The sequence below is a fragment of the Vibrio sp. 10N.222.49.C9 genome, assembly GCF_041474985.1.
Taxonomy (GTDB): Bacteria; Pseudomonadota; Gammaproteobacteria; order Enterobacterales; family Vibrionaceae; genus Vibrio; species Vibrio crassostreae_C.
In genome coordinates this window covers 1-41,088 of sequence record NZ_JBFRVD010000058.1, presented here as the reverse complement: position 1 = coordinate 41,088, position 41,088 = coordinate 1, and the positions used below count along the sequence as shown (strand labels likewise).

The 41,088-nt window shown below is 44.3% G+C and carries 40 protein-coding genes; 25 read left to right on the top strand and 15 right to left on the bottom strand.

Features of this window, described 5'->3' with window-relative positions; translation table 11 throughout:
• The first annotated feature begins 329 nt into the window (after positions 1 to 329).
• From AB4585_RS20360 to AB4585_RS20330, 7 genes are all read left to right on the top strand, one after another.
• The gene (locus AB4585_RS20360; RefSeq protein ID WP_017066680.1) at positions 330 to 2,075 is read left to right on the top strand and encodes an EAL domain-containing protein; all 1,746 of its coding nucleotides are present in this window, start codon (positions 330 to 332) and stop codon (positions 2,073 to 2,075) included.
• A gap of 223 nt (positions 2,076 to 2,298) precedes the next feature.
• On the top strand, positions 2,299 to 2,670 hold the full coding sequence (locus AB4585_RS20355; RefSeq protein ID WP_017060587.1) for a GntR family transcriptional regulator: 372 nt from the start codon (positions 2,299 to 2,301) through the stop codon (positions 2,668 to 2,670).
• On the top strand, positions 2,667 to 3,521 hold the full coding sequence (locus tag AB4585_RS20350; protein ID WP_017060586.1) for an ABC transporter ATP-binding protein: 855 nt from the start codon (positions 2,667 to 2,669) through the stop codon (positions 3,519 to 3,521). Before AB4585_RS20355 ends, AB4585_RS20350 begins: the two co-directional genes overlap by 4 nt.
• Positions 3,521 to 4,378, top strand: a complete 858-nt coding sequence (locus AB4585_RS20345; protein WP_372170746.1) for a hypothetical protein — start codon at positions 3,521 to 3,523, stop codon at positions 4,376 to 4,378. The genes AB4585_RS20350 and AB4585_RS20345 overlap by 1 nt, the downstream gene beginning before the upstream one ends.
• A gap of 963 nt (positions 4,379 to 5,341) precedes the next feature.
• Positions 5,342 to 5,629 carry a putative quinol monooxygenase gene (locus AB4585_RS20340; protein ID WP_017060584.1) on the top strand — a complete coding sequence of 96 codons (288 nt, stop codon included), beginning with the start codon at positions 5,342 to 5,344 and terminating at the stop codon, positions 5,627 to 5,629.
• Complete coding sequence (locus AB4585_RS20335) at positions 5,629 to 6,183, top strand: nucleotidyltransferase family protein (protein WP_108207690.1); 555 nt, start codon at positions 5,629 to 5,631, stop codon at positions 6,181 to 6,183. The genes AB4585_RS20340 and AB4585_RS20335 overlap by 1 nt, the downstream gene beginning before the upstream one ends.
• Before the next feature lie 155 nt (positions 6,184 to 6,338).
• The gene (locus AB4585_RS20330; protein WP_372170743.1) at positions 6,339 to 6,776 is read left to right on the top strand and encodes a bifunctional diaminohydroxyphosphoribosylaminopyrimidine deaminase/5-amino-6-(5-phosphoribosylamino)uracil reductase RibD; all 438 of its coding nucleotides are present in this window, start codon (positions 6,339 to 6,341) and stop codon (positions 6,774 to 6,776) included.
• 17 nt (positions 6,777 to 6,793) lie between these two features.
• Here the strand turns inward: AB4585_RS20330 and AB4585_RS20325 are convergent, their stop codons facing one another.
• Positions 6,794 to 7,246 (bottom strand): NUDIX pyrophosphatase, encoded by a 453-nt coding sequence (locus AB4585_RS20325; RefSeq protein ID WP_372170742.1) that lies wholly within the window; start codon positions 7,244 to 7,246, stop codon positions 6,794 to 6,796.
• A 279-nt stretch (positions 7,247 to 7,525) separates the two neighbouring features.
• Between AB4585_RS20325 and AB4585_RS20320 the strand changes: the two genes are divergently transcribed.
• From AB4585_RS20320 to AB4585_RS20300, 5 genes are all read left to right on the top strand, one after another.
• Positions 7,526 to 9,238, top strand: a complete 1,713-nt coding sequence (locus AB4585_RS20320) for a pseudouridine synthase (RefSeq protein WP_372155750.1) — start codon at positions 7,526 to 7,528, stop codon at positions 9,236 to 9,238.
• A 156-nt stretch (positions 9,239 to 9,394) separates the two neighbouring features.
• Entirely contained in the window at positions 9,395 to 9,775 is a 381-nt protein-coding gene (locus AB4585_RS20315; protein ID WP_372138114.1) for a hypothetical protein, read from the top strand.
• Positions 9,776 to 9,996: 221 nt separating this feature from the next.
• Positions 9,997 to 10,854: an ABC transporter substrate-binding protein gene (locus tag AB4585_RS20310; RefSeq protein WP_102394170.1), complete on the top strand. Its 858-nt coding sequence runs from the start codon at positions 9,997 to 9,999 to the stop codon at positions 10,852 to 10,854.
• Positions 10,844 to 12,337 carry a methyl-accepting chemotaxis protein gene (locus AB4585_RS20305; protein ID WP_240698176.1) on the top strand — a complete coding sequence of 498 codons (1,494 nt, stop codon included), beginning with the start codon at positions 10,844 to 10,846 and terminating at the stop codon, positions 12,335 to 12,337. Before AB4585_RS20310 ends, AB4585_RS20305 begins: the two co-directional genes overlap by 11 nt.
• 210 nt (positions 12,338 to 12,547) lie before the next feature.
• Complete coding sequence (locus AB4585_RS20300) at positions 12,548 to 13,708, top strand: multidrug effflux MFS transporter (RefSeq protein WP_372170748.1); 1,161 nt, start codon at positions 12,548 to 12,550, stop codon at positions 13,706 to 13,708.
• Positions 13,709 to 13,772: 64 nt separating this feature from the next.
• Here the strand turns inward: AB4585_RS20300 and AB4585_RS20295 are convergent, their stop codons facing one another.
• The gene (locus tag AB4585_RS20295; protein WP_372155752.1) at positions 13,773 to 14,729 is read right to left on the bottom strand and encodes a GlxA family transcriptional regulator; all 957 of its coding nucleotides are present in this window, start codon (positions 14,727 to 14,729) and stop codon (positions 13,773 to 13,775) included.
• Between the two features lie 89 nt (positions 14,730 to 14,818).
• Between AB4585_RS20295 and AB4585_RS20290 the strand changes: the two genes are divergently transcribed.
• A complete protein-coding gene (locus tag AB4585_RS20290) occupies positions 14,819 to 15,379 on the top strand; it encodes a cysteine hydrolase family protein (RefSeq protein WP_372155754.1) in 561 nt (186 codons plus the stop codon).
• A gap of 143 nt (positions 15,380 to 15,522) precedes the next feature.
• Here AB4585_RS20290 and AB4585_RS20285 read toward each other — a convergent pair whose 3' ends face one another.
• From AB4585_RS20285 to AB4585_RS20270, 4 genes are all read right to left on the bottom strand, one after another.
• Complete coding sequence (locus tag AB4585_RS20285) at positions 15,523 to 16,881, bottom strand: Na+/H+ antiporter NhaC family protein (RefSeq protein WP_136973830.1); 1,359 nt, start codon at positions 16,879 to 16,881, stop codon at positions 15,523 to 15,525.
• A gap of 189 nt (positions 16,882 to 17,070) precedes the next feature.
• Positions 17,071 to 17,835 (bottom strand): hydratase, encoded by a 765-nt coding sequence (locus AB4585_RS20280; RefSeq protein ID WP_017060576.1) that lies wholly within the window; start codon positions 17,833 to 17,835, stop codon positions 17,071 to 17,073.
• Between the two features lie 205 nt (positions 17,836 to 18,040).
• Positions 18,041 to 18,346: a DUF3861 domain-containing protein gene (locus tag AB4585_RS20275; RefSeq protein WP_372170737.1), complete on the bottom strand. Its 306-nt coding sequence runs from the start codon at positions 18,344 to 18,346 to the stop codon at positions 18,041 to 18,043.
• A gap of 34 nt (positions 18,347 to 18,380) precedes the next feature.
• The gene (locus AB4585_RS20270) at positions 18,381 to 18,872 is read right to left on the bottom strand and encodes a DUF2798 domain-containing protein (protein ID WP_017081271.1); all 492 of its coding nucleotides are present in this window, start codon (positions 18,870 to 18,872) and stop codon (positions 18,381 to 18,383) included.
• Between the two features lie 97 nt (positions 18,873 to 18,969).
• Between AB4585_RS20270 and AB4585_RS20265 the strand changes: the two genes are divergently transcribed.
• Positions 18,970 to 19,395, top strand: coding sequence for a MarR family winged helix-turn-helix transcriptional regulator (locus AB4585_RS20265; RefSeq protein ID WP_017060573.1), 426 nt, complete (start codon positions 18,970 to 18,972; stop codon positions 19,393 to 19,395).
• A gap of 111 nt (positions 19,396 to 19,506) precedes the next feature.
• Here AB4585_RS20265 and AB4585_RS20260 read toward each other — a convergent pair whose 3' ends face one another.
• A complete protein-coding gene (locus AB4585_RS20260; RefSeq protein ID WP_371725547.1) occupies positions 19,507 to 20,568 on the bottom strand; it encodes an MBL fold metallo-hydrolase in 1,062 nt (353 codons plus the stop codon).
• A gap of 187 nt (positions 20,569 to 20,755) precedes the next feature.
• On the bottom strand, positions 20,756 to 22,540 hold the full coding sequence (locus AB4585_RS20255) for an SgrR family transcriptional regulator (protein WP_136979405.1): 1,785 nt from the start codon (positions 22,538 to 22,540) through the stop codon (positions 20,756 to 20,758).
• Positions 22,541 to 23,142: 602 nt separating this feature from the next.
• Between AB4585_RS20255 and rimK the strand changes: the two genes are divergently transcribed.
• The gene (gene rimK / locus AB4585_RS20250) at positions 23,143 to 24,048 is read left to right on the top strand and encodes a 30S ribosomal protein S6--L-glutamate ligase (RefSeq protein ID WP_004740040.1); all 906 of its coding nucleotides are present in this window, start codon (positions 23,143 to 23,145) and stop codon (positions 24,046 to 24,048) included.
• Positions 24,049 to 24,080: 32 nt separating this feature from the next.
• Positions 24,081 to 24,509, top strand: coding sequence for a RimK/LysX family protein (locus AB4585_RS20245; RefSeq protein WP_004740039.1), 429 nt, complete (start codon positions 24,081 to 24,083; stop codon positions 24,507 to 24,509).
• A gap of 146 nt (positions 24,510 to 24,655) precedes the next feature.
• Here the strand turns inward: AB4585_RS20245 and AB4585_RS20240 are convergent, their stop codons facing one another.
• Positions 24,656 to 25,444, bottom strand: a complete 789-nt coding sequence (locus tag AB4585_RS20240) for an MBL fold metallo-hydrolase (RefSeq protein WP_017060570.1) — start codon at positions 25,442 to 25,444, stop codon at positions 24,656 to 24,658.
• Between the two features lie 369 nt (positions 25,445 to 25,813).
• On the opposite strand from AB4585_RS20240, the gene AB4585_RS20235 reads away from it, so the two are divergent.
• The 3 genes from AB4585_RS20235 to AB4585_RS20225 all read left to right on the top strand — a co-directional run bounded on the left by AB4585_RS20235 (position 25,814) and on the right by AB4585_RS20225 (position 28,245).
• Positions 25,814 to 26,416 carry a 2OG-Fe(II) oxygenase gene (locus AB4585_RS20235; protein WP_019824666.1) on the top strand — a complete coding sequence of 201 codons (603 nt, stop codon included), beginning with the start codon at positions 25,814 to 25,816 and terminating at the stop codon, positions 26,414 to 26,416.
• A gap of 211 nt (positions 26,417 to 26,627) precedes the next feature.
• The gene (locus tag AB4585_RS20230; RefSeq protein WP_136973833.1) at positions 26,628 to 27,347 is read left to right on the top strand and encodes a glycerophosphodiester phosphodiesterase family protein; all 720 of its coding nucleotides are present in this window, start codon (positions 26,628 to 26,630) and stop codon (positions 27,345 to 27,347) included.
• A gap of 160 nt (positions 27,348 to 27,507) precedes the next feature.
• On the top strand, positions 27,508 to 28,245 hold the full coding sequence (locus tag AB4585_RS20225) for a sulfite exporter TauE/SafE family protein (protein ID WP_050645840.1): 738 nt from the start codon (positions 27,508 to 27,510) through the stop codon (positions 28,243 to 28,245).
• A 104-nt stretch (positions 28,246 to 28,349) separates the two neighbouring features.
• On the opposite strand, the gene AB4585_RS20220 is transcribed toward AB4585_RS20225, so the two are convergent.
• Both AB4585_RS20220 and AB4585_RS20215 read right to left on the bottom strand, forming a co-directional pair.
• A complete protein-coding gene (locus AB4585_RS20220; protein WP_017064906.1) occupies positions 28,350 to 29,123 on the bottom strand; it encodes a murein L,D-transpeptidase family protein in 774 nt (257 codons plus the stop codon).
• A 2-nt stretch (positions 29,124 to 29,125) separates the two neighbouring features.
• Positions 29,126 to 29,608: a GNAT family N-acetyltransferase gene (locus tag AB4585_RS20215; RefSeq protein WP_136973835.1), complete on the bottom strand. Its 483-nt coding sequence runs from the start codon at positions 29,606 to 29,608 to the stop codon at positions 29,126 to 29,128.
• A 219-nt stretch (positions 29,609 to 29,827) separates the two neighbouring features.
• Here AB4585_RS20215 and AB4585_RS20210 point away from each other — a divergent pair, with 219 nt between their 5' ends.
• From AB4585_RS20210 to grxB, 3 genes are all read left to right on the top strand, one after another.
• Positions 29,828 to 30,808 (top strand): Gfo/Idh/MocA family protein, encoded by a 981-nt coding sequence (locus AB4585_RS20210; RefSeq protein ID WP_017060561.1) that lies wholly within the window; start codon positions 29,828 to 29,830, stop codon positions 30,806 to 30,808.
• A 164-nt stretch (positions 30,809 to 30,972) separates the two neighbouring features.
• Entirely contained in the window at positions 30,973 to 31,131 is a 159-nt protein-coding gene (locus AB4585_RS20205) for a hypothetical protein (protein ID WP_004733064.1), read from the top strand.
• A 347-nt stretch (positions 31,132 to 31,478) separates the two neighbouring features.
• The gene (gene grxB / locus AB4585_RS20200; protein ID WP_372135113.1) at positions 31,479 to 32,111 is read left to right on the top strand and encodes a glutaredoxin 2; all 633 of its coding nucleotides are present in this window, start codon (positions 31,479 to 31,481) and stop codon (positions 32,109 to 32,111) included.
• A gap of 159 nt (positions 32,112 to 32,270) precedes the next feature.
• On the opposite strand, the gene AB4585_RS20195 is transcribed toward grxB, so the two are convergent.
• A complete protein-coding gene (locus AB4585_RS20195; RefSeq protein ID WP_017060559.1) occupies positions 32,271 to 33,104 on the bottom strand; it encodes a pyruvate, water dikinase regulatory protein in 834 nt (277 codons plus the stop codon).
• A gap of 178 nt (positions 33,105 to 33,282) precedes the next feature.
• Here AB4585_RS20195 and ppsA point away from each other — a divergent pair, with 178 nt between their 5' ends.
• Positions 33,283 to 35,655: a phosphoenolpyruvate synthase gene (ppsA, locus tag AB4585_RS20190; RefSeq protein ID WP_372170731.1), complete on the top strand. Its 2,373-nt coding sequence runs from the start codon at positions 33,283 to 33,285 to the stop codon at positions 35,653 to 35,655.
• A 103-nt stretch (positions 35,656 to 35,758) separates the two neighbouring features.
• On the opposite strand, the gene AB4585_RS20185 is transcribed toward ppsA, so the two are convergent.
• Positions 35,759 to 36,550, bottom strand: coding sequence for a hypothetical protein (locus AB4585_RS20185; RefSeq protein ID WP_372170728.1), 792 nt, complete (start codon positions 36,548 to 36,550; stop codon positions 35,759 to 35,761).
• A 66-nt stretch (positions 36,551 to 36,616) separates the two neighbouring features.
• The gene (locus AB4585_RS20180; RefSeq protein WP_102394183.1) at positions 36,617 to 37,972 is read right to left on the bottom strand and encodes a serine hydrolase; all 1,356 of its coding nucleotides are present in this window, start codon (positions 37,970 to 37,972) and stop codon (positions 36,617 to 36,619) included.
• Between the two features lie 92 nt (positions 37,973 to 38,064).
• On the opposite strand from AB4585_RS20180, the gene AB4585_RS20175 reads away from it, so the two are divergent.
• Positions 38,065 to 39,039, top strand: coding sequence for a helix-turn-helix domain-containing protein (locus AB4585_RS20175; protein ID WP_372138129.1), 975 nt, complete (start codon positions 38,065 to 38,067; stop codon positions 39,037 to 39,039).
• A gap of 262 nt (positions 39,040 to 39,301) precedes the next feature.
• Positions 39,302 to 40,636: an MATE family efflux transporter gene (locus AB4585_RS20170; protein ID WP_372170725.1), complete on the top strand. Its 1,335-nt coding sequence runs from the start codon at positions 39,302 to 39,304 to the stop codon at positions 40,634 to 40,636.
• Positions 40,637 to 40,744: 108 nt separating this feature from the next.
• Here AB4585_RS20170 and AB4585_RS20165 read toward each other — a convergent pair whose 3' ends face one another.
• Positions 40,745 to 40,978, bottom strand: coding sequence for a phosphonate metabolism protein (locus AB4585_RS20165; protein WP_010428389.1), 234 nt, complete (start codon positions 40,976 to 40,978; stop codon positions 40,745 to 40,747).
• Positions 40,979 to 41,088: the final 110 nt, after the last annotated feature.

Sequence of the window (41,088 nt, the reverse complement as noted above, 5' to 3'; positions counted from 1 at the left end):
TAATTTAGGCAACAACGCCTTAGAAACCTCTAAATCCAGTCGCTAAACCTACCGCGTAGAAGCTGTGAAATGGATAAATACCAAAACAAATGGATAAATCCCCCTTACCCCTTGTAAATCATTGGCTTTCATTTATAAATTCAACTTTTGGGTGAACATCTCCATAACCTTTCATTAAAGCCCAAATTCTGCGATTAGTATCAACATCTTGAGATAAAATGGTGACATTTTGGTTATATTATTTAGATCGAACTCTTGTGTTGAATGAAAATCCCAGCCATCACATATCCATCACACAAATATAATAACTATCGCTTAGGAGTTAAGCTATGCACTGTTCTTTCAATATAAATAACAATAATGAGAGCTTGCAACTAATCTACAATGAAGAAAAAATATACATAAAAAGAGACAGTAATAAGATATCAGAGGAAACTCTTAATAGTAAAGAGAGTTTTGTTTTCAAATACCTTATTGAACACTCGTCAATATCAAACCCTCAATCTGCACGAGATGTTGAAGAATCTTTTAAATTACACTTTGACGAAGAGTTTAGCTTATACGCATTAAAAAATATTATTGCTTCTATAAGAAAGAAATATCGAAGCTTATGTAAGAAAGCGAAGGTAGATAATAATAGCGAACTTATCTCTAACCTTTATAAGGTAGGTTACTTTATCGATCTCGATAAAAGCTCAACCAACCGTATCGCACCTAAGTACGACATCAACCAGTTCAAGCCCAGCCAGTTCGAGATGTTGAAACTGATGTTCAACACCTATCATCGAGAGCTGATTAAGGCTCTGATAGCCGTGTTCACCATCTCTTCCTTTTTCCTATTCGTTGTCTACTTTTCCCAAATCCTTTATACGACGAAGATTGCGAATGAATACAGTGAGAACACCAAACACATTGCCGCAGAAGTCATGGACTACGGTTGCGATAGCCACGGGGCTGTGCACTCGCTAAGGCACTCGCTCAACCTTGATTCTGTCGTCATGACCACACCTTATGACTCCTGCTATATCTCTAAAACACGTTCTAAGATGATAGAGCTCAATCAATTAGACGACTTCTACGATAGTGCTGACTTTGCCTATTCACGCTTCATGGATACCGAGCACGACATTGAGATGGTTGCTCGAATATCTAAACGATCTATCGAAGCTCGATACAAGAACTCACTATTGCCTCTATTAGTCGATTCGATTTCCATCCAGAAGAATGGTTACCACATCTTAAACCTTGGCGAAGAGAGTAAATCTATCTATCAAACCTCCCTACCAACGGGTGCAACCATCACCTTCTACAGTGACGACATTGTTGCACTATGGATTGCGCTTTCTCTGATACTCGCCACCCTGCTTTATCGCTCCTATATTCTGGGTTTCGTGATCTACCTGTTTCGTTGGAAACACATCTCCTTTGAAGAAGAGCCGATCATCAACACCGAAGACAACTGCGTTCTCTACTACGAGTTGTTATCTCGTGTGCGTAACGTTGGCGTTTTAAGCTTCATCAACACCATGAGACGCACCAATTTACTCACCTTTCATACTATTTTACTCATCGAGACAGTCAGAAAAGCGAAGTTAAACAACAGCCATGAGATCTATGGTGTCAACGTGTGTCCGAGTGCTTTGGTAGGGTCGAACTTCGCAAGGCTCAGAGAGCATTTAGCCGCGATGGAAGCGAATGAGTTTGTCGTAGAGATTACTGAATATTCGAACATTGGCTATGGGTGTGAGGTTATCGATAACATTAAGGATATCAAAAAGCTTGGTATCACTATCGCTCTGGATGACTTTGGTACGGGCAATAACAACATCGAAATCATCAATGTTATCTCTCCGGCCTATCTAAAACTGGATCGTTGCTTTGTTAAGGATATCGAGTCAGGAGAGCATCATCAGGGTGTATTGCTCAATATCTCGGAGATTGGACGCCTATCAAATATCACAATGATTTATGAAGGTGTCGAGACGCGTAGGCAGCAATATATCTTGTGTCAGTTAGGCTACAACTTACATCAAGGTTACCTATATAGCCGGCCTAATGACTCAAAGGAGCAATAGGCCCAGCCTAATAGAAATCTTGATCAGCAACCATTCCCTATTCAAATAATCATCGCTTATACAGCTGCTTGAGAGCCCACAAGGATGTAGGCTTCAAGTGCCCTCCCCACCAAACGTGCTTTATCTAAACATAAAAATACCCGATGCACTTTCATAAAATCCTTGCCAACTCGAATAAATAGGTTAGTGTTATACACATGTATATCACCATGCAGTTTTAATTATGACCGAATGGAAAGACGACCAGCCGATCTTTAGGCAGCTTGCCGCCAAGATCAGTGACCAAATTCTTCAGGGTGTTTGGCTAGAGCTACAAGCATTGCCCTCTGTGCGTGCGGTTGCCGCCGATCTCAAGATCAACCACCTTACTGTCATGAAAAGCTACCAGTTACTGGTGGATGAAGGCTTGGTAGAGAAAAAACGCGGCCAAGGCATGTATGTGGCCGAAGGGGCACTTCAAAAATTGAAAGAGTCCGCACACCAATCATTCATCAACACACAGATCCCAGCCATCGCTGAGACGCTAAGCATCATTGATATGAGTGTCGAAGAACTCGTGAAACAGCTAGCACAACATATAAAGGACAAGTCATGAGTACGTTACTTTCCGTGAAAAACGTAACCAAAACCTATTCAAATCAAGTGGGTGTCGAGAACATCAGCTTTGAGTTAAAACCGGGGCAAGTGCTTGGACTGCTGGGCCATAATGGCGCAGGGAAATCGACACTGATCAAATCACTGCTTGGTGGACACAGCTATCAAGGTGAGATAGAGGTTAATGGCTACCACCCTATCCACCAGCATGCAGAACTCATGCTGCACTTGTCGTACATTTCAGATGTTAACGTGTTACCCGAGTGGATGACCGTTAAGCAACTGCTTAGATACACCCAAGGTGTACACCCTAGCTTCAACAAGCAAAAAGCAGAACAGACGCTAAGCAGCACCAACATCAAGCTCTCTTCGACTATCAAGCAGCTTTCTAAGGGAATGAAGGTACAACTTCACCTTGCGATCATCATCGCGACTGACACCCAAGTGTTGATCTTAGATGAGCCTACACTTGGCCTAGATTTACTGTACCGCGATACTTTTTATCGCCATCTACTTGAGTGGTTCCACGACGGCGAACGCGCCATGATCATTGCAAGCCATGAGGTTTCAGAGATTGAACATTTATTAACGGATGTTCTGATTTTAAAACAAGGCCATTGTGTGCTGCAAAAGAGCATGGAAGACATCGAAAATGACTATTTCATTATCGAAGTCGCAAATAACCATTCAAGCGAGATACAGAAACTCAACCCACTGACCTCGCAATCAGGCCTGGGCACCACTAAGTGGTTATTGGAAGGTCAATACAAAGCGCAGGTTGAATCACTGGGTAACATCTATAACGTTGGTCTCGCAGATCTATTCCTTGCAACACAGACGGAGAAGGCATAATGCATCCAAGTTTTTACATGCTAGAAAAAGAACTCATCGAGCACAAAATTAACACTCGATTGCCTCTGTTTGTCGCGTTATGTGGTTTCTTACTGTTCGTTAGTCTGTTCTTCAATGGCGCAGCGCAGCATGAGTTTTTCTTCGAAATGCAAGTGAACGGTGACGTGAGCGACATCCACAGAGAGTTCGCACAAGACCTCAACTCAGTGATCTACTTTGGCGCGGGCCTTATTTCACTGATCCTATCAACGCTTTACATCCCTAAAACTCTGCGTAAAGAGCGCCAAGAAGGCAGTTCGATGTTTTGGAGAAGTATGCCGGTATCTAACGCAATGACTCACGGTGTGAAACTCGGCTTCGGTTTAGTGGTGATTCCGGCTATCTGTGCATTGTTAGTACTGTTCGCAGATTTTCTATTCTGGATATTGAACGTCTCAACTGAACAACAACTGGCGCTATTGGTTGAACAACAATCTCTGTTTTATGTGCTGAGCAACTGGGTCGTGTTTTTTGGACGAATGATGTTAGTTGCACTGGTTTTATTGCCACTGGCAACCGTCACTCTAGCGATTTCGCAGCTGGTAAACTCTCCATTGCTTGTCATTTTCATCTCAAGCTATGCGATTAAGTTCCTCTCTGTCGCAGTGTTTGGGTTCTATGGCATCAATGACTTCCTATCTCTCATCGCGTCATTACCAATGAATGTACTCATAGCAAGCAACCCATTAAGTGCGATTGCAGAAGCGCCGATTTTATCTTTAGGTATTTACGCACTGATCGGTGTTGGTGGCTATCTACTGAGCCTAAAGCTAAATAGAACGGACGATGTGAGCTTAAAGACGCTGTTCCAACGTTAGAGTCTATCCTAAGCACGAGCCTTTATCGGGCAGTCACATCAGATATCAAAATCTAAATCAAAGCTTCTGAGAAATCGGGAGCTTTTTTATTATCAAGACGTTAACGAGTACAGGGATGCGATAACAAGGAACAAGGAACAAGGAACAAGGAACAAGGAACAAGGAACAAGCTTTAGTTTGGGGTAACAGGTTTAACAAACGAAGATAAACTTAGAGGAGGTATTAATGAGCTGACATTGAATTGCATTGTTGTTAATGCCTGCCAGCTCTTTGGGGATGATTTCGTTAGTCGCCGACCAGATGAAGGTCCTTGAGAGTGCTAATGAAATCAGTTTGTTGCGTTTTACATTTGATTAAGCTTTTCAGCTTTTAAAGCTCTACGATTAAAGCTTATTTCTTTGATGCTTCTTTTGACGTGTCTTTCCAGTATTGGATACGAACGCGATGAAGCTGTGCTCTTCTCATTTTTTTCATAAGGGATATTTCCTTTTCTTTAACTGCTCTTCATGAGCTATTTTTATTGCCAACCATTCGAATCTAACGGTGTTTGATGCCCAGTTCAATGATACAAATCACAAAATATATAGAGTTTTTAGTACCATTTACATCAAAGTATGACCTAGATATCAACTATGGCTCAATTCAATCCTATGAGCCGCTGTTCAAAATTAAGGTTAGTTCTCTCAGATGACAAATTCATTTCAGTATCAATACAGTTCAATGATACTAATTTAATAGACCGGACCAACGCTGATTTAGTTCCAGTGTCTTATCATTTGTTGATTACATCACCTTTAAAGTTACGGTGTAACTAAAAAATACATTCAATGTGAACTAATAATCGCCACATTAGCCTATACGTTACAACATCAAAATGGGATTATGTTTGTAACGGATAGAGCTTTTGATAGAAAAAAGCCGTAATGGACCAAATTAAATAGACGTAATTAAATGGACGTAATTATGAGTAAAGTAATTCTGCAAGGGCATATTCTAGTGCCAGACAACGACCTAGAAGCAGTGACACATGCCTTGGTTGTGCACAAAGAACTGACACTAGAAGAACCTGGTTGTATTGTGTTTCGAGTCAGTCAAAGCACGCTTCAACCTAATCGCTTTGAAGTGTATGAAGAATTCACTAGCCGAGAAGCATTCGAAATGCACCAACAGCGAGTAAAAGCCTCTGAATGGGGTGAAATCTCCCAAAACGTGACACGTCATTACCAAGTCACTGATGTTCCGACATCATAATGATACATCCGCTAGCCAAACGCATCGTCACGTTGATCAAACAAGATCCCTTACGAATGAAGGTTTTAGACTGTGTCGCTCAGTTGGATTTGCCGCAGTGTTATGTCGCTGCGGGCTTTGTGAGAAACCTCGTTTGGGATCACCAGCATGGTTATGCCTCCCCGACTCCATTCAATGATATTGATGTGATCTACTTTGATCCCATTGATACCTCTTACGAATCGGATCTTAGATACGAGGCTCAGCTTAAACAACGGTTACCCGAACTGAATTGGCAAGTTCGCAATCAAGCCTACATGCACACTAGAAATGGGGATGAACCTTACCAAGGCTCATTGGATGCGATGAGTTATTGGCCAGAGAAAGAAACCGCCGTCGCCGTGAAACAAAGCCTCCATGGAAACATCGAGTGTATTTCTGCCTTTGGCTTAGAGAGTTTGTTTGATTTGCAAATCACACCCAATCCAAAGCGTAGCCGAGATATCTTTGATCAAAGAGTGCAATCCAAAGGTTGGCTAACCCAGTGGCCCAAGTTAACGATGAGTCACAGTTAACTAGCAGTCGAATTCAAACGCTAAAACCATTGACTAAAAGTCCAATCAGATCGAACATGCCCCACTTATTAGCTTATTAAGTTAGTAATTAACCAACTCATCAACCACGCGTGGCGACTAGCTGCTACGCTCTCTCGTCATACTGAGTAACGACCATGAACCAACAATACATGCTGCAAGCACTCGAAGCTTCGCGCCAAGCCCTACCCGATTGCCAACCAAACCCGCCAGTAGGCTGCGTTTTGGTAAAGAACGATAAGGTGGTATCTGTTGGGTACACGCAAAAAGTCGGCGGAAACCACGCCGAGGTCGAAGCGCTCAATAGCTATGACGACGGATTGGACGGAGAAATGGAAGGGGTTACCGCTTACGTAACTTTAGAGCCATGTTCATTTGTTGGCAGAACACCCGCTTGCGCCAATACATTGGTTAAAGCCGGTGTAAAACACGTAGTAGTAGCAATGCTAGACCCTGACCCTCGCAATAATGGCCGTGGTATTGCGATCCTTGAATCGCACGGCGTGAAGGTGGATGTGGGGTTATGCCAAGCGCAAGTGAGCACCTTTTTAGCCCCTTACCTTGGTAAGTCCTAGATCTTAAACAGCCAGTGCTAGTTCAATTTCACGCGGTAAAGCGGATTAACTGGCTTATCGACAAAGTATGACCAAATATGATCGTAGACGGCATGTTGGTTGGGGAACGGCGCAAGTGCTTTCGCTTCCTCTAAATCGCACCAGCAGTACTCTGTATGTTCGTCATTCAGTTCAATCACTTGGTTGGTTGGGCATAGTACCGCAAACACAGGGATTAGCTGAATCACATTCACGTGCGCCTCGTAAAACTGCTCCAAAAACTGCGCGTTATACAAAGCTTCCACTTTAATTTGGGTCTCTTCTTCAAACTCGCGCACGATAGCCTGCCAGCCTGTTTCACCTGCTTCAATCGAACCTGCGACATGGCACCAAAACTCGCCCTTCACACGCTTCATTAGTAGCATTTTCATTTGTCCGTCGATCTCTGAAATAGCGACACCGGAAACAATCGAAGTATTGAGTGGAATCATAACGTTACCTTAGTTTTAATAAGAGGGCGGCAAGGCTACCACCCTTGGTTTGTTAAATTGTCTTCTATGATTAAAAACGAGAAGTTACTCATCAATTAATGGCGTTCAAGCCATAACTCATAGGCTCGTCGCTTGGCTATCCAGTAATAGAACTATTTCTTATTTGAGGCGCTTTTCGATAAAGAGTAGAATCGCCGCCTTGTACTGTGTTTAACGTCTCTGAACATACACAGTAGACTCACAACCATTTATCACCACGATATAAGTATTAATACGACTATGCACTCATCAAAACCAACGCACGACTCAGAAAACAGCCACACACCTGAGCATTGCTTCACTCGTTTTCAACAGCCGATCGAGTCATATTCGTTGCCTGAGCGTTTCACATTCCCGTTCTACTACGAACCGCACCCATTGTGTGAAATCGCTTCTCATCAGCTTCAACAATATCTAGAAACTCAAACCGACTGGCAGCATGACTTCGGACTTGATACTGACGCTGGTCGCGGCAAAATGTTTGGTGTGTTATTGGTGAAAAGCCCTGAAGGTGAATTGGGGTACTTCTCTGCTTTTTCAGGGAAAATCGCCGACCAGAACCTATTGCCCCACTTTGTGCCACCAGTATTTGACATGCTCAGCAGCGACAGTTTTTTCCATCAAGATACTGCCGACATGATGGCTGTGAATGCAAAATTCAAAGCACTACAAGCTAACGCAGAATACCTTGAGTTGTGCGAGCAACTGGCGCAGCAAAAAACGCAAGCTGAGCAAGAAATTGAAGCTCAACGTCTATTGATTATTGAAGGCCGAAAAACGCGTAAAGAACAACGTGAACAAGGTAAAGAAAACCTTGATGAGCAAGCCTTCGAGCAATTGAACAATGAGTTAAACAAGGCCAGTGTTGCCGACAAGAACCAGCAGAAGTACCTAAAACTCAACTGGGAACAGACCCTGCAAGTATTGCAGGCTAAAGTTGATGTTTTCACAACTCAACTGGCTGAGCTAAAAGAGCAAAGAGCACACATTTCTCATCAGCTTCAACACAAGCTGTTTTCACAATACGCTTTCCAAAATGCGGAAGGAAACGTTGAAGACCTTAACCAGATCTTTGAAAACACGCCAAACAAGATACCACCAGCAGGCTCTGGCGAATGCGCTGCGCCTAAATTGCTGCAATACGCGTACTTAAATGGTTACACACCATTGGCATTGGCTGAATTTTGGTGGGGTCGTTCACCGAAATCTGAAATCCGAAAGCACAAGAAATACTACGCCTCTTGCCAAAGTAAGTGTGTACCGATTTTAGGCCATATGATGAAAGGTCTAGAAGTCGATCCAAACCCATTGCTAGAGAACCCTGCTGAAGGCAAAGAGCTGGATATTCTGTTCCAAGATGAGCACATCGTTGTAATACACAAGCCGGCAGGTTTTCTATCCGTGCCGGGTAAAACCATCAAAGATTCCGCCTACACACGTGTTCAAGAAATGCATCCCGACGTTGAAGGACCATTTGTTATTCACCGCTTAGACATGGCAACCTCGGGTATTCTAATTTTCGCTCTCACACGACGTGCGAACAAGAGCTTGCAGAAGCAGTTCATTACTCGTGAAGTCGAAAAGCGATACGTGGCAATGATTGAAGGCGTTCTAGCAGAAGATGAAGGCTATGTTCGACTGCCATTGCGTGGTGATTTGTATGACCGCCCTCGTCAGATTGTCTGCTTCGAACACGGCAAGCCTGCAGAAACCAAATGGGAAGTGATTGAGCGAAACGAGCAAACCACTAAGGTCTACCTGCACCCTAGAACAGGGCGTACACATCAGTTGCGTGTTCACTGTTCACATGAAGAAGGCCTTAACATGCCTATCGTCGGTGATGGCCTATATGGCAATAAAGCCGACCGATTGCACTTACACGCGGAAAGACTTGCGCTGCACCACCCGGTGACCAAAGAGTGGATGGAGTTTCAGTTCGACGCCGAATTCTAAAATATCTCATTAATAACGAGTCTTAATGAAAGGAGCCACAACGCTTGTGGCTCCTACCTCTTTTGGGTATATATCCGCGCTTATTGCACTACATCAAGATTCACTTTGTTGTGAAGAGTAGCATGCCCACCTTCTTCTCTCCTTGAGGCCTTTGATATGTCATCAGCTGCTTTGAACTTACAACCTAACAAACTGACTTCCCCATTAATTGCGACTCAAGCACCAAGCTTGAAGCCACTTACACCCAAAAAGCCAGACTTAAACTCGGCAATGCTTAACTTAATTGAAGAAGTTAAAAACGAACTCCCACTTTACGAGTCAGAGACGTTTATCTGTGGTCCAAAAGGAAATTGCTCGGGTTGCTCTAAGAAACTACTTGAGATGGTCGACAGCGAGTTAATGTATTGGGAGCACAGTATTTCCATTGGCCAAGGCCCTAACTTCGAAGAACTGCGCCGCTTTGGTAAACTATGCAGCAGCGTTCGACGCGGTTTAGAGCGTAACGGTTTAGTCGAAAAGCGCCCAAAGAAAAGATAACAAGCCAACTCGATAATCATTACAATGTGTCGCTGGCGATTACAAGCTACCCTGATTGGGCTGGAAACCTATATTTACATGCTTATATTTCAGATCCGACCTTGCATTAAATTACCCATACAAAACGAGAGAAAAGTCACAATGTGGCGTTAATTTCGTATCAAAATAGCACATGGTAACCGATATTACCGCCACTTAATCACACGCCTATAGAACCAAGAATGTTTCGCTCCATTTTTACTTTTTTGATACTTATTTTTAGTACTTGCCAAATAACTTACGCTGAACCTTTAAGATTGCCAGGTAAACCGAATGACAAAAAACTGCACCTTACTTTGGTTCAAGAAATTGTTAATCGCTCGAGCCGATTCGATGAAATCGAGTTTGTCTATCAAGCAACAGGGGAACCTGCTCAATCAAGAGTTATGGCGGATTTAGAGTCGGGAGAGATTGACCTTTATTGGTCAGCGACCAGTCTCGACATGGAAAAACGCTTTGCTCCAATATTGTTCCCTATATATCGAGGAATGCTTGGTATGCGAATCGGATTAATTCATGAAAAAGATAAACAATTACTCGCAAACGTAAGATCTAAAGCGGATTTCACGCGCTTTAAAGTTTGTTCAGGGAAAACATGGCCAGACACATTCATTCTTGATGCCAATGGTATAAAAACCGCTAAATCGCTTAAATATCCAAATATTTTTGAGATGATGCTTGCTGGTAATCGGTGCCACTTGTTTGCTCGTGGTGTCATGGAACCATTTGCAGAAATGCAATCATACCCAGAACTACCTTTAGCTGTTGATAGTCATGTCATGCTCCGCTATCGCATGCCATATATGCTCTTTGTCCAAAAAGAAAACACAAAACTTCAGCAACACATCACAGAAGTGGTTGAAGAAATTTTCGCTGATGGCACCTATGAGAAACTCTTTTTCGAAGACTCCGAAGTAAGAATGGCGCTCTCACGGGCCAACCTTTCAGAGCGAACTATTATCGATCTTGAAAATCCATATCTGACCGAAGACACCCGCTCTATCCCAGAAAAATATTTCTTTGATCCGCTTGCCAACTGAGTACATTTTTATGAACCAAATAACAAAAAAAATGGTTTTACTGATCGCTGCAGTGATGCTTATTGTTGCTGCTATCGCTTTGCCAATCCAATTTATGATTAACCAATCAAACGTTACTGATAAATCTTCACAAGAAATCCAGCGTATAACCTCTGAATTAAGTGTGATATTGCAAGAACCTGTTTATGCATACGATAAGACACTGATACTTAATATCATTGAAGCGTATTCAAATAATGACGTAATCGCAAACATTCAAGTGCTCGATCAAAATAACAACATATTAGGTAGTGTTAATCCACGTGACATTGATGAATCCTCATCGATGGCTATTTCATGGGATTCATTGCCTATCGGTAAAGTTAATGTTGGTTTTAACCATGATGTGACGAATGCTAATTTAATGAACTCTATGCAACTTGCGATTAGTATTTTGCTTTGCATATTTATTGCTAGCCTGATTCTGATTTCCATAGTCCTCGATAGAAAAGTCGTCAGGCCCATCAAAAACATGGCTGATTCAATGAATGAAATTGCTTCTGGTGGAGGAGACCTCACTTCACGTGTTGCGGAAGTAGGCAATGATGAAGTCACATCACTTGCGAAAGCATTCAACCAATTCGTTGCTACTATTCAATCTATCATTCTCGAAACATCGAACACGACCAAACTGTTGGATAAGAGTGGCCACGGTATATCGCAACTACGTGATGAAATGAACCAACAAAGCCAACGACAATCTTTGTTAACTCAAGAAAGTTTGCACAGCATTGAGCAATTTGATTTAGCAACCAAAGAAATTGCTGTTCATACGGAAAATACGCTGTATCAATCAAATGATGCACTCGAGCTTTGTCAGCAAAGTGGTCACACAATCGATATCAATGAACGTAATATTGATGACTTGGTCGTAAGTCTGGAAAGTGCAGCGGAATGTGCGAATTCACTAAAAGTAAGCAGTGATGATATAGGTCGAGTGATTGTAGTCATCAAAGCGATTGCGGAACAAACTAATTTATTGGCATTGAATGCAGCTATTGAAGCGGCACGGGCCGGTGAGTCTGGCCGTGGTTTTGCGGTTGTTGCGGATGAAGTGCGCTCATTAGCGTCTAAAACCCATGATTCAACCAATGAAATTGAATCTATTATTGAACGCCTACAAAAAGAAGCAAACGAGTCATTTGTTGCAACACAGAGCTCGAAAGCTTTAGTGGAGCAAACAAAAACCAGCGCAGATGAAATACAGCAAGCACTATCGAGCATTATCTCTTCCGTAACGTCCATCAATGGCATGGTAGATTCTGTTGCATCCGCCTGCGAAGAGCAGTCAAACGTTAGTTCAAAAGTCGCAAATGACATGCAGTCTCTTGATAGTAGTGCAAAAGAACTAGTTAACGTGAATGACGATTTGGCAAACGTATCCAATGATATCTTGACGCAAACTACTGTCCTCTCCACTCAGATTGCTAAATTTAAGTTCTAAGTATACCCTCAAGCCAGCATAGGTACTTGCTGGCTTGAACCTTTCAACTCGATGTTAAACATTTAGAGGTCACAAATCCTTGCTGATTTTAGAGCTTTGAGATAACTAATCATACAAAACCTAAAGATACTATCACACCAATTAAAAACCTATTTTGGACAACGGAGAGCCACCTTGAAGAGACCACAACCAGTACTGGGAAAGACCGGTATGCTATTTTTTCTCGTCATAATAAGTGCTTTCCCTCCATTGACCATCGACCTTTACCTACCTGCGCTTCCGCAGATGGTCGAGGTGTTTAATACTGACCGCTCAATGGTCAACCTAACCCTGAGCAGCTACTTCGTTACTTACGCTATAGGTCTTTTGTTCTGGGGGCCGCTCAGCGAAAAATTTGGTCGTAAGCCGATCCTATTAATTGGATTAGCGGGTTATATGGTCGCGAGCATATTGTGCGCGATGACCAATAGCATCGAACAGCTAATTGGCGCTCGTGTATTCCAAGCCTTTGCTGGTAGTGCTATCACCGTTATCGCTACTGCCATCGTAAAAGATCTTTATGATGGGCGAGAACGTGAAAAGATCATGGCGACTATCATGTCACTGGTGATCATCGCGCCAATGGTTGCGCCTGTATTTGGTGCCTTTCTACTGAAAATTGCGTCTTGGCGAATGATGTTCGTCACCCTCGCCATTTTTGGTGCATTTGCGTCAGTTTTAGCTTGCTGCTATCGAGAAACACTCGAAACCAAATACCAAGGTTCTATGTTCCGCTCATGGGGAAGAATGGGCGTGGTCATGAAAAACCGCTCGTTCCTCAAGCTGCTGGTCATTTTCTCTATCATACCGATGGCATTGATGGGCTTTCTTGCGGCGGGTTCTTATATCTACATCGATCGCTTTGGATTGACCGAACAACAGTTTAGCTACGCATTCGCATTCAATGCATTGTGCGCCTCATTTGGTCCAACAATTTACATGAAGTTGTCCTACCGAATGCCGGTTCAAAAGGTCATCTCAGGGTGCTTTGCTTTATTAGCGCTTGCGGGCATCTTCACCCTAACCATTGGTGACCTGTCCCCTTGGTTCTTTATGTTCATCGCTGCACCAGCGACACTGATGGCGATCATCATGCGAGTACCGGGTACCAACTTGATGTTGAACCAACAAGATCATGACACAGGCTCTGCCGTCGCACTGATACAGTTCTTCAGCATGATTTGTGGTTCGCTTGGTATGATATTAGTTTCAATACGCCCAGAGTCACTGATTGAAAACCTAGGCTTTATTCAATTATCCATCGGTACGCTAGGCGGCCTGATGTGGCTAATGGTCAGAAACAAAGAGTTCGTGACTCATAAGCTGAATTAAGCCCTTCCAAGATAATCACTGACAGTATGATTCGATAAACCTGAGGAATGGTGACTAATTAAAATCATTCCTCTGATAGAAATCTAGAGCGAAACCTTGATGGTGTTAAGCCGATGATTTTCATAAAGACTTTTCGAAAGCTATTTACGTCCTCATAGCCAACTAGGTAGCTAATCTGCTCAACTGGTTTGTGCGAGCTTTCTAATAACTCGCATGCACTTTGAATACGCACGTGTTGGATATAATTGATAGGCGTAAAACTGGTCGCTTTGGTAAATTGTCGGATAAAGGTTCTTCGTGTCATGAAGGCTTCTTCCGCCAATTGATCGAGCGACAAAGGGAGATGATGATGCTTCTGAATAAAACGCTGCACCGACACAATCTTGTCATTGCCGTGAGCATAATTCGGCACAAAACTCTGATAGTAGCGCTGCTCTCTCAAACCCGTATCAAGCACTAGGTATTTACCGAGATTACGAGTATTGGTCGGCGTCGTATATTTAGTCAGGATAAACAGAGCCAGATCCATCCACGACATCAAACCACCTGCGGTGATAATGTCAGCATCATCGATCAAGATTTTGTCGACATCAACATCGACCTCAGCATACTGCTCCGAAAACTGTTGCTGCGCTTTCCAATGCGTTGTCACGGTTCGTCCTTGCAACAAACCCGTTCCCGCCAAAATAAACACGCCCGCGCAAGCAGAACACAGGATCGCCCCACGTTGATGAGACTGCACAAGGTAGTCCAACAGCCCTTCATCTGGCTCTAGGTAGTATCTGCCATCTAAGTTTGGCGGCACTAGAATAATGTCGGTCTTTGAGTTCTCAAGTGATTCGTTGGTCGACTTAGACAAGTCGTCATGAGGCTTAATTTCAACATGAAACTGAACCTGCTCATTGGAAGACTCAATGCCATTAGCCAACTGAAGAAACTCTTTCACTCCAAACACGGCACTTTGCAAAGAGCCTGGGTAGTCGATGATTTCGACCATAATTGATTTTGTCACTATTGCCATAGAGTCCGTCATTTTTGACGTGCGATAAAAACTACAGAGTATTCATAATATCCCTACACCGCAACACACCAAATACAAAGGTATAGACTATGAAGAACACTGCATTACTACTTATCGACTTTCAAAATGACTATTTCCCTTCATACGAGGATGCAAAGTGGACACTGTCTGAAACAGAAAAGGCAGCCGAAAAAGGTGCTCAGTTATTACAGGCTTTCAGAGACAAGCAACTACCAATCGTTCATGTGCGCCATGAATTTTCAACCAACGAAGCACCCTTCTTCTTGCCAGATTCAGACGGTGCTCAAATCCACAACAGCGTGACTCCGCTAGAGGGTGAACCTGTTATCGTAAAGCATCAAATCAATAGCTTTAGAGATACTGAACTGAACAAGGTGCTAAAAGATCAAGGCATTGAGAAACTGATCATCGTTGGCGCAATGAGCCACATGTGTATTGATGCTGTGACTCGTGCAGCTACCGATTTAGGCTACGAATGCCACGTAGCGCATGATGCTTGCACAACCTTAGACATGGAATTCAACGGTGTTAAGGTTCCCGCTGCGCATGTCCATGCGGCATTTATGGCCGCACTGAGCTTTGGTTACGGCAATGTCGCGACCGCTAGCGAGCTTGAAAGCCAACTTTAATAAAGCTCAAAACCGTCCACAATGGCGGTTTTGTCTATATTCAAATCAGAATTAGCTTCCAAACAATTCGTTCAGGCGCAAAAAAGGCCCCTGTCGGAGCCTTCTTATCAAAATCAGTGATCACTCAGTTTGGTCAATTACTACTAAGCGTTAGCCACTTTACGCGCTGGGTGTTTAATAAACACAGCGACTACAGCCACGATTGCAAGCGCGAAACAGTAGTAAGAGTTAGACACGATCTCTAGCGGCGATAGGTTAAACACAGAGCCCAATAGCAACACCTGAGCACCGTAAGGCAATACGCCTTGAATCACACACGAGAAGATATCCAACAAGCTTGCAGAGCGACGTGGAGATACATCGTTCTCTTCAGCTAATTGACGAGCAACACTACCAGAAACAATGATTGCTACGGTGTTGTTTGCCGTACATAGGTTCACCATTGATACCAAGCCAGCAATACCTAGCTCACTTGCGCGGCCATTTGCTTGCTTAGAGTGTGAAGAACCAAACGCACGAATCAAACCGCTCACTAAGTTAGTCAGAAACGCTAATCCACCTTGGCGACGCATCAACTCACTCAAACCACCAATCAGCATCGACAGTAAGAAGATCTCTTGCATGTTACCAAAGCCTGCGTAGATGTCTTGAGCGTAATCCGTCATACCGTAGTTCTCAATAGAACCTAGGCTCACTCCACCCGCTAGCAAGATACCAATCGTCAACACAACGAACACATTCATGCCCGATACCGCAAGGATTAGGATAGTGATGTACGGAAGGACTTTCAGCCATTCAATTGGGCCTGTTTCAGGTACCTGAGTTGCCGTGCTGTTGAAAGCAAAGATAACAATCGCGATAAGTGCAGCAGGAAGTGCAATGCGGATGTTCTCTTTAAACTTATCTCTCATCTCACAGCCTTGCGAGCGTGTCGCGGCAATCGTGGTATCAGAGATGATAGAAAGGTTATCACCAAACATAGCGCCACTTAGCACTACGCCAGCGGTTAGAGGAATACTCATGCCAGCTGAGTCAGCAATGCCTAGTGCAACAGGAGCAACCGCAGCGATAGTACCCATAGAAGTACCCATTGCCGTCGCAATGAACGCCGAAATAAGGAAGATGCCCGGTAGGATCATGCTCGTTGGGATAGCAGATAGACCAAGGTTTACCGTCGCGTCCACACCACCAGAAGCTTTAGCCACAGCAGCAAAAGCACCCGCCAATAGGTAGATCATACACATTGCAATAATGTCTTTGTGACCCACACCACCTAAGAACTGCTCGATCGCACGGTTCAATTTATCTTTGCTCAATAGCAACGCCAACATCACGGCAGGCAGAGCCGCAATCGGAGCTGGAAGCTGATAGAAAGCAAAATCGACGCCTTGTAGCGACAGATACGTACCCACGCCAATAAACAGCGCAAGAAAGACAATCAGAGGGATAAGCGCCACTGCAGAAGGGGCAATTACCGCGTTAGAATTTTTTGAATTGGACATGGAACGACAACACAATAGAACAGGAAGGTGAGCAGACTAATGTCACACTTAGAACTTGTCAACGTCTAGACGTCTAAACGCCTAATTTAATGCAAAGTAATAAGAACCCTATTGAGCATCACGTAATAAAAAAGGCTATTTACTCATCAGTAAACAGCCTTTCGATAACAGATAGTGCGCCGCTAGAAGTTAGCGTTTCTGCTTGAACGTCACTTGGTATTCGCCAATGCCTTCGTAGTGGAAGGTCGTTGGTTTATCGAATTCCATTTCCACGATACCGCAGTAAGAGCCCGTGATAATGGCTTCACCCGCTTGGAAATCAACACCACGACGTGTCATGTAGTTAATCAGCCAGTAAATTGGGCTTGGTGGCAGTGTATTCGGGTGCTTACCGTCGAATGCTTGAACTTGCTCGCCTTGAGTCACTTCAATACTGATCTCTGCAGAAGTGAACGCTTTTTCGCGATCAATCTCAGAGCCAATAAATAGACCTTGGTTTACTAGGCCATCGGCCAGCTTTTCATAGAACTCAGCGCCGCTGTCATCCGCAAAACGAGACTGCATTAACTCAAGTGCCATGTGGCAAGAACCAATCGCTTCGTTGATTTGCTCTTCGCTGTAGCCTTCTTGGCTTGCAGGCAGGCTCTTAGCAAGCGTAAATGCGATTTCAGGCTCAACGCGTACTACGCCGTTGTCAGCAAACAGTTCACAAACTTCGCCTTGTTGAACGCTGCCCGAGAAGATTGGCGCAACAACAAACTTGTCTTCAGCCAGAGGAAGTAAGCACTTCCAACCGCCGACTTTATCGCTTTTCAAATCGATCATTGAAGATTGGATCTTTAGCGCATCTTCCAAGTTATTCGGACGGTACTGTTCGTCCAATCTTGGTGCTTTGGTGCCAGCAACACGACGACTCAACAGTTCTTCAGCTGCTTGTTTAAATACATTTGTCATATAATACCACCTTTAGTTTTATGACCAGTATAATATCGGATTTCTTAAAGCTTGAATAGACAATTCAACAACGGTGCTACACCGAAAATTCAGCCATCAATTTTCGCATATTCTAGACGCAAACAACTGAAACTATTTTGATTTAAATGTAAAAAAGCCAGTAATTTGATTACTGACTTTTCGATGTATTACTGATGTTCAGGCTTTACTGCCCTTTCAACGTCTTCTTCAAATTCTGCATGAAGTTTCTGAAGTGAGGCATGAAATCAACAAACAGAGGGTGTTTTCTATCTTGCATCATCAATGGGCCTAACAAGCGAATGCTCACTCCTAGTCGCGCTGCTGATTGCTCGTCTAAGCCGCTGTCATGTTTGATCTTCTCAACAATCGCGAACATATCTTCTCTGTCTTCAATTTCAAACTGCATGATTTGAAGTTCACGATCTTCTTTGATGTTCACTTCTTCGATAGTGATACGGTAGTTATTGTGTTTGCCTGTGAATGCTTTCATTTGGACCTCCTAAAATGCTTAAAAAGTGTTTTGGTTAGCTCTTCATGAATCGTTCGAGCTTAGGTTTAACCGTCATCGACATCACGACCATGATCGCAAGGCCAATGGGAAGTGCGGCAATAAATCCATTAAACCATCCACTGGTAAACGCCGATGTATCCGAAAATCCAATGTTATTTGCCGCTGTTACAAATGCCATCATGGACTCCATTATGAATGCCATGATCAGTCCTACGATCAGGTTGCGAACTTTCTCGCTATAAGTTGTGAACACTCTAGCAACGGCTTTGGTGACTAAAGCCATCATCACCGTGCCCATTGGCATCATGATCACGACAACAAGGGCTAACGAAGAAAGCCAGTTGCCAATAAATTCCTCGCCGAATCCGACATTCATGTAAGTCATCACAGCCGTTAAACTGCCGCCAATCGTCAGCATTAAGCTCATCATGACCAAAACTTTGTATAAAACCGGTGTGCCTTTTTGCTCAGGAAGAGTTGGCGTTAGAGTTGCTTGAATCGTCATATCTATTTCCTGTCTTGAATTTACGAACAATTAAGTTGATAATGTCAACTATAAATACAGTAGTTGATAATGTCAACTATATTTCTAAGGATAGTTTATGTCTGATAACACATCGCTAGAATCAATCTTTCGTCTAGTGCACTCTTTGAAACGTCAAATGAGCGAACAGATTGAGAGCTTAGACTCAGAGATCGCACCTATGAACATTCGTGTCATGAAGATCATTACTAAGAAGTCTCCATGTACCGCTATCGATATCGCACACTTCCTAGATCGTGATAAAGCACAGGTCACTCGGCTCATTAATGCCTTGATCAATCAGGAACTTGTGAAGAAGTCTCCGAACCCGGAAGACAAGCGCAGCCAGTTATTGGTTCTGACTGATAAGGGTCAAGAGATCATGAGTAAGGTCTCGGATATCGATCGAGACATGCTGAAGAGAATGACCAAAGGCATGGCCGAAGACGAGTTAGAACAATTCAGAAAAATTGCGAAGAAAATGGCGCAGAACTTAGAAAGCTGATCTTAAAAATAAAACGAAAAAACGCCACCGAATCGTAAGATCGGTGGCGTTTCGTGTATAAGTTGGGTTGTACAGCTTAGTGGTTTAGCTATGTCTATTTGGATGACAGCTCTAATTCGATGCTAGTTTCCACCATGCCTGAACAGGTACAGGCTCTGAGATCACCAAACGTTCACCCATCACCGGGCTTACCATTTGTACATCTCGCTCTTTGCTTATCGCCAGTGCTTGTTCCATTGGGTCTTGCCAATCATGCATAGAAAGGTCGAAGGTACTGTTGTGGATTGGCATCATCACCTTACCTTGCAGATCAATGTGTGCCTGAACACTCTGTTCTGGGAACATATGAATATCCGCCCAAAGTGAGTTATACGCACCCGTTTCAACCATGGTTAAATCAAACGGCCCAAAACGGTCGCCAATCTCTTTAAAGCCATTGAAGTAACCAGAATCACCGCTAAAGAAGACTTTCTTGTCTGAAGCGTTAATAACCCAACTGCCCCACAGTGTTTGGTCACGATCAAGCAAGCCACGACCAGAGAAATGCTGTGTCGGTGTCAACGTGAACTCAATGTCTGAGGCCGTTGCCGATTCCCACCAGTTCAATTCGATGATCTTCTCTTTATCCACGCCCCACTTTTCCAACAGTGCGCCCACTCTTAATGGCACTAAGAACGTCCCTACTTTGTCGGCTAATACCTTCACGGCACCTTTGTCTAAATGGTCGTAGTGATCGTGGCTGATCACCACCACATCAATATCGGGTAGGTCTTGCAGTGTGATTGGTGTCGGATGAAAACGCTTTGGTCCCATCCATTGCACCGGTGATGCACGATCACTGAACACAGGGTCAGTCATCACTAACTTGCCATCCAGCTTCATCATCACGCTTGAGTGACCTAAGCGGTAAGCAACGTCGTCTTGTTCTTCGATCAATTGCTCAGCTGTCATTGGAATCAAAGGCAATGCAGCGCGCGGCACTGGCTCGTTTCTTTCCACAGTCACGTATGCTTTCAAGATTGAAAAAATATCAGACATACCCGATTTGTATTCCAACTCACTGTTAGCAAACTTCTTTGGAAGCTTATCTAGATTGTCGTTTGATTGTGAACCTGTGCTTACGATAGCGACCACGGCAAGTACTCCTAAAATCGGTAATAGATATTTTTTCATTGGTATCTCTTTAACCGTTGGGATAGACCCAACACATAAACTACACCGACTAGTTTATATGCCAAAACCAAAAAGTAAACCACCGAGTGTAATTTTTAATTTATCTAGACGTAAGCGTGTCAAAGTCGATTTTGGAAAAACCAACTTTGGCAACGAGTTAACTTAGTTATTTAGCTAGTCAGAAAGGTTAATCAGCAGACCATACATTCTTGAAATCTGGCCATCCCCAGTTGGTGATGGCTACGTTTTTAAGAATCCCTTGGAAACGAACGGTCTGTAAGTGATGGAACATAGGCACTAACCAATAATCTGAGATCAGAGTAGACGCGATAGGTTCTAGCTCTGCCAAGTAATTAGGCAGTTCCACGGATGCTTTATGACTATCCAAGCGCTGCTTGAGCCAATCGCTGTTCATCTCTCCTAAAGCAGAGTGCAAAACAGGATCGTTCATCATCCACGAGAACAGCGAAGACGGAGCATTGTCATCGAGGTTCAAGTTACACAGCACCAAGTCCTCCTTTAACTCGCCACTCTGAGATAACTGAGCCAATTCTCGAAAACTGTAGGTGTTCACCTCAACTTCCACACCATATCGTTTGAGTATGTCAGATACGCAAATCGCACATCGATACAACGCATAATAATCGTAAACCGCTATACTCATCTTTTTCGGCAGTTGTGTCTCTTTCGAAGGCGTTCGATACAATTTCTGCCAACTTGGCAGTATATTTTGAGCTAAAGAGACACTAAACAGACCCTTGTTATGTTCCAACTGTGACAAAATCGCTTGTGGGTTGGTCAGTTGTGAAAGGTATTTGCGCTGCTCATTATTTAGTGGGTTAGCCGCTGAGTTCTGATTGAACAGGATAAACAAGCATCCATCCTCGACTCGGCTACGAAGGCCGTCTGTGTCTGCTGAAACAAGTTCCGCATCGCTTTTCCCTAATTGATGGAAACAAGAAGAATTTCCATAAGGCGATACGTGCATTTGGCTGTCATCGAAACGAGCAGTGCCCGTCATTGATTCCTCAAACTGCCAGATAGTCACCTCATCGGTTAACGAGCGGCAACCATAATAGTGTTCAAATGCGGCAAGCTTGATTCGTTCATTATTGGTCTCAACCACTTTGAAGGGGCCGGTTCCAATCACAGCATGAGAGACCGAATTTAATGGCGATGGCTCTCGTGTGACTTGCGCAGCAGGTTGAATCGAATACTTAACGCCAGCCAATAAGCCCGCGAACCCGGTGTCTGCTTTGGTGAGTTGAAAGCTGATCCTCAATGGCTGTTCACTGTAGATGGAAGAAACATGATCTAACTCAGCTTGATAGAAAGGCAGAGCTTGTAAAGCAGTAAACAAAGCAACCAGCTGCTTGGCATCAACTGGCTGACCATCATGAAATGTCAGACCGGGGCGCAGATAGAAAGTCCAAACCAGTTGCTCAGTGTCATATTCCCAATGGTGAGCTAGTTCAGGCTTTAACTCACCTTTACCATTACACGTCACTAGGCAGCTAAACACCTGTCTGATCAAAAATCGTTCGCTACTGCGGTGTATATGGTGCGGAAACAAATCCTCAAACTTACGCTTATAGGTTAATTGAACGTGCAGCAGCCCTTCACGCATGGTCGCGCCGGAAGTTTCTTGCAGTAAAGAACCAAACACAGCGCGGTCATTATCCAATATGGAAAGTGCTTTTTCGTACTTGCCCTGCTCTATCAGTTTAATTGCAACATGCTGCGCCAACTCTGAATTGCTAAAACGCAGTGTTAAGTTAGAGCGTTGATTCCTGCCAACTTTTGGCTCCCACACCACCCATTCAGCTTGATGCATCTTACCAAGTAAAGTTCGAGCGTGACGCAAGCTTGTAAACAGCATATCCGCTACTTCGGCTAGGGTGACTGAATGAGAAATGTTTGGCTCGAACGATTCTAGCCGCGTGTAGTAACGCATCATGTTTAGATCAGACAAATAGTGAACCTTTTAAAGATAGCTCTTCCTAATTAAGCTCATTATAAAACACATTCATCAAAAAGTAGTGTAATGCGACCAAAACAGGAACAACCAATAAAAATACCATCTGTTTTTTAGTTCCTCTTAATTATCCATAATGAACGGGTCAGCAACAAACCATAGGTTGTAAATAAAGCCTAACCAGAGAGAGTAATGACCATGAGAAAATACTATCTTAACAAGCTAAAAAGCACCTGCAGTAAGCTCGAAAGAGAAGCACTACGAACACTTTTAGATCTATGTAACTGGCGTTATTAGTACACTTTTTAGCACCGAGTAAACGCGAGTTGGGTACAACCTAATATGCTCCTACCCCCAATATGAGTTAGGTCTCAACTCGCTTTTCCATTCCAATTCCCCTCTCAAGCCTGCTGTACCAATAACTCACACAATCGATAAATTTCCGTTGTCGACTCGACAAATTTAATTCGTTTTCTTAGTTGAACGAAAAGCCTTAAGGTTCGCCCCGAAGCAAGCAAGGAGCCTCAGAAAAAACTGAAAGCTCAGCTAACAACTCATTTATTTGCAGTTACCAATCAGGTATTAACTAAGGAAACGCCATGCGTATCGCAATTCTTTCTCGCAACGAAAATCTATACTCTACCGCTCGTCTAAAGCAGGCTGGAGAAGCACGTGGTCATCAGGTCGATGTTATCGACACGTTGCACTGTGATATAGATATCGCGAGTAACAATCCGAAGATTCGCTACATGGGTGAAGAGCTACCTCAATACGATGCTGTTATTCCACGTATTGGCGCTTCCATTACCTTTTACGGAACTGCGGTTGTTCGCCAATTCGAAATGATGGGCACTTTTTGTATCAATGAGTCAGTAGCAATCAGTCGTTCTCGCGACAAACTGCGCTCACTACAACTGTTGTCTCGCAAAGGTATTGGCTTACCAAAAACAGGTTTCGCTAGCCGCCCAGACAAAATTCAAGACCTGATCAAAAACGTAGGTGGCGCACCACTTGTGATCAAGCTACTTGAAGGTACTCAAGGTATCGGTGTAGTTCTAGCTGAAACAAACAAAGCAGCAGAAAGCGTTATCGAAGCGTTCATGGGTCTAAAAGCGAACATCTTGGTTCAAGAGTTCATTGAAGAAGCAAATGGCGCAGACATCCGTTGTTTTGTTGTTGGCAACAAAGTAATTGCTGCAATGAAGCGTCAAGCTGGTGAGGGTGAATTCCGCTCTAACCTGCACCGTGGTGGTACTGCTCAACTGGTTAAACTAACCAAAGAAGAGCGCGCAACAGCAATCAATGCAGCGAAAATCATGGGACTAAACCTATGTGGTGTAGATATTCTACAATCTAAGAACGGCCCAGTGGTAATGGAAGTAAACTCTTCTCCAGGCCTAGAAGGCATCGAGAAAGCAACGGGTAAAGATGTAGCAGACATGATTTTCGAGTTCATCGAGAAGAATGCAAAACCAAACGCTAACCGTACTCGTGGCAAGGGCTGATTGAATACCGATAACTCATGATTGGAAAGAAAATGAACAATAAAATGATCATAGGGAATACCGAAGCACTTTGCTTACCAGAGTTAGGGATAACTGGACTACATACACGTGTTGATACAGGGGCTAAAACCTCTTCTCTACACGTAGACAATCTACTATGTGTTAAATCAAATGGTGAGAAATTCGTAGAGTTCGACCTTCACCCAGACGTTTATCACCTAGAAGAGACGGTGCGCTGCAAGGCGAAACTGAAAACAAGTAAGAAAATTAAATCATCTAACGGCGAAGTTGAACACCGTTGCGTGATTGAAACCATGCTAAGAATCGGTGGCCAACAATGGCCGATCGATATCACGCTAAGCAACCGTCAAGACATGACTTACATGATGTTGCTTGGACGTCAAGGCATGAGTGACAAAGTGATTGTTGACCCTGCGGGTGAATTCCTGCTGACTCACTAATCCGAGTCATCGTAGCCGCTCCACAGGTTATAACTAAAGCTACTCACAACGATATAAGGCCAGTCTCATGACTGGCCTTATTGCTATCTATTTTTCTATTTCTACTTTCAGCTCTGAATACACGACTTTGCATTCAAGCTTCTGATCTATTTCTTCGATTTACCATGAGATTGAAAACCAAATCGCCCAATCGATAAAAGTAATTTCTTGGTTTTGATTTTCGTCACTCGCCAATGTGTAACAGGCCTTCTTGGGGCACTCATCAACAGGTGTTCAAAAGCCTTCTGACTGAAATCGACTTGCCCACCATGCGCCACCAGCAAGGTATCGAGCTGCATGTCATAAATGCGCGATACAGACGCTCGATACTTATTAGGGTGAAAGATAGGAAACGGCGGAATCAGCTTCTTCTTAACCTCGACCATTAAATCGGCCACATAAGCCACGCTGTGTGATGGGCAATAGACCGAGAGATCACGGTCGGTATGGCCCGGTGTTTCAAGAACCAACCAATCATCAAACCCTGGAATACTATCCCCATCAGACAGCTTGTAGTCCGGCTTTAACTTTCTTGAATACCATAGGTTTGCTTTAGGCTTGCCTAAGCGGTTCGCCATCCACCTAGCAAGCGCTAAGTCGGTCAGGTGCATCAAAATGCCATCGATGCCGTGATACCAATCTTTGTCTCGGTTTGCTGCCACCAAGTTACAGCTCGTGAGCTTTCTGAGCTTGTGCGCTGCCCCTGCATGGTCAGGATGCATGTGTGTAACAACCACAGTATGTAGGTCGCTAAATTCACGGCCAAGCTCATCTTCAATGAAAGCCCTAAGATGAGGAATATCCGCACGGCACGCACCATCAAGTAACAGCAACCTATCTGGGTACTCTACGAGATACATGTCTTGGATATAGCCTTTGATGGTATGCAGCTGCAAAACCGCTCCTTGTGATAAAACAACTGGTCAGACCTATACAATAGCAAATTCAACTTCAATTGTGATCATTTTGTTAAAGACAACAATCTAAAACCGGATAGAGAACCCGAATCAAGATTTCTATTGGTATTCACTCAATTACTCAATTCCAATTCAACTCAGTGCACAGGAACAAATTCCAAAGATTGCCATCAATTTCATCCGATATTTTTCAGCATTATCGAATGCCCGCATTGCCGTAAACCTTACTCTATAGGCCTTGCTACTCTAGCCTCCACATGTTTTATCGTGACGACAAAACATGTGATTTGTTGGCCTGAGTTATTAGGACTATATATGCGCCTCTAATTTATTGTCTGAGTGCTATACATGAACCAATTAATCGATGCTCTTTCTACCCAAGGTTATTTCGTTTGGGATGACTTCTTAACTCAAGAAGAAGTGGTGGCATTGAGGGATTGCATTCCAGAGAACTGGAAAAAGGCTAGGATTGGCCGTAACGATGAAGTAACGCGAGAGTCGACCATTCGTAGTGACAAGATTCAATGGGTGCGCCGCGATATGGGTCAGCCAGCATCTCTGTTCCTAGACAAAATGGAACAAATTCGTTTAGCGGCAAACCAAGCGTTCTTTTTGGGTCTGTTCGAGTACGAAGCGCACTTTGCTAAATACGAAAAAGGCGACTTCTACCAGAAGCACTTAGACTGCTTCAAAGGCAATGAGAACCGCCGTCTGACTACCGTGTTCTACATGAATGACGAGTGGACAGAAGAAGACGCAGGTGAGCTTGTAGTTTACGACCTACAAGACAATCACATCGCAACCATTCCGCCAAAATCAGGTCGTCTGTTTGTGTTCTTATCTGAGCAGTTCCCACACGAAGTTCTGCCAACCAACACAGAACGATTCAGTATCGCAGGTTGGTTCCGTATCAACGGCGTGAAAGACAACCAACTCGATATCGCACACTAAAGCGAGGTTCGGGTCAAAGCCTCATCTCATCCAAAGCCTCTCCACTCGAGAGGCTTTTCCTCTTAGTACTGCTAGGAAAGTACTAAGAGGAAAATATCACTTTTATGAGCCGAATCCTGTGTAGAGACTCTTGCCCAGCAATTACTCTGGCGTATTCGGGAAAACTGATATTTAATAAATATTTACGATGCGCATTCAAGAAGGATTAATTATGTCATCTATCATCGTAGGTCACCGTGGTGTAGCGGGTACTCACCCAGAAAACACCAAAGCAAGTATTGAACAAGCCGCTAAACTTGGCTTGAAATGGATTGAAGTCGATATTCAGCAAACTCAGGATGATGAGCTTGTCGTTTGCCACGACCACACTCTCGAGCGCTGTAGTGATGGCAAGGGTCGTGTCGACGAACACACCCTTGCAGAACTGCGTCAGCTCGATTTTGGCAGTTGGAAGTCTGAGCAGTTCGCTGGTGAAAGAATATTGACGTTGGAAGAGTTGCTCGCGCTTGTTGAGCAGCATGATCTCAGCGTGAACTTAGAGATCAAAGTCGACAGTCGACATCAAGCGCCTCATGTCGTTGATTTGCTGCATACCGAGTTGATTCGTTCAAATCTAGACACCGACAGAGTGCTGCTTTCAAGTTTCAGCCATCAAGTGGTTTCTGAAATGGCTCTTCACCTGCCGAGATACCGCGTAGGTGTGATCACAGAGCAGCTGACTCAAGCCGACTTGATGTTGATTGACGAGGTTAAAGCGTTCAGCTGTCACATGAACTACGAGCATGTGAATCAGAGCGATCTTGATACACTCAGTGAAGCAAATATTCAAACTTGGTGCTACACAGTAAACGATCCCTCTCACTTCAAATTCATCTCAAAAGTAGATGCCGTATTCACTGATCTTCCGAATCAATTTACCTCTATAAATTGACCAAGCGAATACTGCAAAAACAACCCCGAGAGACTTTAAAATTAACTCTCGGGAAACCTTAAAATTAGGTAGCAAACACAAGTGAGTAGGAGTACATTCCGCTACTCACTTGGTTTCATTAGCTCGCTCTATTTAGACAGCTTCATTGGTTACTTAATTTATGGATCTCATTTTTAGTCCAACCTTCCCAATTTTGGGTGCAATCTTCATTTTCGCCGCTATTGTTCGTGGCTTCTCAGGTTTCGGTTTCACCTTAGTGGCATTGCCATTAAGTGCGTTATTCGAGCCTGTTATCGAACTGGTTCCCGTCTTCATGTTGATCGATCTCCTAGGCAATGTTCAATTACTGCCTAAAGTTCGAAAGCACGTTAACTGGCGCTGGGTTTTAAAGGTGTTTATCCCTTGTTTTGCCTTCACACCAGTCGGCCTACTTCTGCTTAAATCCGTTAGCCAAGACACGATCATCTTGATCATCAGTGCCTTCATTTTTGCGTCTGCGCTTATGATCTATAAAGGCTTCCAGTACAAAAGCGAACCTAGATTTGCTCCCTATATTCTAGGCAGCCTTGCAGGTGTAATGAACGGCGCGGCTTCGATGTCAGGACCTCCAATTGGCACTCATGCATTGGCAAGCCCAGTCGCTCCGCACATTGCTAGAGCCGGACTGATAGCCTTCTTTGTATTGGCTGATTCCACTGCGTTTGTTTCGGCATCTATCGCTGGGTTAGTCGACCGCGATGTAGTTTGGCTGACTCTCGCGCTTCTACCAAGCAGCATGTTTGGCGGTTATGTGGGTTCTAAACTGTTCGAAAGATTTGGTGGAGCGAAGTTTAAGCCAGTCACCATTGCATTGCTGATTGTGATTGCAATATTCAGTGCAGGTCGAGTCTTACTGTAACGGCTTTAGCGTTTAATTTTGGACGTTGCTTTTACGAATTGGTTTCGCGAATTGATTGCGCTAATTGACTGCGGAAAGTGATTAAGAAAACTGGGTACCAATGACTACCATTCGATATGGATAGGGGTACCCATTTTTACAAGTTGGAGAAACTCATCCATATCTTGATTGGTTAACGCGATACAGCCATCCGTCCAATCAAAACTTTGAATAAAGCTCGGCGAACGACGCTCGCCGTTTTTGATGCCATGGATTTTGATGTTTCCTCCAGGATCTACATCATTTTGCTCTGCCCATTGCATATCCGAAGGTTGCGGATAGTTAATATGTACTGAGCGATAAAAGTCCGACTCTTCCATCACATAATCGAGCTGGTATTCCCCTTCCGGCGTTCGGTTGTCCCCTTCAAAGCGTTTATGCCCTTTCGGTTGTTTGCCTAGCGCAATACGAAACTCCTGAATCACCTCTTCACCTTTTAGCAGATACATCCTACGTTTCGATTTATCGACTTTAACTAACGTAACCACTTGCGACAGCGAATCTATCTCAGATGCGCTATCCGGTACGTTGTAAAACTGTCGAGAGGAACTTTGAGGTGGACGTTTCGATGACCCTTGAGAAAACTGAGCTACCTTTTCATCAGGGCTACTGTTAAGAACATCATCCACAATAATCACATGCTCGGAGTTTGAGCTCGTGGAAGAGGTTGAGTTAGATGAAGACGTTGAGACACGTTGAGAATGAGCCGGTGCAGACTCGAATACGATGGTTTCGATAGCGGTCGCGTCAGAGACTATTTTCTCGACCACGACTTGCTCAGCATTCGCGTTCGAAGCCACAAACAGTAAACACAGTGATAAAGGTAGAAACAGACGCACCTTTAGATCTCCTCAAAACGCATGGACATGGTTCGTGACTGAGTTTCCATTCCTAACGACTCATAGAAACCCTGAGCTTGTTGGTTAAACTCCATTACCTCCAACCTAAGTTCTATCGCTCCTCTCGCCTGCGCCCATTGATTAAAAGACTTCATTAACGCTCGACCAGCACCTTTGCTCTGAACCTGATCGTTCACCACAATCGTATTGACCCTTGCCACCTTGTGCGGCTGAATAAAACTGACGCCTTTGTTCTGCGTTACCTTACCCGCTAAAAAGCCAACGACTTGCTTGTCGTCTACTGCAACCAAGAAAGCGACAAGTGGGTCAAGCATCAAACCTAACCAATACTCTTCACTGTCGGCCAAGCCTTGTGACGCTGGTGCAAATACCATAGGCGCACCAAGATGATGTTGACGGTTTATCTGCTCAGAGAGCGCTAAGATCGCGTTAATATCAGTTACCTTGGCCGTCCGGATTTGCATATCATCACCTTGTTTGAATTCAATAACACCTTAGCAAAAATGGCTTAGTTGTGCACCGTTACACTGGTCAACTCAGACGCTCTGTGAAGGCTGAACATTAATATTAGGCACTATGTTTAGGGAAATTGTTCCGTAAATCTCAGGCACATTGCCAGCCGTTGAGTGCTACTATCTCTACAGAATCAATATACTAACGACGACTAACGACTGGATACCTATATGATTAAGTTTGCTGTAATTGGAACCAATTGGATTACACAAAAGTTTGTTCAAGCTGCGCACGAATCTCAATCGATGCAACTTGCTGCGGTTTACTCTCGAAATCTAGACAGCGCGGCACAGTTCGCCCAAGAATTTGACGTTGAAACCACGTATGACTCACTCGACGCATTGGCCAATGACAACACTGTAGAAGCCGTGTACATCGCTTCCCCTAACTCACTGCATTGCGAGCAATCTATCTTCATGATGGAACACGGCAAGCATGTTATCTGTGAAAAGCCGGTTGCATCAAATATTGATGAAGCAACACGCATGTTCGAAGTCGCTGAGAAAAACGGTGTGGTGCTGTTTGAGGCGTATAAATCTCAATTCCTACCGAACTTTAAGCAAGTTCAACTTGGGTTAGAAAAGATTGGCAAGGTACATAAAGCACACATCAACTACTGCCAGTATTCATCGCGCTACCAAAAATACCTAAACGGCGAGAACCCAAATACCTTCAACCCAGCTTTTTCTAACGGCTCATTGGTCGATATTGGCTTTTACTGTGTTGCCGCGACAGTCGCGCTATTTGGCAAACCTGAAAACGCACAGGCTTCTGCAAAGCTACTTGATTCAGGTGTCGATGCTCATGGCTGTGCGATCTTCCAATACCCTGAGTTTGATGTGACCCTTGCGCACTCCAAAGTCAGCGACTCTTATGCGCCAAGCGAGATCCAAGGTGAATTAGGGGCGATCATCATCGATCACATCGCTGAATGTACTGACGTTAAGATCCGCTACCGCGATGGCACGGTAGAAAACCTTACTCAAGCACAAAGCGAAAACTCCATGAGTTACGAAGCGCAGGCCTTTGCTAGCTGCATTGCTGGCGACAACGCAACACAAGCGCAGGCCCAACTGCGCGCTTTAACGGTTGCGAAGTTAATTACAGAGATGCGCCAACAAGTTGGTGTAGTGTATCCAGCGGATAAATAACGTCACAGCGTAAGTTAACAAACTGATTTTTAATACATAATTATTTATACATAACTGAATTTAATCTTTACGACAAATAACCGGATTAGTTGATTGAGGTCCCATCTGTTTAAATCCGCGTTCGATATCTATCGTATTTATTTAATTTATTGAAGGTGTGTAAAGTGTTTTCAGTTGATGATCGCGTTGTAGCAACAAAAGGTGTTGAACTAGGTGAAATGGTAGTAACTGGCCTAAGTGCTGGTGGCGGCTACGTTCACGTTACAACGGTAGAAGGCGCAATGACGCTTACTTACCCAGCGCAAGATCTTAAAAAAGCATAGTTTAACCACTCTGCCCTTTTAGTAGTCACTCTACTAAAGGTAACAAAATTGAGGCTTTGGCTGACTTCACTCTTCTGCATTAGAGTAAGCAGCCAGAGCCTTTTTTATGCCTGTAATTTACCCACTAGCTTTCTCATTCGCTTACTCGTTACAATAAAACCGCACTCAACTGACAATAGAATTAGGCAACGAGTTTCTACACTAAGTGCTTATTCCCATCGTTCTCTTGATATCCCCGAGCACTTAATCGCAGTGAATAGTTCTTGTTAACAAAGGCTTATTGTCTGCGAAAGTTTCTGGTACATTAGCATCATCTTATACTAAGAAAGACCCGAATGAGGGAAGCTATGAAGCTTTACATTTACGGCCACTGCCCTTTCTGTGCAAGAGTCTCCTACATTGCTCAATCGCTAGGCTTGAACATTGAGCTTGTTTCTGTCGATTATGATGATGCCCAAACCCTTATCGATCTGATCGGTAAAAAGATGGTGCCCGTCTTACAAAAAGACGATGGCTCTATCATGGCAGAGAGCCTAGATATCATCGCGTACTTCATGGACTTGAAATCAAGCGATGAGCAGCGTGTGCCATCTGAGCAAGTGACTGTGTTCCAAACTCGCGCATTCCCTCTTACTCAACAGATTGGACGCCCACGTTGGTGGAACCTCGACTTGGCTGAATATCGCTCTGCTGGAGCCAAAGAAGCTTGGCGTGCCAGTAAAGAGACCGAAGGTTTTAACTTTGAAGAACTGTTAGAAAAGACGCCTCAGTTCGTTCAACTGATTAACCCATTACTGAAAGATGCCGAACTCTTACTGGATCTAGAGAATGGTGAGTCATCACTGCCTCTAGTCGATCAAGCGGTGTATTTCTCGATGCTTCGTGGCTTTTGCGTAGAACCAAGCATCACATGGCCACCAGCACTTGAACGCTGGTTAGAAAAGAAAAGTGAAACGCTAAAGCTGTCTTTACTTCGCTAGAAAGCTATCTCGATTAAGAAAGCAAGCTCTGATTAAGAAAACAAGCTCTGACTCGCAAGCGACTACAACGAGCACAAACAAAAAATCGAAGCTCTCAGGTGTAAACTGCGAGCTTCGATTTTCTTTTATCTGGCCATTCTATTTCTCTAAGGCTTTGTCTTACAGCAGACGCCTTCTCAAACCTGTTCGCTCCAAGATTCGTGTCGAAATTTCTTCAACCGATAGTGAAGAGGTGTTGATGTAAGGTATCGCTTCTCGACGGAACATCGCCTCTACCGTTTGCAATTCATACAAACATTGTGAGTCACTGGCGTATTCGCTGCCTGCTAAGCGGTTCTCACGAATTTCAGTGAGCCTTTCTGCATCAATGGTCAAACCAAACAGCTTATGTCGGTAGATCTCAAACTCTGGCAACAGCTTTAAGCGTGCCAAGTCATCGTGGATAAATGGGTAGTTTGCTACGCGTAAGCCAAACTGCATCGCCATATACAAACTTGTTGGTGTTTTGCCACTTCGAGAAACACCCAACAAGATGATGTCGGCTTCTTCCAGCCCTTTTAGCGTGATGCCATCATCATGCGCGAGCGTGTACTCAATCGCAGCAATACGGTCGAAATACTTCACCGAGTCCTTGTTTACACTGCGTGAGCGCTGCAACTTAGGAACAGGCGCCATCTGAATGTCATCCTGTACTTTCTGCACGATGCTCTCTAACACGTCATAACAGTGCGCGGGCGCTTCTAGCAATTTGGTTTTGATATCAGGTATCACAATCGAAAAGAACACTAGCGGTTCTAATCCGGTATCACGATACGAAATTTCAATCTCTTTTAATAAATCAGAAAGTTTGTCCTCACTTTCCACAAACGGAAAGGTTTTTTCATTGGCTTTAAAAGGGAATTGACCTAGAACAACATGCCCTAAAGTCTCACATGTTATGGCCGTTCCATCAGAAACATAGAATACATCACGACTTTGGATATCAATTTGCATTTTTTATTTAATGTTTAAAATTATTTTGAGTAGGATGGGAACCATAATATATATAACGAAACCCTGCTGACTATTACGTCCCCCACAGCTTTAAAAAATAATTTACATTTTTTTAAACTGATACGTAATCGTTTGCCTTTAAATCCCTACAATGCTTGCTATGTTTCTGGAGAAATAAATGCAAAATAATACCCTATGGTTCAATGGCCTATCCATGGAAGATGTCGACAAAGTCGGCGGTAAGAACGCCTCACTGGGCGAGATGGTTTCTAACCTGTCCAATGCTGGTGTTTCTGTACCTAATGGTTTTGCTACCACCTCTTATGCGTTTAACGACTTTCTTGATTACAAAGGTCTTGATGAGCGCATTCACCAACTACTTGATGAACTTGATGTTGAAGACGTTGACGCCCTGCGTAAGACAGGTGCAACGATTCGACAATGGGTTCTAGATGCACCCTTCCCAGAATCACTAGAGCAAGACATCCGTGAGAACTACCGTGAGCTAATTGAAGACAACGAAGAATTGTCTGTAGCGGTTCGTTCATCGGCAACCGCAGAAGATCTTCCAGATGCTTCTTTCGCAGGCCAGCAAGAAACCTTCCTTAACGTGAAAGGCATCGACGCGGTACTCGAAGCAACCAAGCACGTTTACGCGTCACTGTTTAACGACCGCGCTATCTCTTACCGTGTACACCAAGGCTTTGACCACCGTGGCATTTCATTGTCTGCGGGTATCCAGCGCATGGTTCGCTCAGACAAAGCCTCTTCAGGTGTGATGTTCACGCTTGATACTGAGTCTGGCTTCGACCAAGTGGTATTCATCACCTCTTCTTGGGGCTTGGGTGAAATGGTTGTACAGGGCGCAGTGAACCCAGACGAGTTCTACGTTCACAAGCCAATGTTAGAAGCGGGTCACTACCCAATCGTTAAAAAGACGTTTGGTTCTAAGTTGATCAAGATGATCTACTCGACCAATCAAGAAATCGGCAAGCAAGTCGATATCATCGACACCGACACTCAAGAGCGTAACGAGTTCTCACTCAACGATGAAGAGATCAAAGAGCTAGCAAAACAAGCGATGATCATCGAGAAGCACTACCAACGTCCAATGGACATTGAGTGGGCGAAAGATGGCATCGACGGCAAGCTTTACATCGTTCAGGCTCGCCCAGAAACCGTATGTTCTCAAAGCGATCAAAACGTTATCGAGCGTTACGAGCTAAACAATAAGGCGGATGTCTTGGTTGAAGGCCGCGCTATCGGTCAGCGTATCGGCTCTGGCCCTGTTCGCTTGGTTGATTCTCTAGACCAAATGTCACTGGTTCAAGAAGGCGACGTGCTGGTAACTGACATGACAGACCCAGACTGGGAACCTGTGATGAAGAAAGCGTCTGCGATTGTGACTAACCGTGGTGGCCGTACTTGTCACGCTGCGATCATTGCTCGCGAGCTTGGTATCCCAGCGATTGTTGGTTGTGGTACAGCAACAAGCAGCCTAAACGATGGCGATACCGTGACAGTGTCATGTTCAGAAGGCGAAACAGGCTACGTTTACAACGGCGAACTCGATTTTGAAATCAAACGTTCTGAGGTTGATGAGCTACCAATGCTACCAACCAAAGTAATGATGAACGTGGGTAACCCAGATCGTGCCTTCGACTTTGCACAAATCCCGAACGAAGGTGTTGGCCTTGCTCGTCTAGAATTCATCATCAACAAGATGATCGGTATTCACCCTAAAGCGCTGCTTAACTTCGATGCACAAACGGATGAGCTAAAAGCGGAAATCAACGAACGTATTCGTGGCTACAAAGATCCTATCGATTTCTACGTAAGCAAATTAACAGAAGGCATCGCGACTATCGCTTCTGCATTCTGGCCTAAGCGTGTGATCGTACGTATGTCTGACTTTAAGTCGAACGAGTACAGCAACCTAGTCGGCGGTAAAACGTTTGAACCGCATGAAGAGAACCCAATGCTGGGCTTCCGTGGTGCATCTCGTTACATCTCACCAGTATTCGAAGACTGTTTCGAGCTAGAAACTCAAGCGATCAAACGTGTTCGTAACGAGATGGGTCTTAAGAACGTTGAAATCATGATTCCATTCGTTCGCACGCCAAGCGAAGCAGCATCGGTTATCGACATTCTGGCTAAGTTCGACCTACGCCGTGGCGACCAAGGTCTGAAAGTCATCATGATGTGTGAGCTACCATCGAACGCAATTTTGGCTGATGAGTTCTTGAAGTACTTCGATGGCTTCTCTATCGGTTCAAACGACATGACACAGCTGACGCTTGGCCTAGACCGAGATTCAGGCGATGTGGCACACCTCTTCGATGAGCGTAACCCAGCCGTGAAAGCAATGCTGAAAATGGCGATCGATGCGGCAACCAAAGCGGGTAAATACGTGGGTATTTGTGGCCAAGGCCCATCTGACCATGACGACCTAGCAGAGTGGTTAATGGAGCAAGGCATCAGCTCTGTTTCACTAAACCCGGATACGGTTATCGATACGTGGTTGAAGCTAGGTAACGTTGTTAATAAATAAGTAAATAAGTAAATAAGTAACGCTTCACGCGGTACCTTAACGACAAAAGCCAGTCGCGTTGACTGGCTTTTTTAGGTTCTTTCCAAATTAGCTGGCTAGTGCGCTAGAAGTAGTATCTCACACCAACCCAAGCTTCGGTTTGCCAACCATTCGGCATTGACACACCTTTCACATCAACATCCGCTTTGGTAATGTCATAGCGCGTATTCAACCACCAAGTTCTTGCAGTGTTCATCGGCACATTTAACGATGTTTTAAATGAGAAGTTTTGCATGTCGATATCATCACCAGAAAGATCTTGCCACTCAGGAACCAAAGACACATAAGCGCCAGAGTCACCGAGATGCTTCGCGGTAATCAAACCAAGCGAGTACCCCGTTAAATCATCTTTAGATGAAGTGACGCCAGGGATCTCCATACTACCAGTCATCAGTCCTGCTCTTGGAAATACCAGGAATCCACCGGTATAAGCTGGATTAATCGCAACAACACCGCCAACCGACAATAAGTCATTTTTAATACTGTTGCGCGTATTAATATAATCTAATGAAAGACCCACTTTAGGCGTAGCTTTCGTCCCCGTTTCAAAGACGTGGAAGTACTGAATTCTAGAGTTGCTGTACTCTGTACCGAATTTGTCTGGATCGCGAAGTGCTGTGTTGCTTTCATCGACAAACGTCCCTTCGGCCATTAGGGCAAACTGCTGACCGTTTTCTAAACCGCCAGAAACTTGCCCTTGAAATTGGATATCTGAACTACCATTCAGCATCAATGCAGCTTGAGTATAAACTTTAGTGACATCAGCAGGATCGATAACACGTTCGGAATCTGAATCGGCATGTGCAGGAAGGGCTAGACCTAAACTCAACGGGATTAATAGAGCAAACTTTTTCATTATATCTCTCGAAAGTCGTTTGCTTCCTCCTTGAAGCCTGGAACATCCTGTTAGGTAATAAATAGATTACTTGTCAGCAAGTAGTTTTGCTGCCGAACGCATTAGTGCAGGGCCTTTATTCTCACCAAAACCTGAGTGGTATGGGTTGGTTGAGAACATCACACCCACAAAGTCACGCGCCGGATCGATGTAAATAAATTGGCCTAGGTTGCCGCTTTTCGACATCGCACCATCGTTGAAAATGAAATCAAACTGGTATGCGTTGTAGTCTGCTTTTTCGTTGTATGCGTGCAGTGAACTGCTCTCTTTACTAGTACCTACGAATGCTTTTGGATCACCGCCGTTGCGGATACGATCAATCACAGCTTGTGACACCACTGGCTCATCAGCCACCGCTTTCCAGCTAGGTGTAAATAGTGTTCCCCAGCGAGCCATATCTTCTACCGTTGATGAAACCAAGCCAACCGCGATCGCCATGCCATCTGGCGTCAAGTTGAATTGCATTGGTTGACGTGCGTGCACTTTTGACCAAACACGATCTTCGAATACTTGAGTCCAAGTTTTGTTTTCAACGTTTTCAACTAACTTAGTCAGCACCATGGTGTTGATAGATGCATAACGGAAGTGGTCACCGGCTTTTTCACCTGCGAGCTTTTGCGCGCCCTTAGCCACGTCCATCCAAGTTTCCATCTCACCCGTTTTTGCTCTTGGTGAGTTAAACGATGCCGCAAAGAAACGCACCACATCAGAGTCTGGGTTCAAGATAGACTCTAATGTCTCTTCATTGTCTAGCGCGGTCGACATGTTCAGAACTTGGTGTACTGTGATGCCATCCCAGTTCGTTCCTTTCAATTCAGAAACATACTCAGCGATCTCTTTTTCAGGGTCGACTTTGCCCTCTTCCACTAACATTGCGATCACTGTGCCAACCGTCGTTTTTGCTGTAGATGCCCAAACGTGCGTATCTGTCGGCTTCATACCTGGGTAAGCTTCGTAAACGATCTCCCCTTTGTGAATCAACATAAAGCCTTGGGTACGGAACTGTTCATCCGCCAAGTACTCATCCATTGTCAACTGACCTTTGCTTTCAGTATCAACTTTCAGTGCAGCGAGTCGTGGGTCGATATTTTTGACTAAAGGCTTGTACTCTTCGTTTGGAGCCGCCAGTGCCGTTGGTAGAAACTCACTCATGTGCATGTTGTAGTAAACGCTGTGGTCGCCGCCCATCTGCCAATGAAAGTTATTGAATAACTCACGAGCTGAGTCAGTAAAACTTGGGGTAAATGCTGTGCTCGCCTCTTTCACGGTCAAGGTAACTTGAGCACCTTCAACTTTCAGAGCTTCTTCAACTGGGTTTGCTGCAAGAGCAAATGATGATGGGGTCGCTAACGATACTAGAACGGCAATGTGTTTAAGTTTCATAATTGTTCTCCTGTTTGGGTTAGGAAAAGTATAGGGAGATGCGCTACACTTAATTAGGTCACTTGATGACATTTAATGGTAGGCACAAAACAATGAAAGCATCATCGAACACCACCAGCATACTGCTCACTTCGACCAGTAACATTGCTCCATATATTCAGTATTGTGACAAACATAGACTGGATTGGCGCACCGTCGCCGTTGCGTGCGGTCTACCCATTGAACTGACACAATCCAATCAATGGCTTCCTACACAAGACGTGATTCGCTTCATTCATGGCCTTGAGCGTAAGTTTGGCTATTCGATAGGGATTGAGGTTGGACGTAAGGCCTCTCTAGAGCAATTGTCATCTGAGCTAGACCGAAAAATTGAACAATGCACTTCTCTCGAGCAAGCGGTACGCTGCTTGATTACTGAAATATCGACCTTAAGTAATCACGTCACCATATGGACGGAAAAAAGCGATGGATTGTGGTGGCTGTGTCATCGAAGTTGCTATCACCCATCGACCTCAGGTTTTGAACAAGCAGAATGGTTTCGCGCCCTGACCGTGATTAGCCTATGCCGTAAGTTCATTGACAGTCGCTGGCAACCATCACACGCCAAGTTGGTCTCTAAGAACAACAGCGCACGTAAATTACCTAAGCATTTCTTTGATTCTGATATTCAGTTTGAAGAGCAATACGGTGCGTTCTCGATTCCGCTGCCCGATGATTATCGTGCCATTTCAGAACGAAATAGTACCCAAGATTGGCATCACGCTGTCGAGATATTAATAGACACCTATGCGACTCTACCTTGGTTCAATATTGAGTGGTTTGCGACCATGCTCGGCATGACAAAACGAACGCTGCAGAGAAACCTGAAGAGCAAAAACATTCTCTTTAAACAAGCCAAAGAACAAGTTCGGGAAGCTAAAGCAAAACAGCTACTTGAAGAGACCAACCTTTCTGTTCAAGACATCAGTTGGCAAGTGGGTTACAGCGACTTGAGTAATTTCAATCGTGCATTCAAAGGTTGGGTTGGAGTCACGCCACCAAGTTATCGGGATAAAGCGAAACATTAGAAATAGTCGAATGGAAAACCTTTAGACCCAATCCGCTAATATAAAACTCAGAAACAAGATACGACACCTTAAATTTCAATAAGCGAACGCATAAAGTTGCATTGCACAATGCTCACATACCGATGAAACTGTGCAAAGGTAATATCTATAGATTTAATGACATTTATTGGTATCGAGCTAACGTTACGTTATCCTTTACGCAATTCTTCATTGAATGGATTGTCACTACGACAAACCTACCTTCAAGACTGATAAGAGTGTTATGAATTCTACGACCGCAACTCCCTCGCCTTCTCTTGGCCGACAACTCTATACAATGACATGGCCAATGCTGTTTGGGGTGCTCTCCCTGATGAGCTTCCAACTTGTAGACAGTGCTTTTATTGGCCAGTTAGGCGTACTGCCGCTCGCGGTTCAAGGCTTCACGCTACCAATTCAGATGATCATTATCGGGATTCAAGTCGGACTAGGCATCGCGACAACGGCTGTGATCGCGAGAGCTATTGGGGCTAACGAGATACGCTATGCCAAACAGCTCGGCGGATTAGTCGTTGCGATGGGCAGTGTGAGTGTCGCGCTGTTCTCGGTCATCATCTATCTGTTGCGTGGTCCTATTTTACAACTCCTCGATGCACCACCGACGGTACTGCCGATCATTGATTATTACTGGATCTATTGGCTGGTAAGCTCTTGGACAGGCGCACTGCTCTACTTTTTCTACAGTGTGTGTCGTGCCAATGGTAATACCATGCTGCCCGGTTCCATGATGATCGCGACCAGCATCATCAACTTGATATTGGACCCGATTTTCATATTCACGCTCGACATGGGCATCAACGGAGCCGCGATTGCGACCATCTTGGCGTTCGGTGCGGGTATCTTTATCGTTGCTCCTAAGGTAACTAAGAAGCATTGGATGACATTCGACTGGCACGATCTTGATATCGGCAAGAGTATTCGTTCTATAGGAAACATCATGGGGCCTGCGATGATCAGTCAGCTACTGCCACCAGTCTCTTCGATGCTCGCCACCAAACTGCTTGCAGGCTACGGCACAGCAGCCGTTGCAGCTTGGGCGCTAGGTTCACGTTTTGAGTTCTTTTCGATTGTTGCAGTGCTTGCTCTGACTATGTCGATGCCACCTATGATTGGCCGAATGTTGGGAGAAAAGAACCTAGGGAACATACGTAGTCTTGTGAAGATTGCCGTGATGTTTGTATTAGGATTCCAATTGGTGATCGCACTAGTAACTTGGGTGTTCTCTGGCGGGTTGGCAAATCTCATGACCAGCGAAGACGAAGTCTCGACCATTTTGAACTACCACTTACTTATCATTCCTATCAGTTTAGGGCCGTTGGGTATCTGTATGCTGATGGTTTCTATCTCGAACGCGCTTGGTAAGTCTTATACTGCCTTAACGATATCAGCACTGCGCCTGTTCGCCTTCTTCTTGCCTTGCTTGTGGATTGGTTCGCAGCTTGCTGGTATTGAAGGCCTGTTCTGGGGTGCCATGGTGGGTAATGTGCTTGCCGGTACATGTGCTTGGTTTATGTACCAACGCGCACTTGGGCAAGTCGAGGCTAAGCTTTCTAATTAATCAGTTAGCGAACTAAACGGCTTGCCAGCTAAACCGCTATAAAGTTATTAAACGAAAAAGCAGCCACTTAGGCTGCTTTTTTAGTTGCAGACTTAAAATATATTGGGGTTAGACTTGCTCAAAGTAAGCCAAAAACTCACCGCAATCTTTTTGGAATGGTGGCAATATTTCTGCTAGTGTTTCATCATCCCAATGCCACCATTCAAAGCTTTCTAATCGCTCGGCATAGCTAGGAGCATCAAACCGAGGACGCAGTTGCCAAACGCAATCGAGTATGGCGGTACGCCTTAAGCAGCGGTTGCCAACGAAAACAATCAAGCAGTTCAGGCCCTGCATCAACATAAATGAGTTAATCATTCCATTGTATCAAAGTACTTCACCAGCCTAAAACTGCAGTACTTCAGTTTCATTCGGGACCATTTTAAAAGGAAGTTATACCAATTAAAGTAAAA

Bases quoted from the DNA above. Each gene is read 5' to 3' on its own strand.
- AB4585_RS20360 (WP_017066680.1), top strand. From the start codon at position 330: ATGCACTGTTCTTTCAATATAAATAACAATAATGAGAGCTTGCAACTA.
- AB4585_RS20355 (WP_017060587.1), top strand. From the start codon at position 2,299: ATGACCGAATGGAAAGACGACCAGCCGATCTTTAGGCAGCTTGCCGCC.
- AB4585_RS20350 (WP_017060586.1), top strand. From the start codon at position 2,667: ATGAGTACGTTACTTTCCGTGAAAAACGTAACCAAAACCTATTCAAAT.
- AB4585_RS20345 (WP_372170746.1), top strand. From the start codon at position 3,521: ATGCATCCAAGTTTTTACATGCTAGAAAAAGAACTCATCGAGCACAAA.
- AB4585_RS20340 (WP_017060584.1), top strand. From the start codon at position 5,342: ATGAGTAAAGTAATTCTGCAAGGGCATATTCTAGTGCCAGACAACGAC.
- AB4585_RS20335 (WP_108207690.1), top strand. From the start codon at position 5,629: ATGATACATCCGCTAGCCAAACGCATCGTCACGTTGATCAAACAAGAT.
- AB4585_RS20330 (WP_372170743.1), top strand. From the start codon at position 6,339: ATGAACCAACAATACATGCTGCAAGCACTCGAAGCTTCGCGCCAAGCC.
- AB4585_RS20325 (WP_372170742.1), bottom strand. From the start codon at position 7,246: ATGATTCCACTCAATACTTCGATTGTTTCCGGTGTCGCTATTTCAGAG.
- AB4585_RS20320 (WP_372155750.1), top strand. From the start codon at position 7,526: ATGCACTCATCAAAACCAACGCACGACTCAGAAAACAGCCACACACCT.
- AB4585_RS20315 (WP_372138114.1), top strand. From the start codon at position 9,395: ATGTCATCAGCTGCTTTGAACTTACAACCTAACAAACTGACTTCCCCA.
- AB4585_RS20310 (WP_102394170.1), top strand. From the start codon at position 9,997: ATGTTTCGCTCCATTTTTACTTTTTTGATACTTATTTTTAGTACTTGC.
- AB4585_RS20300 (WP_372170748.1), top strand. From the start codon at position 12,548: ATGCTATTTTTTCTCGTCATAATAAGTGCTTTCCCTCCATTGACCATC.
- AB4585_RS20295 (WP_372155752.1), bottom strand. From the start codon at position 14,729: ATGGCAATAGTGACAAAATCAATTATGGTCGAAATCATCGACTACCCA.
- AB4585_RS20290 (WP_372155754.1), top strand. From the start codon at position 14,819: ATGAAGAACACTGCATTACTACTTATCGACTTTCAAAATGACTATTTC.
- AB4585_RS20285 (WP_136973830.1), bottom strand. From the start codon at position 16,881: ATGTCCAATTCAAAAAATTCTAACGCGGTAATTGCCCCTTCTGCAGTG.
- AB4585_RS20280 (WP_017060576.1), bottom strand. From the start codon at position 17,835: ATGACAAATGTATTTAAACAAGCAGCTGAAGAACTGTTGAGTCGTCGT.
- AB4585_RS20275 (WP_372170737.1), bottom strand. From the start codon at position 18,346: ATGAAAGCATTCACAGGCAAACACAATAACTACCGTATCACTATCGAA.
- AB4585_RS20270 (WP_017081271.1), bottom strand. From the start codon at position 18,872: ATGACGATTCAAGCAACTCTAACGCCAACTCTTCCTGAGCAAAAAGGC.
- AB4585_RS20265 (WP_017060573.1), top strand. From the start codon at position 18,970: ATGTCTGATAACACATCGCTAGAATCAATCTTTCGTCTAGTGCACTCT.
- AB4585_RS20260 (WP_371725547.1), bottom strand. From the start codon at position 20,568: ATGAAAAAATATCTATTACCGATTTTAGGAGTACTTGCCGTGGTCGCT.
- rimK (WP_004740040.1), top strand. From the start codon at position 23,143: ATGCGTATCGCAATTCTTTCTCGCAACGAAAATCTATACTCTACCGCT.
- AB4585_RS20245 (WP_004740039.1), top strand. From the start codon at position 24,081: ATGAACAATAAAATGATCATAGGGAATACCGAAGCACTTTGCTTACCA.
- AB4585_RS20235 (WP_019824666.1), top strand. From the start codon at position 25,814: ATGAACCAATTAATCGATGCTCTTTCTACCCAAGGTTATTTCGTTTGG.
- AB4585_RS20230 (WP_136973833.1), top strand. From the start codon at position 26,628: ATGTCATCTATCATCGTAGGTCACCGTGGTGTAGCGGGTACTCACCCA.
- AB4585_RS20225 (WP_050645840.1), top strand. From the start codon at position 27,508: ATGGATCTCATTTTTAGTCCAACCTTCCCAATTTTGGGTGCAATCTTC.
- AB4585_RS20215 (WP_136973835.1), bottom strand. From the start codon at position 29,608: ATGCAAATCCGGACGGCCAAGGTAACTGATATTAACGCGATCTTAGCG.
- AB4585_RS20210 (WP_017060561.1), top strand. From the start codon at position 29,828: ATGATTAAGTTTGCTGTAATTGGAACCAATTGGATTACACAAAAGTTT.
- grxB (WP_372135113.1), top strand. From the start codon at position 31,479: ATGAAGCTTTACATTTACGGCCACTGCCCTTTCTGTGCAAGAGTCTCC.
- AB4585_RS20195 (WP_017060559.1), bottom strand. From the start codon at position 33,104: ATGCAAATTGATATCCAAAGTCGTGATGTATTCTATGTTTCTGATGGA.
- ppsA (WP_372170731.1), top strand. From the start codon at position 33,283: ATGCAAAATAATACCCTATGGTTCAATGGCCTATCCATGGAAGATGTC.
- AB4585_RS20185 (WP_372170728.1), bottom strand. From the start codon at position 36,550: ATGAAAAAGTTTGCTCTATTAATCCCGTTGAGTTTAGGTCTAGCCCTT.
- AB4585_RS20180 (WP_102394183.1), bottom strand. From the start codon at position 37,972: ATGAAACTTAAACACATTGCCGTTCTAGTATCGTTAGCGACCCCATCA.
- AB4585_RS20175 (WP_372138129.1), top strand. From the start codon at position 38,065: ATGAAAGCATCATCGAACACCACCAGCATACTGCTCACTTCGACCAGT.
- AB4585_RS20170 (WP_372170725.1), top strand. From the start codon at position 39,302: ATGAATTCTACGACCGCAACTCCCTCGCCTTCTCTTGGCCGACAACTC.
- AB4585_RS20165 (WP_010428389.1), bottom strand. From the start codon at position 40,978: ATGTTGATGCAGGGCCTGAACTGCTTGATTGTTTTCGTTGGCAACCGC.